This window comes from Benzoatithermus flavus, assembly GCF_037908215.1.
In the GTDB taxonomy this organism is placed as follows: domain Bacteria; phylum Pseudomonadota; class Alphaproteobacteria; order Geminicoccales; family Geminicoccaceae; genus Benzoatithermus; species Benzoatithermus flavus.
In genome coordinates, this window is the sequence record NZ_JBBLZC010000012.1 from 1 (window position 1) to 54,205 (window position 54,205).

General features: G+C 69.7%; 59 protein-coding genes and 1 pseudogene (1 of these 60 cut by a window edge). 30 read left to right on the forward strand and 30 right to left on the reverse strand.

Annotated elements, in window-relative coordinates; genetic code table 11:
- The first annotated feature begins 256 nt into the window (after positions 1-256).
- Both U1T56_RS12860 and U1T56_RS12865 read left to right on the forward strand, forming a co-directional pair.
- Complete coding sequence (locus U1T56_RS12860) at positions 257-490, forward strand: DUF433 domain-containing protein (protein WP_418159885.1); 234 nt, start codon at positions 257-259, stop codon at positions 488-490.
- Between the two features lie 9 nt (positions 491-499).
- Positions 500-850: a DUF5615 family PIN-like protein gene (locus U1T56_RS12865; protein ID WP_418159886.1), complete on the forward strand. Its 351-nt coding sequence runs from the start codon at positions 500-502 to the stop codon at positions 848-850.
- Positions 851-1,311: 461 nt separating this feature from the next.
- Here U1T56_RS12865 and U1T56_RS12870 read toward each other — a convergent pair whose 3' ends face one another.
- Both U1T56_RS12870 and U1T56_RS12875 read right to left on the reverse strand, forming a co-directional pair.
- Entirely contained in the window at positions 1,312-2,073 is a 762-nt protein-coding gene (locus tag U1T56_RS12870) for a TetR/AcrR family transcriptional regulator (protein ID WP_418159887.1), read from the reverse strand.
- 1 nt (position 2,074) lies between these two features.
- A complete protein-coding gene (locus U1T56_RS12875; RefSeq protein WP_418159888.1) occupies positions 2,075-2,497 on the reverse strand; it encodes an ester cyclase in 423 nt (140 codons plus the stop codon).
- 406 nt (positions 2,498-2,903) lie between these two features.
- On the opposite strand from U1T56_RS12875, the gene U1T56_RS12880 reads away from it, so the two are divergent.
- From U1T56_RS12880 to U1T56_RS12900, 5 genes are all read left to right on the forward strand, one after another.
- Complete coding sequence (locus U1T56_RS12880; protein WP_418159889.1) at positions 2,904-3,242, forward strand: hypothetical protein; 339 nt, start codon at positions 2,904-2,906, stop codon at positions 3,240-3,242.
- Between the two features lie 363 nt (positions 3,243-3,605).
- A complete protein-coding gene (locus U1T56_RS12885; RefSeq protein WP_418159890.1) occupies positions 3,606-4,475 on the forward strand; it encodes a chorismate mutase in 870 nt (289 codons plus the stop codon).
- Between the two features lie 51 nt (positions 4,476-4,526).
- A complete protein-coding gene (gene hisC, locus U1T56_RS12890; RefSeq protein WP_418159891.1) occupies positions 4,527-5,630 on the forward strand; it encodes a histidinol-phosphate transaminase in 1,104 nt (367 codons plus the stop codon).
- Positions 5,627-6,541, forward strand: a complete 915-nt coding sequence (locus U1T56_RS12895) for a prephenate/arogenate dehydrogenase family protein (protein ID WP_418159892.1) — start codon at positions 5,627-5,629, stop codon at positions 6,539-6,541. Before hisC ends, U1T56_RS12895 begins: the two co-directional genes overlap by 4 nt.
- 4 nt (positions 6,542-6,545) lie before the next feature.
- Positions 6,546-7,106, forward strand: a complete 561-nt coding sequence (locus U1T56_RS12900; protein WP_418159893.1) for a gamma-glutamylcyclotransferase — start codon at positions 6,546-6,548, stop codon at positions 7,104-7,106.
- A gap of 50 nt (positions 7,107-7,156) precedes the next feature.
- On the opposite strand, the gene U1T56_RS12905 is transcribed toward U1T56_RS12900, so the two are convergent.
- From U1T56_RS12905 to U1T56_RS12920, 4 genes are all read right to left on the reverse strand, one after another.
- On the reverse strand, positions 7,157-7,591 hold the full coding sequence (locus U1T56_RS12905) for a response regulator (RefSeq protein WP_418159894.1): 435 nt from the start codon (positions 7,589-7,591) through the stop codon (positions 7,157-7,159).
- A 65-nt stretch (positions 7,592-7,656) separates the two neighbouring features.
- Positions 7,657-8,712, reverse strand: a complete 1,056-nt coding sequence (locus U1T56_RS12910; protein WP_418159895.1) for a sensor histidine kinase — start codon at positions 8,710-8,712, stop codon at positions 7,657-7,659.
- Positions 8,684-9,247 carry a methanogen output domain 1-containing protein gene (locus tag U1T56_RS12915; RefSeq protein WP_418159896.1) on the reverse strand — a complete coding sequence of 188 codons (564 nt, stop codon included), beginning with the start codon at positions 9,245-9,247 and terminating at the stop codon, positions 8,684-8,686. The genes U1T56_RS12910 and U1T56_RS12915 overlap by 29 nt, the downstream gene beginning before the upstream one ends.
- A 359-nt stretch (positions 9,248-9,606) precedes the next feature.
- The gene (locus tag U1T56_RS12920; RefSeq protein WP_418159897.1) at positions 9,607-10,401 is read right to left on the reverse strand and encodes an alpha/beta fold hydrolase; all 795 of its coding nucleotides are present in this window, start codon (positions 10,399-10,401) and stop codon (positions 9,607-9,609) included.
- Between the two features lie 149 nt (positions 10,402-10,550).
- Here U1T56_RS12920 and U1T56_RS12925 point away from each other — a divergent pair, with 149 nt between their 5' ends.
- A complete protein-coding gene (locus tag U1T56_RS12925; protein ID WP_418159898.1) occupies positions 10,551-10,916 on the forward strand; it encodes a hypothetical protein in 366 nt (121 codons plus the stop codon).
- A gap of 50 nt (positions 10,917-10,966) precedes the next feature.
- On the opposite strand, the gene U1T56_RS12930 is transcribed toward U1T56_RS12925, so the two are convergent.
- From U1T56_RS12930 to ccoN, 6 genes are all read right to left on the reverse strand, one after another.
- The gene (locus U1T56_RS12930) at positions 10,967-12,355 is read right to left on the reverse strand and encodes an aldehyde dehydrogenase family protein (RefSeq protein WP_418159899.1); all 1,389 of its coding nucleotides are present in this window, start codon (positions 12,353-12,355) and stop codon (positions 10,967-10,969) included.
- Between the two features lie 122 nt (positions 12,356-12,477).
- Complete coding sequence (locus tag U1T56_RS12935) at positions 12,478-12,918, reverse strand: CBS domain-containing protein (RefSeq protein ID WP_418159900.1); 441 nt, start codon at positions 12,916-12,918, stop codon at positions 12,478-12,480.
- Between the two features lie 285 nt (positions 12,919-13,203).
- Positions 13,204-14,076, reverse strand: a complete 873-nt coding sequence (gene ccoP, locus U1T56_RS12940; RefSeq protein WP_418159901.1) for a cytochrome-c oxidase, cbb3-type subunit III — start codon at positions 14,074-14,076, stop codon at positions 13,204-13,206.
- Entirely contained in the window at positions 14,060-14,227 is a 168-nt protein-coding gene (locus U1T56_RS12945) for a cbb3-type cytochrome oxidase subunit 3 (protein WP_418159902.1), read from the reverse strand. The genes ccoP and U1T56_RS12945 overlap by 17 nt, the downstream gene beginning before the upstream one ends.
- A gap of 15 nt (positions 14,228-14,242) precedes the next feature.
- Positions 14,243-14,974 carry a cytochrome-c oxidase, cbb3-type subunit II gene (ccoO, locus tag U1T56_RS12950; RefSeq protein WP_418159903.1) on the reverse strand — a complete coding sequence of 244 codons (732 nt, stop codon included), beginning with the start codon at positions 14,972-14,974 and terminating at the stop codon, positions 14,243-14,245.
- A gap of 13 nt (positions 14,975-14,987) precedes the next feature.
- Positions 14,988-16,466: a cytochrome-c oxidase, cbb3-type subunit I gene (gene ccoN / locus U1T56_RS12955; RefSeq protein WP_418159904.1), complete on the reverse strand. Its 1,479-nt coding sequence runs from the start codon at positions 16,464-16,466 to the stop codon at positions 14,988-14,990.
- A 317-nt stretch (positions 16,467-16,783) separates the two neighbouring features.
- Between ccoN and U1T56_RS12960 the strand changes: the two genes are divergently transcribed.
- From U1T56_RS12960 to U1T56_RS12985, 6 genes are all read left to right on the forward strand, one after another.
- Positions 16,784-17,578 (forward strand): DUF2189 domain-containing protein, encoded by a 795-nt coding sequence (locus U1T56_RS12960; RefSeq protein WP_418159905.1) that lies wholly within the window; start codon positions 16,784-16,786, stop codon positions 17,576-17,578.
- A 40-nt stretch (positions 17,579-17,618) separates the two neighbouring features.
- Complete coding sequence (locus U1T56_RS12965) at positions 17,619-17,813, forward strand: hypothetical protein (RefSeq protein WP_418159906.1); 195 nt, start codon at positions 17,619-17,621, stop codon at positions 17,811-17,813.
- A 134-nt stretch (positions 17,814-17,947) separates the two neighbouring features.
- Positions 17,948-19,021, forward strand: a complete 1,074-nt coding sequence (locus U1T56_RS12970) for a nucleoside hydrolase (protein WP_418159907.1) — start codon at positions 17,948-17,950, stop codon at positions 19,019-19,021.
- 127 nt (positions 19,022-19,148) lie between these two features.
- Entirely contained in the window at positions 19,149-20,111 is a 963-nt protein-coding gene (locus U1T56_RS12975; RefSeq protein ID WP_418159908.1) for a diacylglycerol/lipid kinase family protein, read from the forward strand.
- A gap of 157 nt (positions 20,112-20,268) precedes the next feature.
- Complete coding sequence (locus U1T56_RS12980; RefSeq protein WP_418159909.1) at positions 20,269-20,526, forward strand: alcohol dehydrogenase catalytic domain-containing protein; 258 nt, start codon at positions 20,269-20,271, stop codon at positions 20,524-20,526.
- Positions 20,492-20,968 carry a zinc-binding dehydrogenase gene (locus U1T56_RS12985; RefSeq protein WP_418159910.1) on the forward strand — a complete coding sequence of 159 codons (477 nt, stop codon included), beginning with the start codon at positions 20,492-20,494 and terminating at the stop codon, positions 20,966-20,968. The genes U1T56_RS12980 and U1T56_RS12985 overlap by 35 nt, the downstream gene beginning before the upstream one ends.
- 22 nt (positions 20,969-20,990) lie before the next feature.
- Here U1T56_RS12985 and U1T56_RS12990 read toward each other — a convergent pair whose 3' ends face one another.
- The 5 genes and pseudogenes from U1T56_RS12990 to U1T56_RS13010 all read right to left on the reverse strand — a co-directional run bounded on the left by U1T56_RS12990 (position 20,991) and on the right by U1T56_RS13010 (position 24,103).
- Positions 20,991-21,371: a rhodanese-like domain-containing protein gene (locus tag U1T56_RS12990; protein WP_418160028.1), complete on the reverse strand. Its 381-nt coding sequence runs from the start codon at positions 21,369-21,371 to the stop codon at positions 20,991-20,993.
- Positions 21,368-21,652: a chloride channel protein gene (locus U1T56_RS12995; RefSeq protein ID WP_418160029.1), complete on the reverse strand. Its 285-nt coding sequence runs from the start codon at positions 21,650-21,652 to the stop codon at positions 21,368-21,370. The genes U1T56_RS12990 and U1T56_RS12995 overlap by 4 nt, the downstream gene beginning before the upstream one ends.
- 7 nt (positions 21,653-21,659) lie before the next feature.
- Positions 21,660-22,280, reverse strand: a pseudogene (locus U1T56_RS13000) (chloride channel protein); the annotation flags it as partial.
- 102 nt (positions 22,281-22,382) lie between these two features.
- Entirely contained in the window at positions 22,383-23,279 is an 897-nt protein-coding gene (gene mepA / locus U1T56_RS13005) for a penicillin-insensitive murein endopeptidase (RefSeq protein WP_418159911.1), read from the reverse strand.
- Positions 23,279-24,103 carry a YdcF family protein gene (locus U1T56_RS13010; protein ID WP_418159912.1) on the reverse strand — a complete coding sequence of 275 codons (825 nt, stop codon included), beginning with the start codon at positions 24,101-24,103 and terminating at the stop codon, positions 23,279-23,281. The genes mepA and U1T56_RS13010 overlap by 1 nt, the downstream gene beginning before the upstream one ends.
- Positions 24,104-24,227: 124 nt before the next feature.
- Here U1T56_RS13010 and U1T56_RS13015 point away from each other — a divergent pair, with 124 nt between their 5' ends.
- From U1T56_RS13015 to U1T56_RS13035, 5 genes are all read left to right on the forward strand, one after another.
- Positions 24,228-25,583 carry a glutamine synthetase family protein gene (locus U1T56_RS13015; protein ID WP_418159913.1) on the forward strand — a complete coding sequence of 452 codons (1,356 nt, stop codon included), beginning with the start codon at positions 24,228-24,230 and terminating at the stop codon, positions 25,581-25,583.
- A 117-nt stretch (positions 25,584-25,700) separates the two neighbouring features.
- Positions 25,701-25,913 (forward strand): hypothetical protein, encoded by a 213-nt coding sequence (locus U1T56_RS13020; RefSeq protein WP_418159914.1) that lies wholly within the window; start codon positions 25,701-25,703, stop codon positions 25,911-25,913.
- A gap of 149 nt (positions 25,914-26,062) precedes the next feature.
- Positions 26,063-26,467, forward strand: coding sequence for a hypothetical protein (locus tag U1T56_RS13025; RefSeq protein WP_418159915.1), 405 nt, complete (start codon positions 26,063-26,065; stop codon positions 26,465-26,467).
- A gap of 199 nt (positions 26,468-26,666) precedes the next feature.
- Positions 26,667-27,086: a VOC family protein gene (locus U1T56_RS13030; protein ID WP_418159916.1), complete on the forward strand. Its 420-nt coding sequence runs from the start codon at positions 26,667-26,669 to the stop codon at positions 27,084-27,086.
- A gap of 248 nt (positions 27,087-27,334) precedes the next feature.
- Complete coding sequence (locus U1T56_RS13035) at positions 27,335-27,940, forward strand: Hint domain-containing protein (protein ID WP_418159917.1); 606 nt, start codon at positions 27,335-27,337, stop codon at positions 27,938-27,940.
- Here the strand turns inward: U1T56_RS13035 and U1T56_RS13040 are convergent.
- The 8 genes from U1T56_RS13040 to U1T56_RS13075 all read right to left on the reverse strand — a co-directional run bounded on the left by U1T56_RS13040 (position 27,912) and on the right by U1T56_RS13075 (position 36,830).
- Positions 27,912-28,721 carry an NAD-dependent epimerase/dehydratase family protein gene (locus tag U1T56_RS13040; RefSeq protein WP_418159918.1) on the reverse strand — a complete coding sequence of 270 codons (810 nt, stop codon included), beginning with the start codon at positions 28,719-28,721 and terminating at the stop codon, positions 27,912-27,914. The genes U1T56_RS13035 and U1T56_RS13040 overlap by 29 nt on opposite strands.
- 120 nt (positions 28,722-28,841) lie before the next feature.
- Entirely contained in the window at positions 28,842-30,026 is a 1,185-nt protein-coding gene (locus tag U1T56_RS13045; protein WP_418159919.1) for a CgeB family protein, read from the reverse strand.
- Positions 30,023-31,108: a CgeB family protein gene (locus U1T56_RS13050; RefSeq protein WP_418159920.1), complete on the reverse strand. Its 1,086-nt coding sequence runs from the start codon at positions 31,106-31,108 to the stop codon at positions 30,023-30,025. Before U1T56_RS13050 ends, U1T56_RS13045 begins: the two co-directional genes overlap by 4 nt.
- Positions 31,099-32,223 carry a CgeB family protein gene (locus U1T56_RS13055; protein WP_418159921.1) on the reverse strand — a complete coding sequence of 375 codons (1,125 nt, stop codon included), beginning with the start codon at positions 32,221-32,223 and terminating at the stop codon, positions 31,099-31,101. The genes U1T56_RS13050 and U1T56_RS13055 overlap by 10 nt, the downstream gene beginning before the upstream one ends.
- The gene (locus U1T56_RS13060; RefSeq protein WP_418159922.1) at positions 32,220-33,314 is read right to left on the reverse strand and encodes a glycosyltransferase family 4 protein; all 1,095 of its coding nucleotides are present in this window, start codon (positions 33,312-33,314) and stop codon (positions 32,220-32,222) included. The genes U1T56_RS13055 and U1T56_RS13060 overlap by 4 nt, the downstream gene beginning before the upstream one ends.
- Complete coding sequence (locus U1T56_RS13065; protein WP_418159923.1) at positions 33,311-34,600, reverse strand: TIGR04295 family B12-binding domain-containing radical SAM protein; 1,290 nt, start codon at positions 34,598-34,600, stop codon at positions 33,311-33,313. The genes U1T56_RS13060 and U1T56_RS13065 overlap by 4 nt, the downstream gene beginning before the upstream one ends.
- Positions 34,597-35,718 carry an NAD-dependent epimerase/dehydratase family protein gene (locus tag U1T56_RS13070; protein WP_418159924.1) on the reverse strand — a complete coding sequence of 374 codons (1,122 nt, stop codon included), beginning with the start codon at positions 35,716-35,718 and terminating at the stop codon, positions 34,597-34,599. The genes U1T56_RS13065 and U1T56_RS13070 overlap by 4 nt, the downstream gene beginning before the upstream one ends.
- Complete coding sequence (locus U1T56_RS13075) at positions 35,715-36,830, reverse strand: NAD-dependent epimerase/dehydratase family protein (RefSeq protein WP_418159925.1); 1,116 nt, start codon at positions 36,828-36,830, stop codon at positions 35,715-35,717. The genes U1T56_RS13070 and U1T56_RS13075 overlap by 4 nt, the downstream gene beginning before the upstream one ends.
- 340 nt (positions 36,831-37,170) lie before the next feature.
- On the opposite strand from U1T56_RS13075, the gene U1T56_RS13080 reads away from it, so the two are divergent.
- Genes U1T56_RS13080 through U1T56_RS13110 form a run of 7 tightly spaced genes read left to right on the forward strand, consistent with a single transcriptional unit; the run spans position 37,171 to position 43,680 of the window.
- Positions 37,171-38,298, forward strand: coding sequence for a CgeB family protein (locus U1T56_RS13080; RefSeq protein WP_418159926.1), 1,128 nt, complete (start codon positions 37,171-37,173; stop codon positions 38,296-38,298).
- A 3-nt stretch (positions 38,299-38,301) separates the two neighbouring features.
- Positions 38,302-39,090 carry a sugar phosphate nucleotidyltransferase gene (locus U1T56_RS13085; RefSeq protein WP_418159927.1) on the forward strand — a complete coding sequence of 263 codons (789 nt, stop codon included), beginning with the start codon at positions 38,302-38,304 and terminating at the stop codon, positions 39,088-39,090.
- Positions 39,087-39,869 carry a TIGR04290 family methyltransferase gene (locus U1T56_RS13090; RefSeq protein ID WP_418159928.1) on the forward strand — a complete coding sequence of 261 codons (783 nt, stop codon included), beginning with the start codon at positions 39,087-39,089 and terminating at the stop codon, positions 39,867-39,869. The genes U1T56_RS13085 and U1T56_RS13090 overlap by 4 nt, the downstream gene beginning before the upstream one ends.
- Positions 39,866-40,810 carry a glycoside hydrolase 5 family protein gene (locus U1T56_RS13095; protein ID WP_418159929.1) on the forward strand — a complete coding sequence of 315 codons (945 nt, stop codon included), beginning with the start codon at positions 39,866-39,868 and terminating at the stop codon, positions 40,808-40,810. Before U1T56_RS13090 ends, U1T56_RS13095 begins: the two co-directional genes overlap by 4 nt.
- 5 nt (positions 40,811-40,815) lie before the next feature.
- On the forward strand, positions 40,816-41,658 hold the full coding sequence (locus tag U1T56_RS13100; RefSeq protein WP_418159930.1) for a PIG-L deacetylase family protein: 843 nt from the start codon (positions 40,816-40,818) through the stop codon (positions 41,656-41,658).
- The gene (locus tag U1T56_RS13105; protein ID WP_418160030.1) at positions 41,655-42,704 is read left to right on the forward strand and encodes a glycosyltransferase family 4 protein; all 1,050 of its coding nucleotides are present in this window, start codon (positions 41,655-41,657) and stop codon (positions 42,702-42,704) included. The genes U1T56_RS13100 and U1T56_RS13105 overlap by 4 nt, the downstream gene beginning before the upstream one ends.
- Complete coding sequence (locus tag U1T56_RS13110; protein WP_418159931.1) at positions 42,694-43,680, forward strand: GNAT family N-acetyltransferase; 987 nt, start codon at positions 42,694-42,696, stop codon at positions 43,678-43,680. The genes U1T56_RS13105 and U1T56_RS13110 overlap by 11 nt, the downstream gene beginning before the upstream one ends.
- Here the strand turns inward: U1T56_RS13110 and U1T56_RS13115 are convergent.
- Positions 43,647-44,525, reverse strand: a complete 879-nt coding sequence (locus U1T56_RS13115; protein ID WP_418159932.1) for a class I SAM-dependent methyltransferase — start codon at positions 44,523-44,525, stop codon at positions 43,647-43,649. The two genes, U1T56_RS13110 and U1T56_RS13115, sit on opposite strands and share 34 nt — an antisense overlap.
- A 172-nt stretch (positions 44,526-44,697) precedes the next feature.
- Between U1T56_RS13115 and U1T56_RS13120 the strand changes: the two genes are divergently transcribed.
- Positions 44,698-45,777, forward strand: coding sequence for an inositol-3-phosphate synthase (locus U1T56_RS13120; RefSeq protein WP_418159933.1), 1,080 nt, complete (start codon positions 44,698-44,700; stop codon positions 45,775-45,777).
- The gene (locus U1T56_RS13125; RefSeq protein WP_418159934.1) at positions 45,774-46,361 is read left to right on the forward strand and encodes a histidine phosphatase family protein; all 588 of its coding nucleotides are present in this window, start codon (positions 45,774-45,776) and stop codon (positions 46,359-46,361) included. The genes U1T56_RS13120 and U1T56_RS13125 overlap by 4 nt, the downstream gene beginning before the upstream one ends.
- A gap of 3 nt (positions 46,362-46,364) precedes the next feature.
- Here U1T56_RS13125 and hydA read toward each other — a convergent pair whose 3' ends face one another.
- Positions 46,365-47,828 carry a dihydropyrimidinase gene (hydA, locus tag U1T56_RS13130; protein WP_418159935.1) on the reverse strand — a complete coding sequence of 488 codons (1,464 nt, stop codon included), beginning with the start codon at positions 47,826-47,828 and terminating at the stop codon, positions 46,365-46,367.
- A 214-nt stretch (positions 47,829-48,042) separates the two neighbouring features.
- Here hydA and U1T56_RS13135 point away from each other — a divergent pair, with 214 nt between their 5' ends.
- Positions 48,043-49,035, forward strand: coding sequence for a hypothetical protein (locus U1T56_RS13135; RefSeq protein ID WP_418159936.1), 993 nt, complete (start codon positions 48,043-48,045; stop codon positions 49,033-49,035).
- Positions 49,032-51,857: a DEAD/DEAH box helicase gene (locus U1T56_RS13140; RefSeq protein WP_418159937.1), complete on the forward strand. Its 2,826-nt coding sequence runs from the start codon at positions 49,032-49,034 to the stop codon at positions 51,855-51,857. The genes U1T56_RS13135 and U1T56_RS13140 overlap by 4 nt, the downstream gene beginning before the upstream one ends.
- 19 nt (positions 51,858-51,876) lie before the next feature.
- Here U1T56_RS13140 and U1T56_RS13145 read toward each other — a convergent pair whose 3' ends face one another.
- The 3 genes in view from U1T56_RS13145 to U1T56_RS13155 are tightly spaced (at most 2 nt apart) and all read right to left on the reverse strand, a layout consistent with a single transcriptional unit that may run on beyond the window.
- Positions 51,877-52,623 carry an SDR family NAD(P)-dependent oxidoreductase gene (locus tag U1T56_RS13145; protein WP_418159938.1) on the reverse strand — a complete coding sequence of 249 codons (747 nt, stop codon included), beginning with the start codon at positions 52,621-52,623 and terminating at the stop codon, positions 51,877-51,879.
- A complete protein-coding gene (locus U1T56_RS13150; protein ID WP_418159939.1) occupies positions 52,611-53,663 on the reverse strand; it encodes an oligopeptide/dipeptide ABC transporter ATP-binding protein in 1,053 nt (350 codons plus the stop codon). Before U1T56_RS13150 ends, U1T56_RS13145 begins: the two co-directional genes overlap by 13 nt.
- A 2-nt stretch (positions 53,664-53,665) precedes the next feature.
- Positions 53,666-54,205, reverse strand: the 3' portion of a protein-coding gene (locus tag U1T56_RS13155) for an ABC transporter ATP-binding protein (RefSeq protein ID WP_418159940.1). 435 nt of this gene lie beyond the right edge of the window; the window shows 540 of its 975 coding nt (coding positions 436-975); its start codon lies beyond the right edge, outside the window; its stop codon occupies positions 53,666-53,668.

Here is a 54,205-nt window from a genome sequence, read left to right on the forward strand (position 1 = left end):
GGTCTTGGGGCCGCGCTGCTGCGGGGCGGGGGACGGGTCGGCTGTGGCGGTATTGGGGGCGAGGTCGGGCACGGGGGCAGGTCCGGGCTGAGGGGCAGCTGGCCCGAGCCTAACCGGATCTAGGAATATAGTCAAGAGAGGCGACCGGCCGGGCGGATCGCGACACCCGACTCCAGCACCGCCCCGTGCCCACGATCGACGCACGACAACTGGCATCGAGGTCGATAGAATGCAGGCCCGGCAGGAGCGGCACCGCATGGCGTGGCGGGACCATATCGAGATCGACCCTGGGCGGCTCGGCGGCAAGCCCGTGGTCCGCGGCTCGCGCATCCCCGTCGAGCTCGTGGCCGAGCTCGTGACCGACGGCTGGTCGGCTGAGCGCAGCCGTGAGAGCTATCCCACCCTCAGCGAGGAGGATATTCGCGCCTGCCTGCGCTACGCGGCGGCGATCTTGCGCGAGGAGCGTCGGTTCCCGCTGCCCGCTGCCTGACGGCGCCGCGTGCGGTTGCTGCTCGACGAGAACGTTCCCCATGAGCTGGCGCGCGCGCTCGCCGCGCGTGGCTACGACGCCTTGCTGCTGCCGCCTCATCTAGGCGCTACCGATGACGCCGGCATTCTCGACGAGGTGGTTCGCGATGACCGCGGGCTCGTCACGCTCGACACGGATTTCGGGACGCTGGTGTTCGCTCGTGCCCGGACACCGCCGCCTGCGGTCGTTTTGATCCGGCTGCGGGCGACCGAGCTGGTCGCGCGAATCGGCGTGGTCGCGGCGGCGATCGAGCAAGCGGCCTTCCCTGGCATGTTCGTCGTCATCGACGGGCAGGGGATACGCACAAGACCGCTGCCCTAGCACCGGAATTTCGAGGGCAGCATACGAGATCAACCCTTCTCGTGGCGCACGGGTCCTACGTGGGCCGCGCGTGCTCGGGATGCGGCCGGAGGTCAAGCGGGCAGGCCGCGCCTCGCCCCACGTGGGGAGGCTCGGCTGGCATAGGGCAGGAAGGTTAATTTCGTAGGGTGTCCCCGAAATCCGAAGGTTAATTTCGTAGGGTGTCCCCGAAATCCGCGAAATCCCACGTGGGGAGGCTCGGCTGGCATAGGGCAGGAAGGTTAATTTCGTAGGGTGTCCCCGAAATCCGAAGGAAGGTTAATTTCGTAGGGTGTCCCCGAAATCCGAGAAGGATCTGGAGCGGCTGACCATGCCGTAGCGCCTGCCCGTGGCGCGGGCGGCGAGTCCGCGCCACGACGAAGCACGGTCCGGCAGACGGACGCAGGAGGCCGGACCACCGCAACGAAGACCCGTTGGGACCTTCAGTCCGGAGAGGATCTTCCGGGCGGAGCAGCGGATCCTGGTCCGCTGCGGCGTTCGACCGCGGCCGACGGTCCCGGCTCGGCGGCATCTTCCGTCCGCCTTCGTCCGCCCGGCCCGCGTGCCTTTCGCGGGCCGCCGCCGGATTCCGATCGCGGCTCGTCGAGGGCGGCGCGGACCAAGGCGCGCACCGCCCAGCTCTTCACCTCGCGGGCGGTCTCGTCATCGAGCCGCAGGACGTCGCGGAAGACGATCATCGACTCGGGGCCGAAGATCATGGCGAGCGCAGCGCAGAGCCTGGCGTAGCTGCTCCTCGTGAGCCGGTCGCGGGCAGGGGCCAGGGCCGCCTCGATCAAGGGCGTGCGGCGGTTCTGCCGTAGCGGCACGGCTTCGTCAGCGGAGCCCTCGGCCACCCGGGCGATGGCGGAAGCCAGCATGAGCCGGAGCGCCGCCTCGTTCTCGATCACCATGCGGTGCATCGCCGCCTCGGCCTTGTCGACCCGCTCCTCCGGATCGACCGATGGGTCGCCGGCGAACAGGGTCTCGCCGTCGGGTACCGCCAGGTCGAAGGACGCCTCGACCAGGAGCGCTTCGGCGTTCCGGAAGTAGCGGTACGCGGTCGCCCGCGAGACGAGCGCCGCCTCGGCGACCTCCTCGAGGCTCGGCTTGCGCCCTTCCTTCATGAGGCGCGCCGCCGCCGCGATCAGATCCTTGCGGGTCCTGTAGCGCTGGTTGCTCCGGTCCGCCGCCTTCCCGTCCGCCATCTCAGCTCTGCGGTAGCTGTCGGATGATGGCCGCGAGATCCACCCACACGTTCTCGCGCTTGATCTCGCCGCTGTCGGCGAATTCGACGACATGCAGCATGCGGAACTCGAGCGGGCGGCCCTTGCCTTCCAGACCGAAGGGCCTGCCCACCGCCTTGCCCTGCCAAAGCGACTCGTCGATCAGGAAGTTGTCGCCATAAAGCCGCCTCAAGCACTCGACCTTGCTCTCGGACAGATCGGCGAACAGGGTTTCGTAGAAGGGGCGCGCGCCGGCGCGGCCGCGCGTCGGCCCGGACGGCCAGCCGACGATGTCGTGCTCGACGTCGGGCGAGAGCGTCGCCAGGACGCCCTCCACGTCGTCGCGGGCCTCGAAACCGAAATGCTCGTCGATCTTTCGGTCCATCTCCGCAGGCGTCAGCGCCATAGCCGGTCCTCCGGGGCGAGGGGACATTCCTGAAACGCGGATATATTGATGAGATGAGAGTATCATGTAAAGAGACTTGCTTCAGCCTCCTCGAGCATCGTTGGAGCGCGCGGCGAACTCCCTCCAGCGAGCGGCAAGGCTGTCGACGGCCAGCCATCTCTTATGTGCCCAAGGGTTTCGAGGGTGCTATACGAAATCAACCTACTCGTTCTGCCCCAGCCGAGCTTTCTTGCCGAAGGCGATGCTCGGCGTGCCTGCTCGACTTCCGACTACGCCCCGGCAAGCGCGGCCCGAGTGCCACGGGGAGGAGCGATTTCGTATGCTGTCCCCGCAACTCCGGCTCATCGCTGCGGTCGAGAACGGGAATCCTGTTGAGCGGCCGGCGCTGCCGTGGTCACATCGAGCCATGACCGCGACCGCCATTCTGAAGCTGCAGCGGGCCGGCTTCACCCAGGAGCAGGTGGAGGCGCTGGCCGAGTTCGCCGAGAGCGACGCCGCGACCAAGCTCGATCTCGCCGAGATGGAGGGTCGACTGCGGCAGGAGATCAGCGAGGCCCGAGCCGAGATGCGGACCGAGATCGGCGGACTCCGCGCCGAGATCGCCGATGTCGAGCACCGGCTCACCCGCCGCATCGACGCCGTGGAAGCCCGCATGGACCGGATGACCTTGCAGATCACCGTGCGCCTCGGCGGGATGCTCGTGGTCGCGGTCGGCGCGATGGCCGCGCTGGTGAAGCTGCTCTGAGCCGGGCGCATCATGCTGCCTCACCGCCGCCGTCACCAGCCGCTCGCGCCATTTTCTGGGTTTCAGGGACACCCTACGAAATCAACCTCTTCGTTCTGCACCAGCCGAGCCTCTGCTGGGAAGGTGCGCTGCCGGGCCGATGGCGGCCCCCATGACGGTGAGGATCGGGTGCCGGTCCGCCGGGGGCGTGGGCGTCTCCTGCCGGCACGTCCGTGCCGCCGGGAACTCCGGCCCCGCACCGACCCGCTACCCGCATTCGCTCCATTGCCCTGGAAACGTTCGCGGCGAGCATTGACAAGCGCCGGCCGGCGACGTTCCCTCGCCGGCGCCCTTGCAACGCCGCAGCCGAGATCCGGATCGCCTATGGCCCCGCCGCCCGACCACGAAGAGCTCGAGAATCTGCGCCGGGAGGTGGACCGCCTCGATGCGGCCATGGTCGACCTCCTCGCCGAGCGCATGCGCGTCGTGCAGGCGATCGCCCGGATCAAGCAGGCCGCCACCAACGGCCGGCCGGCCATCCGGCCCGGCCGGGAGGCCGTCATCCTGCGCCGCCTCGCCGAACGTGCCGCCGGACGCTTCCCGACCGCGGCCCTGCTGCGCATGTGGCGCGAGCTTCTGGCCGCCACCACCCGGGCCCAGGCCCCGTTCACGGTGGCGGTGCAGGTGCCGCCGGATCAGCCGGCGCTCTGGGACGTGGCGCGCGACCATTTCGGCTCGCTGACACCCATGTTGCGCACCGAGAGCGGATCGCAGGCGCTGCGCCTTCTGGCCGAGGATGTGAGCCGCCTCGCCGTCCTGCCGCTGCCGGGCGAGGAGCACGGCTGGTGGATCAGCCTGCTCGACACGTCCGTTCTGCCGCTCAGGATCGTGGCGCGCCTGCCGTTCTCGAACCCCGGCACCTACCCCGAGGGTGTGGACGGGTTCGTGGTCGGCGCCATCGAGCCCGAGCCCTCGGGGGACGATGTCAGCCTGATCGCCGTCGAGACCGTCGAGGACGTCAGCCGCGCCCGGCTGCTCGAGCTGCTCGGCGCCGCCGGTCAAGCACCGCGCTGGCTCGCGGGCCGGCGCCGGAGCGAGGCGGGCCATGCCCTGCATCTCCTCGAGCTCGACGGCTTCCCGATGCCTCACGACCCTCGCCTCGATCACGTGCTCGCCCATGCGCGCGAGCACGTCTTGCGCTGCGTGTGGCTCGGAGGCTATGCCCGTCCCCTGCCGGTAGGAGAGGGCGTCTGATCCGGACGCTCCCCGCCCGTTTTCCGTTCGCGCCAGCATCGAGGTAGCCCCATGGCCCTGCCCAGGCCGCGCCCCGGCATCCTGGAGATCACCCCTTACGTCGGCGGCAAGGCGAAGAGTGCGAGCTCGAAGCCCGTCGCCAAGCTCTCCTCCAACGAGAGCCCGCTCGGTCCAAGCCCCAAGGCCATCGCCGCCTATCGCGAGCTGGCCGGGGAGCTGCACCGCTACCCCGACGGCAACGCGACGGCCTTGCGCCAGGCGATCGGCCGCCGCTTCAACGTCGATCCCGATCTCGTCGTCTGCGGCGCCGGCTCCGACGAGCTGATCTCGCTCCTGATCCGCGCCTACGCGGGTCCCGGCGACGAGGTGCTCTACAGCCGCCACGGCTTTCTCATGTACCCGATCGCAGCGCTCGCTGCCGGCGCCCATCCCGTGGCCGCACCCGAGCGGAACCTCACGGCCGACGTGGACGCGCTCCTCGCCCACGTCACCTCGCGCACGCGCCTGCTGTTCCTCGCCAACCCGAACAACCCGACCGGCAGCTATCTGCCGGCGACCGAGCTCGAGCGGCTGCGGGCGGGTCTGCCCGAGGACGTGATCCTGGTGATCGATGCGGCCTATGCCGAGTACGCCACCGCACCCGATTACGCGAGCGGCCTCGAGCTCGCCCGCGGCACCCCCAACACGGTCTGTTTGCGCACCTTCTCGAAGCTGTTCGGGCTCGCGGCGCTGCGCCTCGGCTGGATGACCGCGGCACCCGCGATCGTCGACGTCATCAATCGCGTGCGCGGCCCCTTCAACGTCTCCGCGCCGGCGCTCGCCGCGGGAGTGGCGGCGCTCGAGGACCTCGAGCATCAGGAGCAGGCCCGCGCCCACAACGCGACCTGGCTGCCCTGGCTCACGCGCGAGATCCAGGCTCTTGGCCTCACCGTCCACCCGAGCCTCGGCAACTTCATCCTGATCGAATTCCCGTCCGAGCCCGGCCATGATGCCGCCGCCGCCAACGCCTTTCTCGAGGCCGAGGGCATCATCCCGCGCGAGATGGGCGCCTACGGGCTGCCGGGCTGCCTGCGTCTCAGCATCGGGCGCGAGGAGGAGAACCGGCGCGTGGTCGAGGCTCTGGCCGCCTTCGTGGCGGGGCGGAGGCAGGCATGACGCCGTTCCGCCGCGTAGCCATGCTCGGCATCGGCCTCATCAACGGCTCGCTCGCGAAGGTGATGCGACGCGAGGGGCTGGCAGGCGAGATCGTGGCCGCCGCACGCCGCGAGGAGACGCGCGCCCGCGCGCTCGAGCTGCACTTGTGCGACCGCGCCGAGGCCGATCCGGCCGAGGCGGTGCGGGGTGCCGATCTCGTCGTTCTGGGCGTGCCACCCGCCGCCGTCGGCCCGGTCGCCGCGGCGATGCGGCCGGGCCTCGCTCCCGATGCCATCGTCACCGACGTCTCGTCGATCAAGGCGCAGGTGGTCCGGGACGTCGTCCCGCACCTGCCGACACCCGGCCTGTTCGTGCCCGGCCATCCGGTGGCCGGCACCGAGCATTCCGGCCCCGATGCCGCCTTCGACACGCTGTTCGTGCGCCGCCGCTGCATCCTGACGCCGATCGAGGACACCGATCCCGCCGCCGTCGAGCGGGTCAAGGCGCTCTGGGAGCGTGCCGGCTCGCTGGTCGACATCATGACGCCCGAGCATCACGACCGCGTGCTCGCGATCACCTCGCATCTGCCGCATCTGATCGCCTATACCATCGTCGGCACCGTCGCCGACCTCGAGGAGCAGGCGCGGACCGAGGTGTTCAAGTACGCGGCCGGCGGCTTCACCGACTTCACCCGCATCGCCGCCTCCGATCCCACCATGTGGCGCGACGTGCTGCTCGGCAACCGCGAGGCCGTGCTCGAGATGCTGGGCCGGTTCACCGAGGACCTGGTGGCGCTGCAGCGCGCCATCCGCTGGGGCGACGGCCAGACCCTGTTCGACCTGTTCACCCGCACCCGGGCCATCCGCCGCGGTGTCATCCAGGCCGGCCAGGCTTATGTTCGTCAGCCGCAGGCCAACGGAGAGAACGGCTGAGCCGATGGCGGACAAGGACGCGGGCGACCTCGTCTGGTTCTTCGGCTACGGTTCCCTGATGTGGAATCCGGGCTTCGTGCACGACGACTTTGCGCCGGCACGGCTCGACGGCTGGTGCCGGGCCTTGTGCATCTACTCGACCCACTATCGCGGCACGGCGGCACGCCCCGGTCTCGTGCTCGGGCTCAAGCCCGGCGGGAGCTGTGTCGGGCGCGCCATCGGCGTGACGCGCGAGCGCGAGCCCGAGGTGCTGGCCTATCTCGACGCCCGCGAGCTCCTCGACACCTACGTCTACGACCGCGTCCGGCTGCCGGTGACCCTGCTCGACCGGCGCGCCGAGGCCGAGGCCTGGTGCTACGTCGCCAAACCCGATCACGCGCAGTATGCCGGCCATCTCGGCGGCGAGGATGTTCTGCGCTGCGTGCGCGAGGGTCACGGCCTCGCCGGTGCCTGCGCCGATTACGTCCGCAACACCGTCATGCATCTTCGGGCCATGAGCATTCTCGAGCCCGAGCTCGAGGCGATCGTGGCCGAGCTCGACGCCGCCGACAGGGACGACGCCTGACCGCCGCCGGCGGCCGGGCCGTCTCCACGCGGCCGCTCGGCTTGCGACGGTCAGCGGGCGGCGAGCGCCGCCTTCACGCCCTGCAGCAGCTCCGCCTCGGTGAAGGGCTTCGGTACCCAGCCGAGCGGCTGCGCCCGTCGGGTGCGTGCGAGCGTGCCGGGGTCGGTATGCGCCGAGACGAACAGGCTGCGGATGCCGAACCGGTCGGCGATCTCCTGCGCCGCGGCGATGCCGTCGACGGGGCCGCTGAGCCGGATGTCCATGAGCACGAGATCCGGCCGCTCGCGTCCGGCGAGCGCCACCGCCGTCGCCGCATCCGCCGCCGCGCCGACGATCTCGAACCCGGCCGCCGTCAGGAAATGCTCGATCTGCAGGCGGATGAGCCAGTCGTCGTCGACGATCAGGAGCCGTGGTCGCGCCGGCACGGCGGCGCTGCTCTCGCCCGCCGCCCAGAGCATGGCCTCGCCCGCGCGCCACGGCCACATCGGCGGTATCCGGCCTCCTGCTCCGCTGAACCCCGCGCATCCCGTCCGCATCGGCCCGATCCCGTTCAGTGCAGCGGCCGCGATGACGAGGCCCGTTGCCGGTCGCGTAGCGTGACCACGCACCGCGTGCCGCTTCCCGCCTCGACCACGCAGGCACCGCCATGCTGTTGGGCCAGCCCGCGAACCAGCAACAATCCCGTCCCGGAGCGCTGCACGCCATCCGGACCACGGCCGTTGTCCTCGACGACGAGGGTCAGAAGGTCGCCATCGCTGCGCTCCCGCTCGAGGCGAACCGTGACCTCGCCCTCCTGCTCGTCCGGAAAGGCGTGCTTGAAGGCGTTGGTCAAGAGCTCGTTGACGATGAGGCCCAGGGCCGAGGCGAGATCGAGGGGCAGGGATATCTCCACCGGCACGACCCGCACCGCTATCCCCGGCCGGTGGAAGGTGCGCGCCACGCCGGCGCAGATCTCTTGCAGGAAGGGGATGACGTCGACCCTCGAGAGATCCTCCTTCTGGTAGAACAGGCGCTGGAGCAGCGCCATGGCCTCGACCCGGAGCCGCGCGTCGTGGATCGCCGCCAGCGCCTCGGGTGCCTTCGCCTGCTGCTCGCCGAGCAGCAGGATACCGAGCAGAACCTGCAGGTTGTTCTTGACCCGGTGATGCAGCTCCCGGAGCAGCATGTTCTTCTGCCGCAGCGCCGCCTCGAGCTGGTGCTGGGCGAGCTTGCTGCGGCGGATCTCCGCGTTGAGCGCCACGACCTTCTCGGTCAGCACCTTGGAGCGGTCGTGCGCGGCCTCCTCGAAGCGCAGCAGGAGCAGCGGCTCGTCGGGATCGTCGGCCCCGCCGAGACGCCCGCCACGGCACCGGCAGCGATGGACGACGCCATCGTCCGTGTGGAGGCTCAGGCTGCCGATCACGGCGGTCCGCGAGCCGGAGAAGAGACGCAAGAGCGCGCTCACCTTTTCCGGAGGATCGGCCGTGAGCCCGGCCAGGGCGCGCCCCTCGATCTCGCCCGCGAGCCGGCCGAAGAGCCGCAGCGCCGGCGCGTTCGTCCGACGGACGACCCCCGAAGCGGTGACGAGCAGAGCCGGCTCATCCAGTACCGCGAGAAAACGCTGCAACGGGTCCACCGCCATCCTGATCCATAGCCCTGAAATATTCTCTGCCCTGCGGATCGGCATCCTCGCTCGGGACGAGGTGAACGACGACTCGGCAGCCGGAATGGCCTCGGGCGATGGTCTCCGGCAGCTCCACCCGGGCATAGCCCAGATTCTCGGCGACGATACGGCCGAAAACATTGGACGTCATCATGCACAAGGACGGCCGGCCCGCCACGAGCTCACCGAAGGGGCAGGCCCGGTTGCCGAGCACGATCTTCGTGGCGTCCTCCTCGATCACGAAGAAGTCGCCCTGGATGCGTCGCTTGAGGTCGACGAGCACGCGGGCCACCTGCGCGCGGTCGAGCCGCTCCACCCGGAGCGCTCGCTTGTACTCCGCATCGATCTGCTCGCCGATCGCGGCACCGACGACGCTGATATAGCCGGAAGCCTCGTCGAGGCCGACGACATCCTCGAGCGTGCCCGCGAGCTCGCGCAGCAGCCGACGCAGGAAGAGATCGCGCTCGAGGCCGATCGGGGCCGTTTCCGGTTCGCTCATGGCGCTGCTTCCGCTCGTGAGGGGCGAGGCGAGCATCGAAAGGCAAGCAGATCATCTCTAGACCCCACCGCCCGGCCGTCAATAGGCGGCGCTCGGGTACGAGGACGATCATGTGAACGAGCCGCATCCGACGCCATGTTCCTCGCCCGATAGCTCGGAAGAAAGGCGGTGGCCGGCTCGAGGACGGGTCGGCCGCTTCGCCGATGCTTCCTGGCCCGGTCGTGGCCAATCAAGGTTTTCGAAATCGTTCGTGCAATTTTCCTGCGCGAGACTCCCACCTTGCGGCCGTTTCGGGCCGATCTGGAAAATTATCCTAGAAACTGTCTGCGTGCAAGATGGCTCGTCCCGCTCCCCGGGCGTCAGCCACCGAGGCAGGGCTCGAGCAGGTGCAGGAACGCGGCCGGCTGCTCGGCGTGCGGCCAGTGCCCGGCACCGGGCACGGTCAGGATCTCGATGGCCGGGAAGAGCCGCCGCAGCGCCGCCTCACCCGCGGCGTCGACGTAATCCGACCGCTCGCCACGCAGCGCGAAGCTCGGGCCGGTATAGATGCGGCCCGCAAGCTCGTTCGGGAACGAGCCGATCTCGCTCATGGCCCGAAGCAGCGCTGCGAGGTTGGGCTGCCAGCGGAACCGGTCGTCGGCACTCGCGAGGTTCTGGAGCAGGAAGCCGCGCATGCCGGGCTCGGGCACGGCGGCCGCGAGAGCGGCATCGACGTCGGCGCGCTTTCGCGCTGCAGCGAGATCCACCGCCTGCATCGCGCGGATATGGTCCTCGTAGCCCTGCCGGTAGGTCACCGGTGCGATGTCGACGACGATCAGCCGCTCGACCAGCTCGGGCCGGGCGAGGGCCAGCGTCATCGCCACTTTGCCGCCCATGCTGTGGCCGAGCAGCCGCGTCCGCCCGCCGACGCGCTGCTCGATCAGGGCCGCGACGTCGGCCGCCATGGCGGCGTAGCCGGCCTCGTCCGACCAGGGCGAGGCACCATGATTGCGCAGATCCGCGAGATGAACCGTCCAATGACGCTCGAGGCCGCGGGCGATCGTGAGCCAGTTGCGAGCACGGCCCAGAAGCCCGTGCAGCACGACGACGGGCGGACCCGAGCCCAGCACGGTCGTGGCGAGCTCGAGAACGGCTGGCGAGATGCTGCTGGTCATTCCGGGCTCCTTTCCGAGGAGGGCGATCATGACGCTGGCGCGAGCGACTTCGGCCCGCCGTGGAACATCGGGTTTCGGGCGGCGTTGGCTTTCCCGGCCACCGGGCCGATCAATATAAGATGTCATCACCTCCGACGAGCAGCGCACGCATGGGGCAGAACGACATTCTCGAGACCGCCGATCCCGATGCCAAGGCGGAGCGCATCCTGCACCGGCGGCTGGATTGGGCCGAACGGAAGCTGCCGGGCTTTCTCGGCGCGTGGGTGCGGCATCTGCGGCGACCCTCGGCGAGTTGGATAAGGATACCGATCGGCGTGCTGCTGATCGCCTGCGGCTTTCTCGGCTTCCTGCCGATCCTGGGCTTTTGGATGGTGCCGCTGGGCCTGGCGCTGCTGGCGTTCGACATAGCGCTCCTGCGGCGGCCGACCGCGCGGATGATCGTCTCGGGCGAGCGGTGGTGGACGAGGCTGCGCCGCCGCTGGAGCGACGGCCGGGCCGGGGAAGGGGACCGCTAGCGCCGTCCTCCGGCGCGCTCCGGACGCATCGCCCGACCCGGCGGGCCTCGTCAGAGCCTCGTGCGCAGATGGAAGCTCTTCGGCCGGGTCAGGTGTTCGTAAGCCAGGCGCGAGAGCGCCACGCCGCGGCCGGAGTCCTTGACGCCGACCCAGGCCAGCGCCGGATCGAGATAGTCGCAGCGATTCATGAACACCGTGCCGGTCTCGAGCCGGTCGCCGATCCGCAGCGCCGCCGCCTCGTCGCTCGTCCAGATGGCGGCGGTGAGGCCGAAGGCGCTGTCGTTCATGAGCGCTATCGCCTCCTCGTCGTCCCTGACCTTCATGATCCCGACGATGGGCGCGAAGCTCTCCTCGGTCATCACCCGCATCTCGTGCGTGACGCCGACGAGGCACTGCGGCGCCATGTAGGCGGAGCCGCGCGCCTCGCGCGGGAAACGCCGCGGATCGATCAGCGCCTTCGCCCCCTGCCGGACCGCCTCCTCGACCTGATCGCGGGCGAAGTCGGCGGCGCTCGCGCGCACCATGGGACCCAGATTGGTCGAAGGCAGGGTGGGATCGTCCAGGACGTAGCGGCTCGCGAGCTCGACATAGCCCGCGACGAAGTCGTCGTAGAGCTTCTCGTGGACGTAGATCCGCTCGATCCCGCAGCAGCTCTGCCCCGAGTTGAAGCAGGCGCCGTCCACGAGATTCTCGACCGCGTGCGCGAGATCGGCGTCGGCGCGGACATAGGCCGGGTCCTTGCCGCCGAGCTCGAGGTTGGTGGCGATGAACGCCTTGCCGGCCGCAGCCTGGACCGCGTGCCCGCCCGGCACCGAACCCGTGAAGGCGACGAGCTGCGCCTCGCCGCTGCCCACGATGCGGAGCGCGTCGTCGTGGGCGAGATGGAGGTGCTGGAACACGCCCGCCGGCAGGCCCGCCGCGTCGAACGCCGCTTGGAAGCGCTCGGCGCACAGCGGGGTCTGGGCGGAGTGCTTCAGGAGCACGACGTTGCCGGCAGCAAGGGCCGGGATCACCGCGTTGACGGCGGTGAGATAAGGATAGTTCCAGGGGGCGATGACGAAGACGAGGCCCAAGGGCTCGTGGCGGATGAAGCGGGTGAAGCCCGCCTTCTCGCCGACGGCCACGTCGGTGAGGGCTTCGGGCGCCACCTCGAGCATGTGGCGCGCCCGCTCCTCGAACCCGCGGATCTCGCCGGGGCTCTGGGAGATCGGCCGGCCCATCTGCCAGGTGATCTCGGCCGCGATCGCGTCCCGGTCTGCGACGAACGCATCGACGGCCCGGCTCAGGAGGGCAATACGCTCGCGAACCGGTGTCGCCCGCCAGCCGGCGAAGGCGGCTTTCGCCCGCTCGAGGGCGGTGGCGATCTCGCGCTCGCCCGCGAGCTCGCGCTCGACATAGACCCGGCCGTCGACCGGCGAGATGGTGCGTTGCAGAGCCATGGCGTTCCCCGTTGCGTGGACACGTGCGCGACGTTAGGCGAGAACGCCGCGAGCGCCAATGCCACGCCGCCGGGAAAGGACATGCCGGGACCGCTGCTGACCCGGCACGCTATCCGGCCTGGTCAGTGCGCGGCGATGTAGGCTTCGCGCAGGACCGAGGTCTCGAGCTCCATCTCCTCGAGCCGGCTCTTCACCACGTCGCCAATGCTGACGATGCCGGCGAGCCGGCCGTTCTCGATGACGGGCAGATGGCGAAAGCGGCGTCGAGTCATCTCGGCCATGATGGCCTTGACGCTGTCCTCGGGGCTGCAGGTGGTGACGCCGGTGGTCATGAGCTCGGCGACATGGCGGTCGGTGCCCATGATCGCGGCGCCCTCCTGGGCCAGCGCCTTCACGATGTCGCGCTCGGAGATGATCCCTTGGACCGTGCTGCCGTCCTCGCTCACGACGAGCGCGCCCACGCGCTCGAGCGCCAGCCGGTGGACGGCGGTGGAGACGGTGGCATCCGGGCGGATGGTGATGACCCGCCGGCCCTTCGCCTCCAGGATATCGCGCACTTTCATCGGCCTTGCCCTCCTGTCCGGTCCACGAGCGGGCAGGTCCACGCACCCACACCCGCAAGATCCTACTATGCGCCGATCGCGGCAGGCTGTCCAAGGGCGGAGCCGGAGCACGGGACGAGGCTGGCGGGACCGTGATTCCGCCGGCCGGCACGCCGGGCCCTCGAACCTTTCGCGGGTCACGGTGAACGGGCATCGCACGAGGTCCCGAAAGGAAAAGCGGCGGGTGGGGCCCGCCGCCTTAGGAGAAATGCCCGACCACGCGGTCCCTGCCGGGCGGAGGGGCTGCTACTGGCCGCCGCCCAGGTTGTGGACGTAGACCGCGAGCATCTTGATCGCCGTCTCGTCGAGCCGGCCCTGCCAGTTCGGCATCACGCCGAGCTTCGGCCGGTTGATCTGGGCCGCGATCTGCGCGGGCTCGCCGCCGTAGAGCCAGATCGCGTCGTTGAGGGCGGGAGCGCCCATCTCCTTGATGCCTTCGCCCTTCTCGCCGTGGCAGGACGCGCAGTTCTCGGCGAAGACGGTGGCCCCCTGTTCGGCCGCCGTCTTGTCGGTGGCGCGGTCGGTGAGCGAGAGCACGTACTGCACGACCTGGTCGATCTGCTCGGGTTTCAGGATGCCGTCGGCGCCGAAGCTCGGCATCACGTTGTCGCGCGCCTCCGGGTCCTGGCCGTTCCGGATGCCGTGCCGGATCGTGTACTCGATCTGGTCGATCTGGCCGCCCCAGAGCCAGTCGTCGTCGGCGAGCGTGGGGTAGACGCCTTGACCCGCGCCGCCGAGGCCGTGGCAGGGGGCGCAGTTGTTCTTGAACTGCTTCTCGCCGCCGGCCACGGCGAACTGGAGCAGCTCGGGGTTCTTTTCGATCGCGGCGGTGTCGGTCGCCTTGATCTCGTCGAGCCACTTCGCCTGCAAGGCGCGGGCATCGGCCAGGCGCTGCTCGAGCTCGACGCGCTGGTTCGAGCCGAGCACGCCGCCCGTATGGCCCGACTTCCAGGGCCAGGACGGGTAGAGCACCCACCACAGCACCGAGAAGGCGATGGTGGCGTAGAAGGTGTAGACCCACCATTTCGGCAGCGGGTTGTTGAGCTCCTTGATCCCGTCCCACTCGTGGCCGGTGGTCTCGACACCCGTGACCGCGTCCTTTTCAGCCTTGGTGGCCATTCTTCATCTCCTCATCCCGAAACGGGATGCGCGCGTGGTCTTCCATCTCCTGCTTGCGACCCGGCCAGTAGGCCCAGGCGACGATGCCGGCGAACAGGAGAAACGTCCAGACGAGCCAGAACTGCTTCAGTATCGGAAGGATCGATTCCAACAGTTTTTCCTCCCTCTACTGCAGAAGATCTTCGGTGCGGACGTCGGTGAAGTCGACCATGCGGCCGAGGACCTGGAGATAGGCCACGAGCGCGTCCATCTCGGTCAGCCGGTCCGGCTGGCCGTCGAAGTCGCCGGTGGCCGCCTTCGGGTAGCGGGCGAGGAGCGCCTCGTGGTCGCCGTCGTTGGCGGCCTGCGCCTCGAGATCGGCCTTCGCGTTCTGGATCTGCTCGTCCGTGTAGGGTACGCCGACGGTTCTGAGCGTCTTCAGGTGATCGACGACGTCGCTCGCCTGCAGGTCGCGGTCCTTGAGGAAGGCGTAAGGCGGCATGATGCTCTCGGGCACCACGCTCCGGGGATCGATCAGGTGCGCCACCTGCCACTGGTTCGAGTACTTGCCGCCGACCCGGGCGAGGTCGGGGCCGGTGCGCTTGCTGCCCCACTGGAACGGGTGGTCGTACATGCTCTCCGCGGCGAGGCTGTAATGGCCGTAGCGCTCGGCCTCGTCGCGAAACGGGCGGATCATCTGCGAGTGGCAGTTGTAGCAGCCCTCGCGGATGTAGATGTTGCGACCCATGAGCTCGAGCGGCGAGTAGGGACGCACGCCCTGGACCTTCTCGATCGTGCTCTCGATCGTGAAGAGAGGGGCGATCTCGACGATGCCGCCGATCGAGACGGTGATCAGGATCAGGACGAGGAGCAGGAAGCCCCGCGTCTCGACCTTCTCGTGGCTGCTCAGGATGGACATGGCGCAGCGTCCTTCACTCGGCGGGGGTGGCGGCAACGATCGCCGGCTTCAGGACCATCTCCTCCTCGGCCCTGACGTCGCCGCGCGCGGTGCGCCACAGGTTGTAGACCATGATCAGGGAGCCGGTGGTGAACAGGACACCGCCCAAGGCCCGGATGACGTAGAAGGGATGCATGGCCTCGACGGTCTCGATGAACGAGAACTGGAGGAAGCCGAGCGCGTCGTAGGAGCGCCACATCAGGCCCTGCATGATGCCCGAGACCCACATCGCCGTGATGTAGAGGACGATGCCCATGGTCGCGATCCAGAAGTGCCACTCGACCAGCTTCAAGGAATAGAGGCGGCTGGCCTTCCACAGGCGCGGCACGAGGTAGTAGACGGCGCCGAAGCTGACGAAGGCGACCCAGCCCAGCGCACCGGAATGGACGTGGCCCACGGTCCAGTCGGTGTAGTGGCTGAGCGCGTTGACCTGGCGGATCGACATGAGCGGGCCCTCGAACGTGCTCATGCCGTAGAAGGCCACCGAGACCACGAGGAAGCGCAGCACGGGGTCGTAGCGCAGCTTGTCCCAGGCGCCCCTGAGGGTCATGAGGCCGTTGATCATGCCGCCCCAGGACGGCATCCACAGCATCACCGAGAAGGTCATGCCGAGCACCTGCGCCCAGTCCGGCAGCGCCGTGAAGTGCAGGTGATGCGGGCCGGCCCAGATGTAGAGGAAGATCAGCGCCCAGAAATGGATGATCGACAGCCGGTAGGAATAGACCGGTCGCTCGGCCTGCTTGGGTACGAAGTAGTACATCATGCCGAGAAAGCCGGCGGTCAGGAAGAAGCCCACCGCGTTGTGGCCGTACCACCACTGGGTGAGCGCGTCCTGCACGCCCGCGAACAGCGAGTAGCTCTTCGTCCCGAAGAACGACACCGGCACCGACAGGTTGTTGACGATGTGCAGCATCGCGATCGTGACGATGAAGGCGAGGTAGAACCAGTTCGCCACGTAGATGTGCGGCTCTTTCCTGGTCACGATCGTGCCGAAGAACACGACGAGGTAGACGACCCAGACGAGGGTGAGCCAGAGATCGGTGTACCACTCGGGCTCGGCGTACTCGCGGCCCTCGGTGATGCCCATGACGTAGCCCGAGGCGGCCAGCACGATGAAGAGCTGGTAGCCCCAGAACAGGAAGTTGGCGAGCAGCGGGCCGCCGAACAGCGGTGCCCGGCAGGTGCGCTGCACCACGTAGAGCGAGGTGGCGAGCAGCGCGTTGCCGCCGAAGGCGAAGATCACGGCCGAGGTGTGGAGCGGGCGCAGCCGACCGAAGGTCGTCCACTCCAGGCCGAGATTGAGTGCCGGGTACGCGAGCTGGAACGCGATGAACGTTCCGGCGAGAAAGCCGACCACGCCCCAGAAGACCGTCGCGATCGTGAAGAGACGCACGACGTCTTCGTTGTAGGCGGGCCGGTCCGCTGCCAATAAGGCGGTGCCTGCCGCAGCCATGGGAATTCTCCTGCCTCGATTGCGCGTGGCCGTACGGCATCGCGATCCGGCGTGCGCAGCCAGCGCAGGCCGGCCCTCCGATCCGTCACCAGCCATCCGATGCGCACGTGACGGGCCGGTCGTTCTCCGATCCCGGAAGAACCCGAACCCGTCTCGTGCGACGCCGTGACCTTGCCAGCCGGGGGGAATTCGCGGCATTGATCTGTATCAAATGCGGCTGCGACCGGATGGTGCGAAACCGCATGCTGGAGAGGCGAAGCGGAAGGTTGGCCTCGGCCCCGACATTCGGAGCGAGGCGGCGCATGGGGAGACAGGAAATGGCGGCCCAAGCCGTACCGGCGTTCGCCGGCCCACAGGTGGCGATCCGCAGAATCGAGCTCGACCGGCCCTGGCAATGGCTGGCCAAAGGCTGGCAGGACATGCGCGTCGCGCCGCACGTGAGCTACACGTACGGCCTGCTCGCGGCGCTCACGGGGTATGTGCTCAGCTACGGACTCTACCTCGTCGACATGCTCTACCTGGTCCTGCCGCTGACCGCAGGCTTTCTCATCGTCGGCCCGATCCTCGCGGTCGGCCTCTACGAGGTGAGCCGGCGGGCGGAGCTGGGCCTGTCGACGGGGCTCGACGAAGCGTTCGGTGCCTTTCGGCGCAACAGCAGCCAGATCGCGCTCATGGGCGTGGCGCTCATGCTCCTGATGTTCGCTTGGGCGCGGATCGCCGCCCTCATCTTCTTCCTCTATTTCGGCATGCAGCCGCCGTCCTTCGAGAACCTGATCGTCACGACCTTCCTCGAGCCGGACGCGCTGCCCTTCCTGGCCTTCGGCACGCTCACGGGCGGCGTTCTGGCGTTCGTCGCCTTCTCGATCAGCGTCGTGTCGATCCCGCTCCTGCTCGACCGGCCGCAGGCCAACGTGATCGACGCCATGGCGACGAGCTTCCGCACCGTTCAGACCAACCTGGCGCCCATGCTGTTCTGGGCGGCGCTGATCGTTATGTTCATCGCGGCGGGCCTCGCCACGCTCTATCTCGGACTCATCGTCACGCTCCCCTTGATCGGGCACGCGAGCTGGCATGCATATCGCGACCTCGTCAGCTATCCCGAGCAGGGATAGGCTCGCGAGCCTCCGCCACAACGACGACGAGATCGATTCGATGGGTCAGTGGATCTTCGGTGCCATCATGGGCGTGCTCAGCCTGTTCGGGCTGTTCATCGCCAGCCGTTCGCACGATCAGATTTTCTATGCGTTCGGCCTTTTGCTCTTTCTGTTCGGCCTCGGCTTCGTCTTCTGGCTGATCGCCCGCAACACCGGCCATCCCAGGAGCCGGAGCGAGCAGCACGGGCACTGACCCGGCCGGGCGCCGCTCGACCTTCCGGGCCGGGCGACCGGCCCGGAACGCATGTCCGCTCCTCGCCCGACGGAATTGCGCCTCCCGGCTGCCCTGCCTAGGCTGGGCAGGCTGGCCTGTAAGGGAGGCAAAGGATGCGACAGGCGCTCAAGCGGGTCCTGGTTGCGGCGGCGATGCTGCTCGCCTGCGCTGCTCCGGCCCGCGCGGCCGAGAAGGTCGTCTTCGACACCGACTTCAACACCATGGGCGACGACGGCCAGGCCTTCGTCATGCTCGTCCAGGCGATGCGCGAGGCGAAGGTCGAAATCCTGGGCATGACCGTCGTGAGCGGCAACCAGTGGCTCGACCAGGAGGTCGCCGACGCGCTCAAGGCGGTCGAGCGGATGGGGGTGGCCGGGAAGGTCAAGGTCTATCCGGGCGCCCTTTATCCTCTCGTCCACGACCAGGCCACGCTCGAGCTCGAGCAGAAGCTGTTCGGCAAGGGCTATGCCGGCGCCTGGCGCAGCCCGCGTCCGAAGCCGGACGGGCTGATCCCGCCGCCCGACGGGTTCGCGCAGAATGCCAGGCCCGAGACGACCCACGCGGTCGACTTCCTGATCGACGCGATCCGGCGCAACCCGAACGAAGTGACGATCCTCGCGGTGGGCCCGCTCACCAACCTGGCGCTGGCCTTCCGCAAGGACCCCGACATCGTCCCGCTCGTGAAGCGGATCGTCTACATGGGCGGGGCGATCGAGGTGCCCGGCAACGTGACGCCGGCGGCCGAGTTCAACTGGTGGTTCGACCCGGAAGCCGCGCGGATCGTGCTGCGCCAGCCGGTCGAGCACGTGATCGTCCCGCTCGACGTGACCAACACCGCACGGTTCGACAGGAAAATCTACGAGCGGATCAGCGCCGCCGGCACGCCGGTCGCGACGCTGTTCCAGGCCGTTTACGCGAAGAAGTTCGCGAGCGATCCGGCGGCGCGGGCCGAAGTGTGGGACACGCTGGCCGCCGCCTACGTGCTCGATTCCAGCCTCGCCACCGATCTGCGCGAGCTGCAGGGCGTCGATGTCGACATCGTGTTCGGGCCGGACTATGGCCGCTCGCTCGGCTACGGCAGAAACCCGCCCGTGGGCGTGCAGAGGGCCAAGGTGGTGTTCGGGCTCGACCTCGACCGCTTCTGGGCGATGTACACGGATCTCCTCACCCGCCCGGTCGGCGGCTGAGGAACCCCGGTGCCGGCCATCCTGTTCCTTGCTCACTTCCCCTGACAGCCTGGAGCCCGCGGGCCGCATCGTCCGCCCGCGGGCGTCTTCTTGCGAGGAAACGACCCTGCAAGCGAGCACGACGGATGTGAGCGAACCCGCCCGGCACGCGGAACGGCGGCCGGCAGGGCTTCGGGTGCGCGCCTTGATCAACAGTGGCAGCGGCACGATGCTGCGCCTGGGCGTCGATCGGGCGCGAGCACAGCTCGCCGGAGCCTTCGCCCGCCGTGGTGTCGAGGTCGATCTCGTCTTCACCGAGGGCGAGAGCCTGCGCCGCGAGGCCGAGCGGGCGCTGGGCGACGCCAGGGCCGGCCGGCTCGATGCCGTGGTCGTGGGCGGCGGCGACGGCAGCGTCAACTGCGTCGCCGGTGTCCTCGCCGGTACCGGCGTGCCGCTCGGCGTGCTGCCGCTCGGCACCCTCAACCACTTCGCCAAGGATCTCGGCATGCCGCAGGACCTGGATGCGGCGGTCGAGGCGATCGTGCGCTCCCCGCCGCGCGCGGTCGACGCGGCGGAGGTCAACGGCCGGGTGTTCGTCAACAACTCGCTCCTTGGGATCTATCCTTACATGGTGGCGGACCGGGAGCGGCGGCGGAAGGCGCACGGGCTCGGCAAGTGGGCCGCCATGTCGCTGGCCTTCGTCCGCATGCTGTGGCGCTTCCCCCGCCGGCGGCTCTCGATCTGCGCCGAGGGCTGGACCCGGCCTTACCGCACGCCCTGTCTGTTCGTCGGCGTCAACGAGTACGATTTCGAGCTGTTCAAGGTGCAAAGGCGCGTCGGCATGGACAAGGGCGAGCTCTGGCTGATCGTCGCCAGGCACGGCCATCCCTTGCGCTTCGCCTGGTTCGCGTTCCGCGTGGCCTTTCGCGGGCTGACCGGGGAGGACGACTTCGAGGTGATGCGGGTGAGCGCTGCCGAGGTACGGGCCCCGGTGAGCCGGCTCCGGGTCGCCACGGACGGCGAGATCAGCCGGATGCGCACGCCGCTCCGCTACCGGATCCTCCCGCGCGCGCTTCAGGTGCTGGCGCCGCCGGCGGCGGCGGAGGTGTGACCGGGACGGGATCGTAGCCGGCTTCAGCCCGCCGTCGGCCTGCAGCCTTCCAGGAGCGCGCGGTCGCGCTCGATCGCGGCGACCAGGGCATCCATCACCACCCGCACGCGCGCCGAGCATGCTGTGGTCGTCCACGCCACGCAAGCAGGAGAGCAGCATGATCGAGACCGTGCGGATACACGCGGTCGGCGGGCCGGAGGCACTGCGCGTCGAGCGGATCCCGACCCCGCGGCCCGGACCGGTCGAGGTCCTCGTCCGCCAGACCGCGATCGGGGTGAACTATGTCGACGTCTATCATCGGACCGGCCTCTATCCCCTGTCGGCCCTGCCGACGGTGCTCGGAGTCGAGGACGCAGTGGGCGAGGCGGCGCGGAGCGCGGGTGATCGGGACGGTAGGGAGCGCGGAGAAGGCTGAGCTCGCCCGCGCGCACGGGCTCGATCACGCGATCCTCTACCGCTCCGAGGACTTCGTCACGCAAGCGCGGCGGCTCACGGGCGGGCAGGGTGTGGACCTCGCGATCGACGGGACCGGCGGCGAGGTGCTGCTGCGGACGCTGGATGCGGTGCGTCCGTTCGGCACGGTCCTGAGCGTGGGCCAGGTCGCGGGCGAGACGCGGCCTCTCGCCCTCGGCGAGCTCGGGCCGGCGCGCTCGCTCCTGCTCGGCCGGCCCAGCGTGTTCCGCTACCTCGCGGATACATCCCGGTATCGCCGGGCGGCACGGGCGGTGCTCGCCGAGGTGACGGACGGGCTCGCCGTCACGATCGGGCTGAAGCTGAGGCTCGCCGAGGCCACGGTCGCCCATGCGGCGCCCGAGACAGGCCGCACCACCGGCTCCATCCTGCTCGTGCCCGGCTGAGGGAGGGAAGAAGGAGGCGCGCTCAGCGCTTGACGACGTAGCCCGCCTCCTGCCAGCCGCCGAAGCCGCCCGCCATGTGGCACACGTTCGTGAAGCCCATGTCCTTGAGCGTCTTGGCGGCGAGTGCCGAGCGGCCGCCGCTGCCGCAGTAGAGGACGAGCTTCTTGCCCGTGTGCAGCTCGGCCACGTGGTTCGGGTTCGAGGGGTCGGCCAGGAACTCGAGCAGGCCGCGCGGGACGTGCACCGCACCCGGAATGTGGCCGCCTTCCCACTCGTGCCGCTCGCGCACGTCCACGAACTGCACGTCGTCGCGGCCGAGCAGTGCCTTGGCGGCGGCGACGTCGATCGTCTCGACCTCCTGATTGGCGCGGGTGACGAGATCGCGGGCGGGGGTGATGGTCATCGCGGCTCTCCCTGTAGAGCTGGCTCCGTGTGCTTGGGCAGGAACTGCTTGCTCAGAGCATGGTAGATCGGCTCCGGGCTGACCAGCCTGGAGATGCCGTAGGCGAGCAGCGCCGTCGCCATGAGGGGCAGGGTCATGGCGGCACCATCGGTCGTCTCGAGGACGACGACGATGGTCGTGACCGGCGCCTGGACCACGCCCGCGAAGTAGCTGGCCATGCCCAGGATCGCCGCTGCTCCGGTCGGCAGAGCCGGAAGGAAGGGCGTGAGCCCCGCACCCAGGCCAGCCCCCCATGGCGAGCGACGGCGGGAAGATGTCGCCCGGGATGCCGCTCATGGTCGAGAGCGCCGTGGCGGCCAGCTTGGCGAGGCCGTACCAGCCCGGAAGCTCGAGGGTGCCCTCGAGCAGGCCGCGCGCCTCGCCATAGCCGGTGCCGTAGGTCGTGTTGCCGGTGGCGAGGCCGATCAGGGCCACGAGCAGCCCGCAGCAGCCGGCGAACAGCACGCGGCGCCCGCGGCGAAGGCGACGGCAGCCGAGCCGACGACGGCGCCCCCACCCAGAACACGATGCGCTGCTTCCAGACGAGCGCAGAAAACCATGAGCGTCGGGAGCGGCGGAACTCCCGACGCAGGCCCGTGAATGGCCGCGGGGCCGGCACGGCGTCAGACGATGAGTGCGTGACGGGACGGACGAAGCGGCGGGACACGCATCGCAGGCGTCATCGGGTCTGGGTCTGCCCTCGGTTGTGGAATCGCGGCGCTGCCACGGCGCGCTGCGTTCATGGTAGGACAGGCGGTGTCGGGCTGCCAGCGCGGAACGGCGGCAGGAACATTCCTGCCGCCGTTCCGTTGATGGCATGGTCGCCGGGTGGGGCGATCGCGCCGAAGGAAGAACGACCATGCGCGGCATCCTGCTGTGGCTGATCGGCATTCCGATCCCCATCATCATCCTGCTCTACCTGTTCCACGTCATCTGACGGCCGGCCACCGTCCGATGCTGCGGCGCTCGCGCTCAAGGTGCCTGCAGCACGGCGGCGCATTCGGCGGGAAGATCGGCCAGCACCAGCGGCTTCGCCGGGGCCGGCGGCTTCTGCCAGGGCTCGTCGGTGAACCACCAGGCGAGTTCGGCGCCGCAGCCGTCGCCGGCGGGCGGCGGGTCCTGGTCGCGGCAGAAGGGCTCGTCCGCAGGACAGGCGAGGCGGACATGGAAATGCGTGTCGTGGCCCCACCAGGGACGGATCTTGGCGAGCCAGGCCCGGTCCGGTCCGGCTTTCCGGCACAAGGCCTGCTTGATGCCGGGGTGGACGAAGATCCGCGCCACCGCGGGATCGAGGGCGGCGCGGCGCAGGAGAGCGATCCGTGCCTGCGTGAGCTTCGCCGGGTCGGCGGTGAGCTTCCCGTCCGCGATCATCGAGACCGGGGCGAGGCTCTCCCGCTCCTCGAGGGTCAGGCGGCGATCGGGCATCGGCGTCAGCCAGATGTCGACGTCGAGCCCGATCTGGTGCGAGGCGTGGCCGGTGCGCATCGGGCCGCCGCGCGGCTGCGCCATGTCGCCGACGAGAAGGCCGGGCCAGCCATCCTCGCGGGCAGCGGCGGCGAGGCGCCCGATGAAGGCGATCAGCGCGGGATGGCCCCAGACGCGGTTGCGCGAGAGCCGGACCGCCTGCCAGCCGGGGCCGTCGACCGGCAGCGCCACCGCACCCGCGAGGCAGCCTTTGGCGAAGCTGCCGATGACGTGCGCTCCGTGCTCGGCGGGTGCCGGCACGGTCACGCTGCCGAACAGCTCCTTCGCGAACGGGCTGTCGGGCATCGCCGCGACGGCCGGACCAAGGCCGAAGCAGAGGACGCAAAGGCTCGCGAACAGGATCCGGGCACGGCTCGACACGTCACACCCTGCAGATGGCGCCACTATGCCCCGGAAGGCGGAAGCGGGTCGCCTTCCGGAGCGGGAAAGAGAGTGTCAGTATAGCCGAGGAGGCGATAGTAGAGCAGCCCGTACCATTCGTAGACCGCCTCGTCGAGCTCGCGCAGGCGCTCGCTCGCGAGCGGCTCGGCGAGCAGCCGGAGCGAACCTGTAGTACGGTAATCGACGGGCCAAGCCTCGAGCCCGGGCCAGCCAGCCCGCCGGAACACGCCCATGGCGCGCGGCATGTGCCGCGCGCTGGTGACGAGCAGCCAGCGCTGGCCGGGTGCCGGCCGTGCCAGCGTCAGCGTGAAGAGCGCGTTCTCGCGCGTCGAGCGGGCGCGATCCTCGAGGGTCACCCGTCCCTCGGGCAGGCCCTGATCGGCCAGGAACCGCGCGATCGTGGCGGCTTCCGGGTCGTCCGCCCCGCGATCGTTCCAGGCCGTGCCGCCGGTGAAGATCAGCCGCGCGTCCGGCAGGCGGCGTGCCAGCTCGGGGATGGCGGCGAAGCGTTCCATGGTATCGCCGAAGCTGGGCAGGCCGCGGGCGCGGGTGACGGCGCCGTCGATGCCGCCGCCCAGGAAGACGACACCGTCCACGTGCCCGGGCAGGCCGCCGGGCCGCGGGAAGCGGTTCTCGAGCGGCACGGTCAGCCATTGCCCCACCGGCAGGAGAGCGCAGGCGGCAAGCGCGAGCAGGCTCGCCGCCAGCAGCCGCACTCCCCAGGCACGGCCGAGCCGGCAGCCGAAGAGGCCGAGGAGGGCGAGCAGCAGGAGCAGGCTGCTCGGCCGCAGCACGAGCCAGACGAGCTTGCCGAGCACGAACGCCATGGTCGTGAGCCTTCCTTGCCGCCTCGCCCGCATTCGCCTACGCAGCTTTTCGGTTGGCCGGAACGCGGCGGAACGTCATCCTTGGGCCACGGAGCGCAAGAAGAGAAGCTGCAGGAAGGGGAGCATGTCAGGCAGATTGGACATGGCCGGGCTCGAGAGCCTGATCGCGAGCGGCGAGATCGACACGGTGGTGGCGGCGTTCACCGACATGCAGGGGCGCCTGATCGGCAAGCGCGTCACCGGCCGCTTCTTCCTCGACGCCGTTCACGAGGAGTGGCACGCCTGCAATTATCTCCTCACGGTCGACATGGAGATGGAGCCCGTGCCGGGCTTCAAGGCGGCATCCTGGGACAAAGGCTACGGCGACTTCGTCGTGAAGCCCGACCTCGGCACGCTGCGCCGCATCCCCTGGCTGCCGGGCACGGCGCTGGTCTTGGGCGACATCTGCGACCACGAGGGCAACGAGCTCGCGATCAGCCCGCGCACGATGCTGAAGCGGCAGCTCGGGCGGCTCGGGGCCAAGGGTTTCACCGCCAAGATGGCCTCCGAGCTCGAGTTCTACGTCTTCGACGATTCTTACGCCGAGGCGCGCGCGAAGCACTATCGCGACCTCAAGACGGCGGGCTGGTACATCGAGGACTACCACGTGCTCGAGACCACGAAGCGCGAGCCCTTGATGCGCGCGATCAGGAACGGCATGGAGGCCGCCGGCATCCCCGTGCAGGAGAGCAAGGGCGAGTGGGGGCCGGGCCAGGAGGAGCTGAACCTCGTCTACGCCGAGGCGCTCGAGATGGCCGACCGGCACGTGATCTACAAGAACGGGGTCAAGGAGATCGCGTATCTCCAGGGCAAGGCCGTGAGCTTCATGGCGAAGTGGCGCGCCGACCTCGCCGGCAATTCCTGCCACATCCACGGCTCGCTCTGGCACGAGGACGGCGACCGCCCGGCCTTCAGCGACGGCCACGGCGAGACGGCGCTGTTCCGCCAGTTCCTGGCCGGGCTGCTCGCCGTGGGCGGCGACATGGCCTATTTTCTCGCTCCTTACGTCAATTCCTACAAGCGCTTCCAGGCCGGCTCGTTCGCGCCGACCAACCTGGTCTGGAGTCGCGACAACCGTACGGCGGGCTTTCGGGTGCTGGGTCACGGGCCCTCGACCCGGATCGAGTGCCGGGTGCCGGGAGCCGACGTGAATCCCTATCTCGCCTTCGCCGCGTTCCTCGCCGCCGGTCTGCACGGCATCGAGGCGAAGCTGGAGCTCGGGCCGGAGTTCCGGGGCGACGCCTACAAGTCGGGCGACGTGCCGTCCGTGCCGCGCTCCTTGCGCGAGGCCGTCGAGCGGCTCGACCGCTCGGAAGTCTTACGCGCCGCCATGGGCGACGAGGTCATCGATCACTATGTCCACGCCGGCCGGTGGGAGCAGGCGGCGTTCGACAGGGCGGTCACCGACTGGGAGCTCGTCCGCTACTTCGAGCGGGGATAGCACGGCGGCGATGCCGCCGTGCCACGGCGGGCTGCGTCGGCGCGGCTCGCCGCCTCGCGTCCTGCTCCATCGGCCCGGAAGCCCGCAGCAGGGGGTATCGCCCGAGAGACGCGCACCATGACCCTTTTCCCGACCCTGATCATGCTTACCTTCGGGCTCGCTTTGTGTGCCTTGTGCCGCTGGTACGAGGCCCGGCCGCGCGAGCTGGGTCGGGTCAGGCTGCCGACGATGCCGTTTCTGGCCTTGGGCGTGCTGCTGAGCGTGGTGGCGGCCGCGCATCTCGTGAGCCTCGCGACGGGCGTGCCGCTCAAGAGCCGCTACGGCCCGTGAGAGTCGCACATCGCCCTTGCCCTTGCTGCGGCGGAACGGCAACATTCGACCTCAAGCTACGGGCATCGTTGAGGAATCGGTAACCGATCCAGGTGAATATCGAGTATGGATCGAAGTCCCCACCGGTTGTGGAACTGAGGCGAACTTCCATGCCGCTGCACACCCAGGCTTCGGCGCCCGGAACCGGCTCCTTCCTTCCTGCCGCAGGGCTGCTTCTTCTGACGGTGGTGCTGACGCTCGCGCTCGCCTCCCCTGCGCTCGCGCGGTCCAAGCCTCATCTCAAGGAGCTCGATCTCGACATCCGGCCCGGCGACGTTGCGCTCCAGCCCCGTGCGCCCACGGCGGAGCCGCTGACCGACGCGGCGGACATCGGGCAGGACCTGCCCATCGATCCCAACGCCGTGGCGCAGACCGACCAGATCGAGCGGACCGAGCTGCCGAGGCAGCGCCGGAGCGAGGGTGGTGACGGCTCCGGCGAGGGCTCCGTCCTCGAGCAGATCCTGCAGGATCACACCATCCCACTGTTCCGGGTCCGCATGAACTCGCCCTTCTGAGGCTTGGGTCTGCGCCGCAGGTGTCGCGGGAGGGGCGGCCAGCAGGTCCGAGAGGAGCGGCGCTGCGGTGCCGAGCAGGAGCTGGATCGGAGCGTCCAACGACGAATTCTCCAACGGACTGCCCGCCCCGCATGGCAAGCCGGGATGGCGCGGGCTACATAAAGGTCTCACACCGCCAAGGACAATGGAGGCGAAGCCCGTGCGCTACCTGCACACGATGGTTCGGATCAGCAACATCGAGGAGTCTCTCGACTTCTACTGCAACAAGCTCGGTCTCAAGGAAGTGCGGCGGCACGAGAACCCGCAGGGCCGTTATACTCTGATCTTTCTCGCCGCCGACGAGAATCCGGACGCGCAGATCGAGCTCACCTACAACTGGGACCCCGAGGTCTATACGGGCGGGCGCAATTTCGGCCACCTCGCCTACTCGGTGCCCGACATCTACGAGACCTGCCAGCGCCTGATGGACCAGGGTGTGACGATCAACCGGCCGCCGCGCGACGGCCGGATGGCGTTCGTCAAGTCGCCGGACGGGATCTCGATCGAGCTTCTGCAGCAGGGCGAGGCGCTGCCGCCGAAGGAGCCCTGGACGTCGATGCCGAACGTCGGCAGCTGGTGAGGGGCGGACAGCAGGCACGGGGCTGGCCTTCGGCCATGACGCATGCGTCTGCCCCGAAGCGATGCTTCACCCTTGTTTCCGTGCGGGGCCCGGTCGTGGCCGGTCCCCGCACGAGCCGCATATCGCGCTCCGGATGCCCAGCCGGATGAATTTTTCGCTGGCACGTGGGAACCAATCGGGCCGTCGGGATATAATTATAACGTGAACTAGCCTCTCGTCGGATAAAACTGAAGCGATATGGTTCCGAGATGATCCAGCAAGGGCATGTCGTTCTGCCCCATGGCGCAGCCCTGGTCCGGCTGGCGCCCGCCAGCCGCTCCTGCTTCGTCGCCGGCACGGCGATTCTGATGGCCGACGGCCGGACCCGCCCGATCGAGGCGGTTCGCCCCGGTGATCACGTGATCGGACGGCGCGGCCGTCCGAACCGGGTCATGGCCAGCCTGCGGGCGCGCCTGGGCCAACGGCGCCTCTACGGTCTGAACGACGGGCAGCCGTTCGTGACCGTCGATCATCCGTTCCTCACCACGGAGGGCTGGAAGGCGCTCGATCCTGTCGCGACGCGGAGCCGCCATCCCGGCTTGCAGCTCGAAGCCTTGCAGTTGGGAGACCGGCTCTGCCGGGGCACCATGTTCTCGCCGTCGCTCTGGCACGGGCGCGTGCCCGTGACGGAGGGATTGCTGTTCGTCCAAGGGACGGCCGAGCTGGTCTCGATCGAGGCCGTCGATGCCGATCCCGGAACGCATCTGTTCGATCTCGTGCTCGACGGCGATCACGGCTACGTCGCCGATGGCTGGATCGTCTGCGGCCGGGGCGGCGAGGAGGAGGCTATTCGATCCGGTCGGGATCGCCCGTGAACTCGGGCGAGCAGAACGGACCGCCCTGGAACAGCTCGGCGATGGGATCGGCCACATCCGCGGGCTCGGCTGCCAGCACCTCGGCGGCGAAGGGCTCGGATTCGTCCTGCGGCCGGTAGCCGAGACGGTAGGCGTTCGCGTTGTCCCACCAGGTGCGATCGTTCTCCGAGACGCCGTAGACGATCTCGTAGTGCAGATCGGGATGCTCGAGGCCGATCCGGACGAGCTGGAGGAAGTCGCGCGGGCTGATCCAGATCGAGAGCCGCCGCCGGTCGACCGGCCGCTCGGCGAAATGCCCGATCCGGATGGCGAGCACCCGGAGTCCGTATTTGTCGGCGTAGAACCGGCCCAGCGCCTCGCCGAACGCCTTGCTGACCCCGTAGCGCGAATCCGGCCGCGGCGGCACGGTATGGTCGATCCGCGTCGGGCGGCGATAGAAGCCGATGACGTGGTTCGTGCTCGCGAAGACGATCCGCTGCACACCCTGCCGGCGCGCGGCCTCGAACAGGTTGTAGCAGCCGACGATGTTGGCCTGGAGGATCGTGTCCCAATCGGCCTCGACCGACTGGCCACCGAGATGGACGATGCCGTCCACACCCTCGCAGATCGTCTCGCAGGCCCGAAGATCGGTGAGATCGGCCTGCATCACCTCCTCGCCCTCCCGAGCGGGCTCGAGAGGTGCTTGATCCGACAGGCGCAGGCTCGGGTAGAGCCCGCGCATGTCCTCCCGCAAGCGTCGTCCGATGCCGCCTGCGGCACCGGTGATCAGAACGCGCTGCATCGCGACAGTCTCCTGGCCAGCAGCTCGCACGCCATCGAAGCGACGTTATGGCCGGGCGGCGGGTGGAGCAAGCGCGCGGTGCCGGCGAGCTCGGGGAAATGTCTCAACTGTGGCAATCGGTTACGTCGGCGCTGGACGCGCCCCGAGGGCCCGGGCTTTCCCGCGGGGCGGCCGGACCGGGCGAGGATCGATGCCGTGTCGGTCGGCGCCTAGGCCGTTACCCGCGCGCCTGAGGCCAGGCTCGCGCCGCGCCGCCTCGAGGAGGAAGGTCTCGAGCTCCTGCGCCCGCGCTCTGGCGGTATGGGACTGGAGCACCCGCGCGCGCGCGGCCGCCGCCACCGCGCTCCGCCGCGCCTCGCTGCACTCGCGCAGGAGCCGGGCGACCTCCTCGCCGCTCTCGACCAGGAAGATCTCCTCCTCCGGCCGGAACAGCTCGGCCAGGCCATTCCAGATGTCGCTGATGATCGGCACGCCACAGCTCGCGGCCTCGAACAGACGTACCGAAGGTGACCAGCCGGCCGCGACCATGTCGGCGCGGGTGATGTTCAAGGTGAAGCGCTGGCCGGCATAGAAGCCGGGATGCGCCGGCGGGGCCAGATGCTCGATCCGCCCGACGTTCGAAGGCCAAACGATCTCCTCCGGATATTGCGGGCCGGCGACGACGAACCGGCGGCTGGGCAGGTCGCGCGCGGGCTCGAGCAGGAGCCGTTCGAGCTTGGGCTGCCGGTCGTCGCTGTAGGTGCCGAGATAGCCGAGGTCCCAGCGCAAGGGGGCGGCCTGCGGCCGGTAGAGGCGCTCGTCGGCGCAGCAGTAGAGGGCGCGCGCCATGGGTGCTCCGAGCTCGCGCTCGAGCCGCTCGAGGGTGGGGCCGCCCGTGAAGGAGAGATAGAGGTCGAAACGCGGGATCAGATGTGGTGCCAGATATTCGTGGTCGTGCCGGGCGAGCTTCGCGAGCGTGACGGGCGTGTCGATGTCGTAGAAGGCCTTCACGCCGCGCGCGATGCTGCAGATCCACTCGCCGACGGCGACTCCTTCCTGGACGTAGGAGCCCAGGATCACGGCATCCGCCTCGGCGACGAGGCGCTCGTGCTTGCGCGCGAGCTGCTCCAGGCTGCGGTAGAGCCGGGTGGCGCAGAACACCGGGTTGGGCAGATCGCGGTTGGCCGCATACCACGGCGCATCGCGCTCGAGGAACGTCACCTCGTGGCCGCGGCGGGTGAACTCGCGTAAGAGGCCACGATAGGTGGTGGCGTGGCCGTTGCCCCAGGAGGAGGTGATGCTGAGGCCCAGGACGACGAGCTTCATGCTGCCTCCTCCCCGAGGTCGCGACCGGCGAGCACGCGCTCGACCTCGGCGGCGCGCTGGTCGTAGGTGTGGCGGGCGAGAACCTTGGCGCGGGCGGCGGCACCGATCGTCCGGGCGCGCTCCGGATCGAGCGCTGCCAGGTGCGCCGCCACCCCGGTACCGTCCTGCGCCACCAGCACCTCGCGACCGGGCTCGAGGAACTGCTCGATCCCCTCCCAGGCATCGGTGATCAGGCAGGCACCGGCGCCCGCGGCCTCGAACACGCGCGTCGGCGGCGAGAAGCCGTAGCGCGCCATGCTGGCCCGGTTGATGTTGAGCACGGCCTTGACCGAGGCGTTGAAGGCGTTGTGGTCGGCCGTGCCGACATGGCCGAGATAGCGCACGTTTTCGGGCATCGCCCGGCTCTCCCAGCCGGCGCCGCCCAGGAGGAAGCGGGCCTCGGGCAGGGCTTCGGCGGCCTTGAAGAAGAACGCGTCCACCCTGGCCTCGCGATCGGGGAGACGGTTGCCGAGAAAGCCGAGCTCGGCCCGAAAACGCGGCGCCGGCGGCACGGGATGGTGGGTCGCGGGATCGAGCGCGTTGTAGATCGGCACGCACCGGCGGGCACCCAGGCGCTCGTAGGCCCGGACCACGGGATCGCCGCCACCATAGGTGAAGACGAGATCGTAGCGCGGGATCAGGGCGGCGAAGGGGTCGTCCTCGTTCTTCTCGACCCGGTCCAGGGTCGCCGGCGCATCGACGTCCCAGAACGCGACGAGGTTGCCGGGCCGGCGCAGGCTCAGCACACCGGCCTCGAGCTCGGCATCGAACACGCCGACCCCGCTCGCCTTCACGATCAGGTCGGCGTGCCGGCCCTGCTCCAATGCCCGCGCCATGCCCGCCTCGGTCGCGGGCCAGACCACGACGCGCGCCCAGTCCGGGTCCGCCATGTCGCGGTTCTGCTGACGACCATAGGCGTCGGGCTCGAAGAAGGTGACCTCGTGGCCGCGGGCGGCGAGTGCCCGGACCAGACCGCGATAGTAGGTGGCGGCACCGTTCCAGTAGCAGGACACCAGACTCGAGGCGTAAAAGCTTATGCGCATGGGCGAAGCTCCAGCCCAGGTTCCTTCTCGATGCCGGCGATCCCGGCATGAATCGCGAGCAGCTCGTCGACGCGGTGCGCGCAGCTGTGCCGCTCCCGGATCGCGGCGAGTCCCGTCGCGATCAGGCCGGCCCGCAGGTCCGCATCGTGCAGGATGGCGCGCAGGTGACGCGCCATCTCGGCGCCGTCGCGGGCGAGGAGAAAGCTGCCTTCCGGGAACAGGCCCTCCGTGTCGCGCCAGGGGGCCGAGACCAGGGGAATGCCGCAGGCCAGGGCCTCGAACACCCGGATGGTCGGGATGCCGGGCAGCGCTTCGACATAAGGCCGGCGCGGCACGTGGACCGTGACCCGGTGGCGGGCGAACGCCAGCGGCGCCTCGTGGTTGGGCAGCCAGCCGCGATAGGCGATCCCGGCCTCCTCGAGCGCATCCAGCGCCGTCTCGGGGTAGCGCACGCCGTAGACGGTGGCGGCAAGCCCGAGTGCCCGCACGGGCTCGGTCAGGAAGGCCTCGAGCTCCTCGCTGCGCTCGTCGTCACCCCAGTTGCCGATCCAGACGAGATCGCCCGTCTTTTCCACCCCGGGCAGCGGGCGGAACAGGCGCGTGTCGGCGGCCTCGTGCCAGACCCGGACCTGCTTCGCCCAGCCGGCCGCGCGGTAGCGCTCGGCGAGGCAGGCGCCGAAGGCGAGCACGCCGTCGTAGCCGTCGAGCACAAAGCGCCGGATCGCCTCGGGATCGCTCACCGTCCGGTGGTGGGTGTCGTGGAACAGGAGGACGAACCGGCCGCCGGCGAGCCGCTTCTGGCCGATGGCGGCCACGAGCTCGGGCGGGTTCCACTCGTGGACCAGGACGAGATCGGCCCCGTCCAGGGCCGCATCGAGATCGGGGAGGCCCGCATAGGATTCGGAGCTCAGCTCCGGATAGGCCCTGCGCCAGCCGAGGAGCGCTTCCTCGCCGTGGTCGCGCACGAGATTGAGGCGGCTCCAGCCGTCCACGGGCTCGTGGACCCGCACGTCGTGGCCGCGCGCGAGCAGCTCGCGGGCGATGCCGCGCAGAAAATGCGCGTTGCCGTGGTTCCAGCACGACTGCAGCGAATGGCAGAACAGAACGATCCTCACGCGGCGCGGTCCTCCGCCGTCGGGTGGTGGGCCAGGATCTCGGCGTAAAGGGCCTCGTAGCCCTCGACCATGCGCTCGCGGGAGTAGAGGGCCGCGCGCTGGCTCGCGGCCGCCTGCAGACGAAGAAGCGCTTCCTGATCGTCGATCAGATCGAGGAGCGTGCGGCGCAGGGTGCCGGGATCGTCCGGCGGCACGAACCGGGCGGCATCGTCCCAGATCTCGACGAGCGAGGGGATCTTGCCGAGGACGAGAGCACAGCCGGACCGGGCGGCCTCGAGCGCCGCGAGTCCGAACGGCTCGTAACGGGCCGGCGCCACGAAGATGGCGGCCTCGGCCATCAGGCGGTGGAGCTCCGGCCGCGGCAGCCGCCCCAGCCACCGCACGACGCTGCCGTTTTCCTCCTCGAGCCCGTCGCCGGCCGTCAGCACGGGCCAGGGCAGGCTGCCCGCGATGTCGGCGAGCGCCCGCACGTTCTTGGCCTCGTCCCACAGACGGCCGGCCGCCAGGATGACGGGACGGCGGCGGAGCACGGACGCAGGTTCGAGGTCGAGGCCGTTCGGGACGATGCGCGGATGAGTGAGGGGCCCCCAGGCCGCGGCGAACTCGCCGAGGAAGGCCTCGGTCGGGGCCGCGACGGCGGCAGCCGCGGCGAGGCCGGCCTGCACCCCGCGGGCATAAGCATCCCATTCGGCCGGCACCCGGCCGCCCCGGCAGGCCTTCCACCAGGTCCGGATACAGGAATGGGCGACGACGAGAACGGGCGCCTTGAAGCCCGCCGCCGCTTCGCGAAAGCCGTTGCAGTGGACGAGATCGGGCCGGAAAGCCTCGGCGAGGCCCAGGAGGCGCTGACGGGCCGCCGCGGTCAGCGGCCCGGCGCGGTCCTGCCATTCGAGCTCGAGATGCGGCACCACGAGGGCGAGCCCCGGAAGCGCGATCGCCTCGGCGCGCTGGTCGGCCGTGGGCTCGGGGCCGATCACGACGAGAAGGATCTCGGTGCCGCGGGCGCCTAAGCCTCTCGCGAGCTCGAGGGCGTAGGTCCAGACACCCCCGACCGCATCCGCGGTCATCAGGATCCGTCGCGGCCGGGTCAACGGCCCGCTCCTGCCTCGAGCTCCGCGAGCGACCGCGGGTGCTCTTCCTGGATGTCGCTGAACTCGGCGAAGGTGTGGAGATAGTGGTCCACCGCCCGCTCCCAGGCATCATCGTCGGGCAGGCCCCAAAGGCGCCGGTAATCCGGCGAGCCCGGATAAGGGAAGAGCGGGACGGGATCGTTGGCCCATACCCCGGCCGCGCGCAGACGGTCGCGCCAGCTCTCGATCAGCCCGGCATCGTCCTGCGGCATCGCGAGCAGGTTGGCCTGGACGAACGGCACGTGCCGCTTGGCCTCGATCAGCCGGTCGGCGAGCTCCTCGGTCTCGAGCTTGCAGTTCTTGGCGAGCACGTCGCGCCCCTCGCGCGTCAGGCTCTCGACCCCGGCCTCGATCGAGACGCAGCCGGCCCGGCCCAGAAGCTCCAGCATGTCGGGCTTCCACAGATCGATCCGGGTCTGCACGCCGAACTTGAGGCCGCGGCCGACAAGGCCTTCGAGGAGCGGGCGGTTGGGCAGGAAGATCTCGTCGATGAAGTAGACATATTCGGCACCCTGCTCCTGCAGCCGTGCGATCTCGGCGAGGATCGTGCCCGCGTCGCGGCGGCGGTAGCGGTCGCGGAAGTTCTCCTTGGCGCAGAACGTGCAGCTATAGGGGCAGCCGCGCGACGCCTCGACCTCCGCACCGGGGCCTTGGGGCCTCGCGTCGAAGCGGTGATGGTGGTGGTGGTGCCGGGCGATCCATTCGTCGGGCCAGAACAGGGGCGGCGCATCGGCGAACCGCGCGGCCTGCGGCCCGCCGTTGACACGGATGTCCTCGCCCTGTCGGAAAGCGAGGCCGGGGATGGCCTCCCAGTCGTCACCGCCCGCGATCCTCGCCACCACCTCCTCGCACTCGCCCATCACCACCCCGTCGGTGCCGAGCTTGCGCAGAGCGGCCTTGGGCGTGGTCGAGCCGTGCGGGCCCACGGCGATCATCCGGCCGGCCACGTCCCGCACCGCCGCCACGAGCGCCATCGGCACGCGCAATTCGGGCGGGGCGCAGCGCCAGAAGAGATAGGTGGGGGCGGTGGTGACGACGGTGAGGTCGGGCCGGAAGCCCGAAAGTTCGGCGCGGATGTCGCTCGTCGCGAGCCCGAACAGATGCGCGTCCACGAGGTGGACCGCATGGCCCTCCCGCTCGAGCAGGAGCCGGCACCAGCCGAGCTCGAGCGGCAGATGCGGCTCGCGGCAGCCGAAATAGATGCTGCCTTCGAAGCTCCAGTTCGGGTTGACGAGCGCCACCCTCATGCCCTGGCCTCCCGGAAGGCCGCGGCCGCCGCCTTGCCGGAGCGCTCCGGCACGACGTGCCGGCGCAGCCAGACGGTGAGGCGCTCGAGCCCGGCCTCGAGCCCGATCCGCGCCCGCCAGCCGGTGGCCTGCTCGAGCGCCCGCGTGTCGGAGACGTACCAGAGCTGATCGCCCGGCCGCGGCTCGTCGAAATGCACCTCGGGCGCCCTGCCGGTGAGCCGCTCCACGTGCTCCAGCATCTCGAGCAGGCTCAGCGTGTTCGCGGGCCCGCCGCCGAGGTTGAAGACGCGGCCGCGCAGCCGGTCGATGCCGTGGAGCCCGGCGAGCCAAGCCGAGACCGCATCGTCGACGTAGAGCGCGTCGCGCACCTGCCGGCCGTCGCCGAAGATGGTGATCGGCTCGCCGCGCAGGGCGCGGATCAGGAAATGCGCGATCCAGCCCTGGTCCTCGTTGCCGAACTGGCGCGGCCCGTAGAGGCAGCTCATGCGGAACACGAGCGTGGGCAGGCCGAACACGCGCGCGTAATCGAGCACGTACTGGTCGGCGACCCCCTTGGAGCAGCCGTAGGGGCTGTAGAAGTCGAGCAGGGTCGCCTCGTCGCAGCCTTGCTTGTGCTCCTCGCGCCTGGGCTCCCAGCGGCTCCGGCTGCGGCCGAGGGCGCTCGCCCCGAAGAGCTTGCCGTAGACCTTGTTGGTCGAGGCGAAGAGGAGCGGCGGCGGATCGTTCTGCCGGCGCAGCGCCTCCAGCACGTTGAGCGTGCCGCGGGCGTTGGCCTCGAAGTCGTGGACCGGATCCTCGAGGCTCGTCGTCACCGCGACCTGGGCTGCGAGATGGAGCACGGCGCGGGCGTTGCGCACCGTCTCGGCCACGGCCTCGGCGTCGCGGATGTCGGCGATCACGGGTGCGACCAGCTTGCCGTGCCGCTCCTTGAGCCATTCGAGGTTGAGCTCGACACCCGGCCGGGCGAGGCTGTCGAGCACCACCACCGGCACGCCCTCGCCGGCCAGCCGGTCGGCGAGGTTGGCGCCGAGGAAGCCGGCCCCGCCGGTGATCACGACCGGCCTGAGCGGCCGCACGTTCGACCGGCGGGCGCCATGCGTCGCCACGGGCGCCCTCATGCCACCAGCCCCCGACGCGCCAGCTCCTCGGTCGCCTGGTCGACCCGGTCGACCGCGACCTCGCCGGCGAGCCATTCGGCCAGCTCCTCGAGGCCGGCGTCGAAATCCTCCTGGGGCGTGAAGCCCAAAACCTTTCGGGCGAGGCCGATATCGGCGAAGCAGTGGCGGATGTCGCCGGCCCGGTAGCGGCCGGTGATCTGCGGCTGGAGGTCGGGCCGGCCGACGGCGCGGGCGAGCGCCCGTGCCACCTCCTCCACCGTGCGGCTGACACCGCTGCCGACATTGATCGCCTGGTCGGCGGCCTCGGGGCGGGTCAGCGCCGCGAGGATGGCGCGGGCCACGTCGCGCACGTGGACGAAGTCGCGCCGCTGCTGGCCGTCCTCGAAGATCAAGGGTGGCCGGCCGTTGAGGAGGCGCGCGGCGAAGATGGCTAGCACACCGGTATAGGGATTCGAGAGCGCCTGGCGCGCGCCGTAGACGTTGAAGAAGCGGAGCGCCGTGGTCGGAATCCCGTAAGCGCGGCCGACCACGAGGCACAGGCGCTCCTGCGTGTACTTGTTGAGCGCGTAGACCGAGCTCAGGGCCGGGCGCTTGGTCTCGGGCGTGGGCAGCGGGGCCAGCGTGGCATCGTCCAATGCCCGCGGCTCCCATTGGCCGCGCTTCAGCCGCTCGACCGGACGCTCCTCGGGCTCGACCGTGCGCCCGTCCGCCGTGCGCGCGAGGCCCTCGCCGTAGATGCTCATCGAGGAGGCGACGACGAGGCGCTGCACGGGATGGCTCGCCAGCGTCTCGAGGAGGACGGCCGTGCCGAGATCGTTGATCCCGACATAATCGGCGATCTGGTACATGCTCTGGCCGACCCCGACGGCGGCTGCGAGATGGACGACGCTGTCGACACCTTCGAGTGCTCGGCGCACCGGGACCGGGTTGCGCACGTCGCCACGGATCAGCTCGACCTCGGGATCGAGATAGGCGGGCCGGGCCTGGCCCTCGCCGTGAACCTGCGGGACGAGGCTGTCGAGGACACGAACCCGATAGCCTCGGTCGAGCAAGAGGTCGGCAAGATGGGAGCCGATGAAACCGGCGCCGCCGGTGATCAGAACACGTGTCATCCGCCTGCTTTCCCGACCGTTGCGGTTTGCCTCTCGATGCGCCCCGACCGGCCTCGGCGTGGGCGAGGCCGGATCGGCAGCATCTTCTTCTATTTGCCCAACGCGACTTCTTCCGGGCGGTTCCGGCGGGAGGGGTGGTTTTTCGTCATGGCGTGAGATCCCGGTTCCTGATCGCCTGCCGCGCGAGCAACGCCCGATTGCAGCTCGCAGCGGATGCTGCAGCCAGACGGCAAACTGCGCATGCTGCGGGAACAAACGTTCGAAGCGCCCGTTTGCTCCGGGACCGCAGACGAGAAACCACATTCTGTGACGCAGATGCCTTGGTGAGGTAACGAGACGCGTGAAGCTCCTGATCTTCGGCCTCGCGATCAGCTCCTCCTGGGGCAACGGCCATGCCACCTTGTGGCGGGGCTTGTGCTCGGCGTTGCTCCGCCGCGGCCATCGGATCGTGTTCTTCGAGCGCGACGTCGATTACTATGCCCGCCATCGCGATCTCACCGAGCTGCCGCCGGCCGGAAAGCTCGTTCTCTATCCGAGCTGGCCCGACGTCCTGCCGCTCGCCCGCCGCGAGCTCGCGGGCGCCGACGCGGCCATCGTCACGTCCTACTGCCCCGACGGGATCGCCGCCGCGGACCTCGTCCTGGACTCGGCCGTGCCGATGCGGGCCTTCTACGATCTCGACACGCCCGTGACCCTGACCCGGCTCGCGGCAGACGAGGCGGTCGCCTATGTCGGTCCGCGAGGGCTCGGCGATTTCGACCTCGTGCTGAGCTACACGGGCGGGCGGGCGCTCGAGGATCTCCGCGACCGGCTGGGTGCGAGGCGCACTGCACCGCTCTATGGCAGCGTCGACCCGGCCGTGCACCGCCCGGTGCCTTCCGAGCCGGGCTACCACGCCGATCTCTCCTATCTCGGCACCTTCGCTGCCGACCGGCAGGCGGCGCTGGAAGTGCTGTTCATCGAGCCGGCGCGACGCCATCCGGAACGTCGGTTCGTGCTGGGCGGCGCCTGCTACCCCGCCGACTTTCCCTGGACCGAGAACATCTTCTTCGTCCGGCATCTGCCGCCGCACGAGCATCCCGCCTTCTTCTCCTCCTCGCGGCTCACCCTGAACGTGACCCGGAGCGCCATGGCGGCCATGGGCTACTGCCCGTCGGGACGCCTGTTCGAGGCCGCCGCCTGCGGCACCGCGATCCTGAGCGACGTCTGGGAGGGGCTGGATGCCTTCTTCGCTCCCGGCCGCGAGATCCTGCTCGCCCGGAGCGGAGCCGACGTGGACGCGGCGCTGGACATGAGCGACGACGAGCTGCGCCGGATCGGGACGGCCGCACGCGAGCGGGCGCTCGCCGAGCACACGGCCGAGCATCGGGCGCTCGAGCTCGAGCGCCTGCTCGGCGAGACGCCGGTCACGGCCGCCGTGCCGCTGGATCGCCCGAGCGCGACCGCGGCCCTAGAGACGGGAGCCTGAGCGATGTGGGGCATCATCCCGGCTGCCGGCAACGGCACCCGGATTCAGCCGCTCGCCTTCTCGAAGGAGCTTCTGCCCGTGGGCAGCCGGCGCGAAGCCGGCGTGGAGCGGCCGCGGGCGGTGAGCGAATATCTGATCGACCGGATGCTGGCCGGCGGGACCGACAAGCTCTGCTTCGTCATCAGCCCCGGCAAGTCCGACATCCTGCGCTATTACGGCTCCACGGTCGGAATGGCGGCGGTGGCCTACGTGGTCCAGTCGCAGGCCCTGGGCCTGTGCGATGCCATCTTCCGTGCGGTGCCTCTGATCGAGCCGCACGAGAGCGTGCTGATCGGGCTTCCGGATACGATCTGGTTTCCGGAGGACGGCTTCTGCGCTCTCGGTCACGACGTGCTGTCCTTCCTGCTGTTCCCGGTGGATCGGCCCGAGCTGTTCGATGCGGTCGTGACCGGCCGGGACGGGTCGGTACAGCGGATCTGGGTCAAGACCGAAGGCGCTCCCTCCCGGTGGGTGTGGGGGGCGATGCGGATGCCGGGCCGGGTCCTGCACGAGCTGCATCGGCTCTGGTGCGCGCGCGACCGGCAGGACGAGTATCTGGGCACGCTGGTCAACGCCTATCTCGCCGAAGGCGGCAAGGCGCAAGGGGTGCGTGCCGGCACCGACTATGTCGACGTCGGCACGCTCCACGGCTACCGCGCGGCGCTGCAGCTCCTGCAGGCGCGTGGGGGCATCGAATCCGCGCCTGTGACGAGCCGCGGGAATTCCCCTGCGGGGCTGATGGAGCAGCGATGACCGACGAGGTGCCCCCTTCCGACCAGGAGCACATCCGACGCCGCATCCACGAGCTCGGGCCCTGGTTCCACAACATGAACCTCGGCGGGATCTGGACCGCGCCCGAGCATTTCCTGGGCGACTATCCCGCCATCAAATGGCAGCGCTTCGCGCACGCGATTCCTGCGGATCTCAGCGGGAAGAGCGTGCTCGACATCGGCTGCAACGCCGGCTTCTACGCGCTCGAGATGAAGCGGCGCGGCGCGGCGCGCGTGGTCGCGATCGACTCGGACGAGGACTATCTGGCGCAGGCCCGCTTCGCGGCCGAGGTCACGGGTGCGAAGATCGAGTTCCGCAAGCTCTCGGTCTACGACGTCGCGAAGCTCGGCGAGCGCTTCGATCTCGTCCTGTTCATGGGGGTCTTCTACCATCTGCGCCATCCGCTCCTGGCGCTGGATCTGATCCACGCCCACGTGGCGAAGGATCTCCTCGTCTTCCAGTCGCTGCAGCGCGGCAGCACGGAGGTCGAGCTGGTCGCCGAGGATTATCCCTTCTTCGACACCGCGATGTTCGACCGGCCCGGCTATCCCAAGATGCACTTCATCGAGCACCGCTACGCCGGCGATCCCACGAACTGGTGGGCGCCGAACCGGGCCTGTGTCGAGGCGATGCTGCGGAGCGCCGGCTTCGAGATCTTATGCCGGCCCGAGGATGAGGTGTTCGTCTGCCGCTGGTGCCAGGTGGCTTACGGGCCGGACGGGCCCTATCCGGTCTATCCGGCGCGGGGGGAGGAAGCATGATCGATTCGGTGATGCTCTGGAACGAGCCCAACAACAAGTCGCACTGGGCGTTCGAGGAGGATCCCGAATGGGCCGCGTTCGCCGAGATGACCATCCAGGCCAGCCGGGCGATCCGGGCCGAGAACCCCGCTCTTGTCCAGGTCTTAGGCGGCATCTCGCCGATCGACCCGCAGTTCATGCTCAACATGGCGGGCAAGGGGGCCCTGGCCGAGCTGGACGCGGTCGCGGTCCACGGCTTTCCGCTCGACTGGAACCACTGGCAGATCCACGAGTGGCCGGACAAGCTCAAGGAGATCCAGGCCGTGACCGATCTGCCGGTCTGGGTGTCCGAGGTCGGGGTCTCGACCTTCGGCGCCGAGGAGGTGCAGGTGTTCGGCCTGAAGCGCACGGCCGAACTCCTTCTGGGCCGCGCACCTCGCATTCACTGGTACAGCCTCTACGACCTGCCGCGCGCCTGGCCCGCCACCACGCGCCATAAAGAAGCCGAAGGCTCGGCTTATTACCGGCATTTCTACATGGGGCTCTTGCGCGAGGACGGCTCGCCCAAGCTGGCGCTGCCGGATTTCCCGCAATACACGCCCGAGATGGGCATCTGCCAGTGGTTCCATTTCGAGGATCACCGGCTCGATGATGCGGTGCAGTGGCTGCGCGATCTGGGGGTGAAGCACCTGCGCACCGGTCTGAGCTGGGCCGACTACTACCGCCCGAACGCTCTCGCCTGGTTCGACCGGCAGATGCAGGCGCTCGAGGGGTTCCACGTCACCGTGACCTTCTGCTTCACGCCGGAGGACAAGGGCATCATCCCGCACCACACGAGCCCGCCCAGGGACCCGCGCGAGTTCGCCGACTTCTGCGCCGCAATGATCCGCCGCTACGCGCCCGGCCAGACGATGCACGGCGTGCCACGTGCCGAGCCGGCGCCCGCCCTGGACCAGGCCTGAGGCCCATGCCCGGCTCGGTGGCCGCAGCGCTCCTGGAGCAGCTAGGCCAAAGGGTCCGCCACCCGATCGACACGCCGCTCCTCGTCGTCGTGGCCCATCCCGACGACGAGGTGATCGGCCTGGGCACGCGGCTGCCGCATCTCCGCCGAGCGCACATCGTCTACGTCACCGACGGCGCGCCGCGCGACGACCGGGATCAGAAGCGGCTCGGCTTCGCCACGCGCGAGGCTTATGCCGAGGCAAGGGCGCTGGAGGCCGATGCGGGCCTCGCCCTGGTCGGCATCGGGCCGGATCACGTCTATCGGCTGAACCTGATCGATCAGGAAGCCGTGCATCACGTGAGCGAGCTCACCCACGCCGTGGCCGGGCTGATCCGCGATCTGCGGCCTGCGGTCGTCGTGACCCATGCCTACGAGGGCGGCCATCCCGATCACGACGCGACGGCGCTCGCCGTCCATCTGAGCTGCCGGCTCCTGCGTGACGCCAGCCTCCCCGCACCCTCGCTGCTCGAGTTCGCCGGCTACCACGATCCCGACGGCTCGGGCCGGCTGGAAGTACTCGAGTTCCTGCCGGGCAGCCGTGCGCGCGTCGTCACGGCCGAGCTCGATGCGGCGGAGCAGGAATTCAAGCGCCGCCTCGTCGCCTGCCACGCCACCCAGGCCGAGCTGCTGCGGCAGTTTCCGCTCGACCGCGAGCGGTTCCGCGCAGCGCCTTCTTATGACTTCCTGGCGCCGCCCCATCCCTGGCGCCCGTTCTACGAGCGCTTCGTGACCGGGCTCGACGGCGCCAGCTGGCGTGCCATCGCGGCCGAGGCGCTGGCGCGCTTCGGCATGGAAGGGCGGCTCTGATGCTGACCGTGCTCGGCGTCGCCTACCCGCTGGCGCCGGTGAGCCGCGACGCCGTGGGCGGGGCCGAGCAGGTGCTGGCCCAGCTCGACGCGGCGCTGGTGCGGCGGGGCCATCGCTCGATCGTGGTCGCCTGCGGAGGCTCGCGGGTCGAAGGTGTTCTGGTCGCGACGCCGCGCCGGGACGGTATCCTGGACGATGCCGCCCGCACCGCCGCCCATGCGGCGCATCGCGAGGCGATCGCCGCGGCGCTGGCGCGCTGGCCGGTCGATCTCGTCCATCTGCACGGGATCGACTTCCACGCCTACCTGCCGCCGCCGGGTGTTCCCGCGCTCGTGACCCTGCATCTGCCGCTCGCCTGGTACCCGCCGGAAGCGCTGCACCCGCAGCGGCCGGACACCTGGCTCCATGCCGTTTCGGCCGCCCAACGGCAGGGAGCGCCGGGTGATCTCGTGCTCCTGCCCGACATCCCGAACGGTGTCGCGATCGACGAGCTGGCGGCACGCCATGCCAGGCGCGGCTTCGCGTTGGCGCTCGGGCGGATCTGCCCCGAGAAGGGCTTCCACATCGCCCTCGCTGCCGCGAAGACCGCGGGCGTGGGTCTGCTGCTCGGTGGGCAGGTCTACCGCTACGAGGCGCACGAGCGCTATTTCCGCGACGAGATCGCGCCACGCCTCGACCGCTGGCGCCGCTTCCTCGGGCCTTTGGACTTCGCGCGCAAGCGGCGTCTGCTCACGGCGGCACGCTGCCTTCTCGTTCCGAGCCTCGTCGCCGAGACCGGCTCGCTCGTCGCCATGGAGGCGCTCGCTTGCGGCACGCCGGTGATCGCGTTCCCGAACGGTGCCCTGACCGAGGTGATCGAGCACGGGGTCACGGGCTTTCTCGTCCGGGACGGGCAGGAGATGGCCGAGGCGATCGGGGCGGCGGGGCGGATCGATCCGGAAGCCTGCCGCCGGGCGGCCCGGGAGCGGTTCTCGGCGGAGCGGACGGTGGCGCGCTATCTCGCCGTCTACGAGGACCTCGTCCGCCGGCGCAGCCATGCCGCCTGAGATCGAGGCGATCGCGACCACGGCCGGTCTCGAGGCCTTGCGGCCGGAATGGCTCGAGCTCTGGGCGAGCATGCCGGCGGCCACACCCTTCCAGTCGCCGGCCTGGCTGATCCCGTGGTGGCATGTCTTCGGCACGGGCGAGCTGATCGCCCTGGCCCTGCGCCGCCGCGGGCGGCTCGTGGGCCTGGTGCCGCTCTACGTCCATCCCGACGGACGGCATCGCAAGCTCCTGCCGCTCGGGATCGGCATCAGCGACCATCTCGACCCGCTGCTCTCGGCCGACCATGCGCCCGTGGTGCTCGCCTGGCTCGCCGGCCACGATCACCGCTTCGACTGGATCGACCTCGAGGATCAAGGTGCCGGCTCGCCGCTCCTCGCCGCACCGGCCCCGGCGGGCTGGGAGAGCGCGATTCATCCTTGCGAGCCCTGTCCGGTGCTGCCTCTGCCGGTTTCCCTTCGGGATCTGTGCCGCTCCGTGCCGCGCCTCGCGAAGCTGCCCTATTACCGGCGCCGGGCCGAGCGTCTGGGCGAGGTCACGATCGAGCCGGCTTCCCCGGCGAACCTCGCGGAGCTTCTGGATGCGCTTTTCCGGCTGCACGGGAAGCGCTGGCAGGAACGGGGCGAGCCCGGCGTTCTGGCCGATCCTTCCGTCCGGGCCTTCCATCGCGAGGCGGCGGCAGCGCTGCTGGAGCTCGGGCTTCTGCGCAGCTTCGCCTTGCGGATCGGCGGCCGCATCGTCGCCGTTCTCCACGGCTTCGCCGACCGCAAACGCTTCTACGCCTATCTCGCCGGCTACGACCCGGGCCTGCCGCATCCCGGTCTGGGTGCCATGATGATCGGGCTCGCGATTCAGCGGGCAGCGGAGGAGAGGCTCGCCGCGTTCGATTTCCTGCGCGGCCGCGAGCCCTACAAATATGACTGGGGTGCGGTGGACCGGCCGGCTCACGGGCGGCGGCTGCGGCCTTTGCGGAAGTGAAAGGCCCGCCCGTCCCACGTCGCGAGGTCGGCCGTGCCGTTGCAGAGGACGCCGAAGCCCGTCTCGTCCGCGAGCGCTTGCGCCTCGGCGCGCTCGTGCCGGAGGTCGCCGGCGTAGGAGAGGTTGAAGAGCAGGAGATCCCCGCCTTCCCGCAGCACGCGATGGCATTCCCGAACGTGCGCGGCCACGAGCGCGCGGCCGCCGGCCCGGTAGAGATAGGGGAAGGAATCGACGGCGATCACCGCATCGAACGCGGCATCGCCGAACGGCTGCAGGTCCCGGCCCGAGGTTTGCAGCAGGCGCACATTGGCGAGGCCGGCGCAGCGGCGGCGGGCTTCTGCGATCATCGCGGCCGAGACGTCGATGCCGGTGACGGCCGCCACCCGTCCCGCGAGCGCCCGCTCGAACCGTCCGATGCCGCAGCCGAGATCGAGCACGTGCCGATCGGGTGCCACGACCCCGATCCGCTCCATGTGGGCCACGGCCTCCTCGGTCGCCTCGGCCAGGAGCAGAGGATCGCCCAGGGAATAGAGCGCTACGCTGGCCTCGGGGCTGATGCCGGCGGCCCAGTCGAACAGCCGCCGGCAGCGCTCGATCCCCTCCTCGGGCGAGGCGGGCTCGCCGGCAGCCGCATCGGCGCCGGCGAGAATGGCGGCCGCGCGCTCGCTGCCCTCGCCGTGCTGCTCCAGGAGATGCCGGAGCCGCCGCGCCACAGACGCCAGCCCGGGCGCTGTCGCCCCCAGGTTCGCGAGGGCGGTCCGCGACGCTTCGACCGTCCGATGCCGGAGCAGAAGCTGCGCCAGCGCCACGCCGGGAGAGATCTCCCCCCGCACCACCCTGTCCACGATCTCTCTCGTCGCCCCGCGAGCCATGCCGGATCGACCCTCGTCCCTTGGGCCCGAATCAGGAACCCTCCGGGAATGTAGATGTTCCTTCTCGCAACGTTCGCGAAAAACGCCGGCTTTGCCGATCGTTAGCCACGGATCGCGAGCAGCGGGGCAGTTGGAGGTGGAGAGCATGGCCGAACGCAAGGTGAGGGTCGCGATCGCCGGCGTGGGCAACTGCGCTTCGGCCCTGATCCAGGGAGTGACGTTCTACCGGGATGCGGACGAGAGCGCCGCCGTTCCGGGCCTGATGCACGTCGCTCTCGGCGGCTACCATGTCCGCGACATCGAGTTCGTGGCCGCCTTCGATGTCGTCGCCGGCAAGGTCGGCAAGGATCTCGCGGAAGCCATTGCGGCTGCGCCCAACAATACCTGCCGCTTCGCCGCCGTGCCGGCCACCGGCGTCGAGGTGCGGCGCGGGCCGACGCTCGACGGGCTCGGACGATACCTGAAGAACGTCGTGACCGAAGCCCCCGAGGCCGTGGACGACGTGGCGCGCAGCTTGCGCGATGCCGGGGCCGACGTGCTCGTCTGCTACCTGCCCGTGGGCTCGCAGGAAGCAGCTTCCTGGTATGCCGAGCAGGCGCTGAAAGCCGGTTGCGGCTTCGTCAACTGCATGCCCGTCTTCATCGCTTCGCGCGCGGAGTGGCGCCGCCGGTTCGAGGAGCGGCGGCTGCCCATCGTCGGCGACGACATCAAGTCCCAGGTGGGTGCCACCATCGTCCACCGGATGCTGGCCAACCTGTTCCGCGAACGCGGGGTGCGGCTGGATCGCACCTACCAGCTCAACTTCGGCGGCAACACCGACTTCCTCAACATGCTCGAGCGCGACCGGCTGGAATCGAAGAAGATCTCGAAGACCCAGGCCGTGACCAGTCAGCTCGACCACGATCTGCCGGCGGGCGACGTGCACGTGGGGCCGAGCGACTACGTGCCCTGGCTCACCGACCGGAAGTTCTGCCACATCCGCCTCGAAGGCACCGCCTTCGGCGAGGTGCCGCTCACCTGCGAGCTCAAGCTCGAGGTCTGGGATTCGCCGAACTCGGCCGGAGTCGTCATCGACGCCGTGCGCTGCGCCAAGCTGGCGCTGGACCGCGGCATCGGCGGGGCGCTCTACGGGCCTTCGAGCTACTTCATGAAGTCGCCGCCGCAGCAGTTCACCGATGCCGAGGCGCGGCGCCGGACCGAAGCGTTCATCCGCGGCGAAGCGTGACCGTCTTCTACCTCGTCCGCCACGCCGCCCATGCCCGGCAGGGCGAGAGCCTCGTCGGCCGGACGCCGGGGATCGGCCTCGGCGAGGCGGGACGGCAGCAGATCGCCTGGCTGCAGCGGCGTTTCGAAGGGCTCACGTTCGCTGCCGTCTGCTGCGGCCCGCTCGAGCGGGCGGTCCTGACCGCCGAGGCACTGGCGCCACAGGCGACGATCGCCCCCGAGCTCGACGAGGTCGATTACGGCGACTGGACCGGTCGCACCATCGCGGCGCTCGAGGGCGATCCGCTGTGGCAGGCCTGGAACGGCTTTCGCGCCGGGACCCGTATCCCGGGCGGCGAGACCATGCTGGAGGTGCAGCTTCGCGCCGTGCGCCTGATCGATCGCCTGCGCGAGGCGCATCCCGAAGGCCGCGTGCTCCTCGTGAGTCATGGCGACGTGATCCGGGCCGTTCTGCTCCACTATCTCGGTCTTTCGGCCGATCTGTTCGGCCGGATCGAGGTGGACCCGGGCTCGCTCTGCGTGCTCGCGGTCGAGCCCTGGGGTGCCCGGGTCCTGCGCCTCAACGAGGCCGCAGCGCTGCCCTGAGCCTCAGGGCGTCTGGTGGATGTGCACCTCGCGCTTGACGCCCGTGGGCCTGGTCAGCTCGTTCCACTTCGCCTGGGCCTCGAACATCGGCGCCATCGGCGGACGCGGCACGTTCCGGCCGGCACCCTTCTCGACGTCGAGCTGGCCGTCGCGCCAGACCACCTTGCCCCGGCTCAGCGTCACCTTGGGCACGCCCTGGACCGTGATGCCCTCGAACACGTTGACGTCGAGCTTGGAGTGGTGGGTCTTCTGGCTGATGGTCTGGGTGGCCTTGGGATCCCAGACCACGAGATCGGCATCCGCCCCTTGGACGATCGCCCCTTTCTGCGGATAGACGTTCAGGATCTTGGCGATGTTCGTGGAGGTCACGGCCACGAACTCTTCCGGCGTCAGCCGGCCGGCGTTGACGCCGAAATGCCAGACGATCTTGAGCCGCTCCTCGATCCCGCCGGTACCGTTCGGGATCTTGGTGAAGTTGTCGAGGCCGAGCCGCTTCTGCTCGAGCAGAAACGTGCAGTGGTCGGTCGCCACCACCTGGAGCTGGCCCGACATCAGCCCGGCCCAGAGCGCGTCCTGGTGCTCCTTCGAGCGGAAGGGCGGGCTCATCACGCGCGAGGCGGCGAAGTCCCAGTCCGGGTTGCGGTAGACGCTGTCGTCGAGACACAGATACTGCGCCAGCGGCTCGCCAAAGACGCGCTGCCCCTCGGCCCTGGCGCGCGCGATCGCTTCCACCGTCTCGCGGCAGGAGGTGTGCACGATGTAGAGCGGCACGCCGGTGATCTTGGCCAGCATGATGGCGCGGGTCACGGCCTCGGCCTCGACGTGCGGCGGGCGCGAGAGCGCGTGGCCCTCGGGGCCGGTGATGCCCTGCGCCAGGAGTGCCTGCTGCAGGCGGAACACCGCCTCGCCGTTCTCGGCATGGACGAGCGGCAGTGCCCCGAGCTCCCGGCAGCGCGAGAAGCTCTGGAACATGATCTCGTCGTCGACCATCAAGGCCCCTTTGTAGGCCATGAAGTGCTTGAAGCTGTTGACGCCGCGATCGAGACACTCCGCCATCTGCTGCGCCACCCGTTCCGACCACCAGGTGATCGAGACGTGGAAGCCGTAATCGGCGCAGGCCTTGCTCGCCCAGTCCGACCACTCGTCGAGCGCGTCGGTCAGGCTCTGCTGCGGCGAGGGGATGCACATGTCGACGATCATGGTGGTGCCGCCGGCCAAGGCCGAGGCGGTGCCGGAGTAGAAGTCCTCGATCGCCTTCGTGCCCATGAAGGGCATTTCCATGTGGGTGTGCGGGTCGATCCCGCCCGGGATCACGTAGGCGCCGCCGGCGTCGATGACCTCGGCACCCGTGGGCGCGTCGATCTTCTCGCCCACCGCCACGATCTTCCCGTCCGCGCACAACACGTCGGCGCGAAAGCTCCGGTCGGCGTTGACCACCGTCCCGCCACGCACGAGCACCGCTGCCATTCCTAGCCTCCTCCTGCAGTCCTTCGATCCGATGCGCCCAGCCTATCGCATCGTGACGGCCGGTCCACCGCCTCTGTCGTCGATCCGGCATGCCCGAGGCGCGGTGCGGAGCCGCTCTCGACCCGAAGCTTCGGAACGTAATCGTTGATCAACTTGAAATAGAATTCTATGGTTGCCTCCTCCCGCGAAGATACGCGGGCTCGAGGAATGGGGGATGGACGGGTCCGCCGGAGCAGCGGGGTGGTCCGCCTGCGACGGCGGCATGGAGCACCCGGACTGGTTCTGGTTCGCCGACGGCGAAGCAGGACCGACCCCTTCGGGGGCATCGTCGAGCGTACCCGATGACGGCGATCCGGCCGTTCTGCTCGACGCATGGGTGCGGGCCGTCTGGGACGAGCTCGCAGCCTACTTCATCGAAGGTCCGCCTCGGGATGCCGCTCCCTTCGATCGTTCCGAGGCCGAGAGACCGAGCACGCCCGAGTGGCTGGACGAGGTCTTCGACGACAGGCGATCGGCCGCGGAGCGGCAGGACGACGTCGATCGGATCGCCCGGCGTGCAGCCGCCAAGGCAGCCGCGCTGATCGAGCATCTCGACCTTCCGCACGCTCGGGATCGAGCCGCGGCGCAGGCATGGCTCAGCGAGCTGCTCACGGCCTTTCCGCACGGCGCCAGCCACGCCGCGATCGTTCGGCTCGTACATCGGGGCTGCTCCTTGCAACGGCTGCAGGACACCGCCGCGCTCAAGCGGGCCTGGAACGCCGAGCCCGGCCTCTGGCTCGCGCGCCGCCATCGTTCCGTCATTCTCATGAATCATCGTGCCGGACCGAGCAGCCTGAGCTGGCGCGCCGCAGCCGGCCTCGTCGAGACGCTCGAGCCCGAGGAGGTCCTCGACCGCTTGCGCTCGACCTGGCGCGAGGCCTGGCTGGCGCTGGCAGCGGACGAGCCCGGCTATCGCAGCCTGATCGAGTTCGCGCTGCTGCAGGCCGACGCAGACGGCAGCCGGGCGTTGCACGACGGGCTCGCCCAGGCCTGGCGCATGGCCGAGCCGGGCGAGCTCGCGGACGAGCGCGGCTGGCTCGCCCGGCTCGACGAGGATCTCCGGCGTGCCGTCGCCCCGGACGGCCGCTGCCGCACCCCCTTCGACGACGATCTCGTGATCTTCCACCGCTCCGGCGTGACGACGCGAGCCATGGAGGCGAAGCGATGAGGACCGACGTTCTGCTCCCGACCCTGGGCTGCTGGGTCCACGACGACCAGGGCCGCGTCGGCATGGCGCTGGAGGTGCGCGCCGAGGGCGAGCGCAGCCTCGTCCACTTCCGCTACGGCGCGCGCGACCTCGTATGGATCGAGGCGAAGGCGCTGCGCTCGGCGTTCGCGCCCGGAATGCAGGTCGAGCACGTGCCATCGAGCCCGGTGGCGCGGTCGCTGGGCCTGGGCGAGGTGCGCGCGACCCGCGTGCTCGCCGGCTGCGAGCAGGTCCTGGTGCAATTCCTCGAGCAGGGTACGTGCCGCTGGCTGCCCTACCAGACGCTGCGGCGGGTCAAGCCGGTCGAGGATCGTCTGCTGCGTGGCGAGGTCGGGACCTTCCCCGATCATGCCGAGCGCTTCCGGCTGCGCGTCCTGGCCCATGCGCTCGAGATCTGGGATCGGAACACGGGCGCTCTCGGCCGCCTCGACATCGATCCTCTGCCGCACCAGATCCGCCTCGCCCACAAGGTGCTGACCTCGGGCAACCCGAACTGGCTGATCGCCGACGATGTCGGCCTCGGCAAGACGATCGAGGTCGGGCTGATCCTGCACGGCCTGGCACGACGCAACCGAGCGCGGCGGGTGCTGATCGTCTGCCCCGCACCCTTGGTGCGGCAATGGCAGGACGAGATGCGGCTCAAGTTCGGGCAGCATTACGAGATCTACGGGCGAGACTTCCAGGTGCCCGAGCCGAGCTACTGGCGGCTGCACGACAAGGTGATCGTTTCCTTGGATCTCGCCAAGCGCGACAAGGTGAGAGGAGACTTGTGCGCCGCCGGTGGCTGGGACGTCGTGATCTTCGACGAGGCGCACCGGCTCGGACGCGACGACAATGGCGAGTGCACCCAGCGCCACCGGCTGGCCCAGGAGCTGCGGCGGCAGACGCCTGCCATGCTGCTGCTGACCGCGACCCCGCACCAGGGCAAGACGCCGCGCTTCGCGGCTCTCCTCAAGCTCGTCCGCCCCGAGCTGCGCCGGGCGTTCTCGACCCTCGAGGCCAATCCGGAGATCGTGGCGGAGGTGGTCTTGCGCAACCGCAAGACCAGGGTGACCGATGCCGCCGGAAAGCCCCTGTTCCACGGCCACGAGACGCATCGGATCGCGGTCGAGCCCGGCCCGGCCTCGCTCGCCTTCATGGACGAGCTGACGCGCTATCTCCGCCACGGCTACGCCGTCGGTGAAAGAGCGGGCGACCGTGGGCGTGCGATCGGCTTCATGATGACGACCTACCGCAAGCTCGCCTCGTCGAGCATCGCCGCCATCACGACGGCGCTCCTGGGCCGCTGGCAGCGGCTGCAGGCTGCCCAGCGCGCGAATGCCGCACCCGATCTCGAGACTCTGATCGAGGCGAGCGAGGCGACCCCGGACGGCCTCGCCGATCAGCCCGACCTCTTTGCAGGCGCAGCCTTCTTCGAGGGCGAGGCGGCACAGATCCTCCGGCTTCTCCGCCTGGCCGAGCCGATCTGGCCCCATGACGAGAAGCTCCGGGTGTTCATCGACCAGATCGCCGCACCCGTCTTCCGCTCCGGCCGCAAGCTGCTCGTCTTCACCGAGTATCGGGCGACGCAGACCTACCTCCGGGAGGCGCTGCTGCGCGCCCTGCCCGAGGCCGGCGAGGCGGTCCTGATCAACGGCACGATGAGCCTCGACGAGAAGCTCGCGAGCATCGAGCGCTTCACGGCCGACGCCGCGTTCCTGATCTCGACCGAGGCCGGCGGCGAGGGCCTGAACCTGCAGGAGCGCTGCCATGTCATGGCCAACTACGACCTGCCCTGGAACCCGTCGCGGCTCGTGCAGCGGATCGGGCGGCTCTACCGCTACGGCCAGAAGCACCGGGTGATCGTGTTCAACCTCCACACCCAGGACAGCTTCGACGCCAAGGCGCTCGGCCTGATGCTCGACCGGGTGCAGGTGATGGCGCGCGATCTCGCCGCGGTCGGCGCCGAGTTCCGCGAGGCGATGGAAGCCGAGATCCTGGGCGAGCTGCTCGAGAGCATCGAGATCGAGCCGATCCTGGAGCGGGCGATGAGGACACGGCCCGAGCTCGGCGCCGCCGAGATCGATCGCGCGCTCGAGGAGGCGCGGCAGGCCCGGTCGCTGCAGGACGAGCTGCTCTCGTTCGCGACCGGCTTCGACGGTTCCTCGTCTTCCGCCACGTTCGGCATCGACCGGCGCCATGTCGCGGCCTTCCTCGGCGCGATGCTGCCGAGGATCGGTGCCCGGAACGTCGAGCCCGTGCATCAGGGCCGTGCCTTGAGCTTCGAGCTCCCCGACGAGCTCGTCGGCGTCTTCCCCGAATTGGGGCGGCGCCGGTCGGTCACGATAGCGCTCGACCGCGATCTGGCTCGCCATCATCGCGAGATGCTACCAGTGGATCTCGACGGCAGCCTGTTCCGGCATCTGCTCGACACGGCCAAGGCACGCGCGTTCGACGGGCTCTATGCCGCAGCGCGTGCCGGCCGGATCCCGGCCTGGGTCGCGGTGCACCATCTGCGTTGGCAGAACGAGCGGGGCGAGCTGCTCGAGGATGAACTCGTCGCGAGCTGCTGCGAGGCCGGTGGCGAGAGCGGCCGGCCGCTCTCGCCCGAAGAGCTCGGCAGCCTGCTGCTGATGCCGCTCGAGAGCGCGACGCCGACGGCTTCGGCGCCACGAATGGAGGTCGACACCGCCTTGCGGCAGGCGTTCGAAACGACGGTAGCGCGGGTCACGACCTGGCATCGTCAGCCCGCGTCGGCGTTCCTGCTCGCCGCCGCCGAGGCCGGGAGCGAGGGCGCCCCCTGACCCGAGGGCGGCACCACCTTCAGATCATATAGTCGCCGCCGTTGGGGTTGATGGTGGCGCCGATGAAGTAGGAGCCCTCGTCGGAAGCCAGGAGGAGGGCCGCCGGCGCGATCTCGTGGACCTCGCCGAAGCGGCCGATCGGCAGCTCCTTCTTCTTCATCTCGAGCCAGCTCTGCGGCAGGGAGCGCAGGAGCGGCGTGTTGATCGGGCCGGGGTTGATGCAGTTCACCGTGATTCCGTCGCGCGCGACCTCGTAGGCCAGGGACTTCGTGAAACCCATGATCCCGGCCTTGGCGGCGCAGTAGTGCGCCATGGTCGGGCCGCCCTTGTGCGCGAGCTGGGAGGAGAGATTGATGATCCGCCCCCAGCCCTTCTTCCTCATGCCCGACAGCACCTCGCGCGTGCACAGGAACGTGCCGCGCAGGTGCACGGCGATCATCCGGTCGAACATCTCGGTGGACATGGTCTCGACCGGGCTGGTCGTGTCCATGCCGGCGTTGTTGACCAGGATGTCGATGGTACCCAGCTCGCGCGTGATCGCCTGGAACGCCGCCTTGACGGCGGTCTCGTCGGCGACGTCGGCCGCGGCACCCGCGGTCTTGACGCCGTGTCGCGCCAGTTCCTCGGCCGTGGCCTCGGTCTTGCCGGCATCGAGGTCGATCACGCCGATATTGGCCCCTTCCTGCGCGAACAGCCCGGCGATGGCGCGGCCGATGCCGCTGCACGCACCGGTGACGACCGCGGTCTTGCCGCTCAGCTTGCCCATGTCCCCCTCTCTCGGCCCGTGGCCGGCGTCAGGATGCGCTCGGCCTCGATCTGGAAACGCTCGAAATAGTCCATCGTCTGCGCAACCGCCGCCACGTCCTGGTGCCGCCAGCAGCGGACACGGTGGCCCGGTGCCACCGGATCGGCCGGCGGCATGTCGCTGCAGCGCGGAATCGCGAGCGGGCAGCGGCCCTCGAGCGGGCAGCCCGTCGGCAGGTCGATCGGGCTCGGGATCTCGCCCTCGAGCCGGATCGTGCTCTCGCGCCGCAGCGCGGGGTTCGGCAGGAGCACCGACGCGAGCAGGCCCACGGAGTAGGGATGGCGCGGCTGCGCGAACAGCTCGGCCGCCGGCCCCTCCTCGACGATCGAGCCCAAGTACAGCACGGCGACGCGGTGGCTGAGGTAGCGCACCGTGCTGAGGTCGTGCGAGATGAAGAGGTAGGCCGTGCCCAGCTCCTTCTGCAGCCGGATCAGAAGGTCGATGATCTCGGCGCGAGCGCTGGGATCCAGAGCCGAGGTCGGCTCGTCGAGCACAATGAGCTCGGGATCGGAGACGATGGCACGCGCGATGCCGATCCTCTGCTGCAGACCCATGCTGAGCTCGGCCGGATAGCGGTCGAGCAGGCGTTCCGGCAGGCCGACCCGCCGGGCGGCGAGGCGCACGGCCTGCTCGCGCTCGGCCCGGTTCCTGCCCAAGGCGACGAGCGGCTCGCCGATCGTCTCGCCGACGACGATGCGCGGATCGAGCGATTCGGCGGGCTCCTGGAAGACGAGCTGCATCCGGCCGCGCAAAGAGGGCGAGCGCACGGTGCGTCGGCCGCCCATGGGCTCGCCCTTGAAGCGGATGACACCGCCCGTGGGCCGGATCAGGCCGAGCACGCAGCGGCCGATCGTGGTCTTGCCGGAGCCGGACTCGCCCACCAGCGCCAGGGTCTCGCCGGCCGCGACCGTGAAGTCGACCCCGTTCACGGCCTGGACGACCTTGCCGTGGCCGATCGGGAAATGCTGGACCAGGCCTTCGACCTCGAGCAGGGCGGTCATGGTCAGCGTTCCACCGGATAATGGCAGCGGACGAAGTGGCCCGGCGCCAGCTCCCGCAAGACGGGATGCTCGGCGCGGCAGTGCGGTTGCGCCCGCACGCAGCGCGGCGCGAACGGGCAGCCCCGCTCGGCGGGGCGCGTGTCCGTGGCGGGCTCGGCCTCCTTCAGCCAGTAGCTCCGCAGCCGCGGGTTGTGGGAGAAGGCCGCGAGCAGGAGCACGGTGTAAGGGTGCACGGGGTTGGCGAAGAACGAGGCGCGAGGTGCGATCTCGACGATCTCGCCGCCATAGATCACCGCGACCCGGTCGCAGAAATGCGCCGTGATGCCGATGTCGCGGGTGATGAACAGCATGGCGGTGCGGTGCTTCTCCACCAGGCGCTGCAGGAGCTCCAGCACCTGTGCCTGCACCGTGACGTCGAGGCCGCTCGTGGCATCGTCCGAGATGACGAAGCGGGGCTCGCAGATCAGGGCTATCGCCATCACCACGCGCTGCGCCATGCCGCCCGAGAGCTCGTGCGGGTAGGCATCGTAGCGCCGCTCCGG

Excerpts from the sequence above, each read along its gene's own strand:
- U1T56_RS12860 (WP_418159885.1), top strand. The coding sequence starts at position 257 with ATGGCGTGGCGGGACCATATCGAGATCGACCCTGGGCGGCTCGGCGGC.
- U1T56_RS12870 (WP_418159887.1), bottom strand. The coding sequence starts at position 2,073 with ATGGCGGACGGGAAGGCGGCGGACCGGAGCAACCAGCGCTACAGGACC.
- U1T56_RS12875 (WP_418159888.1), bottom strand. The coding sequence starts at position 2,497 with ATGGCGCTGACGCCTGCGGAGATGGACCGAAAGATCGACGAGCATTTC.
- U1T56_RS12880 (WP_418159889.1), top strand. The coding sequence starts at position 2,904 with ATGACCGCGACCGCCATTCTGAAGCTGCAGCGGGCCGGCTTCACCCAG.
- U1T56_RS12885 (WP_418159890.1), top strand. The coding sequence starts at position 3,606 with ATGGCCCCGCCGCCCGACCACGAAGAGCTCGAGAATCTGCGCCGGGAG.
- hisC (WP_418159891.1), top strand. The coding sequence starts at position 4,527 with ATGGCCCTGCCCAGGCCGCGCCCCGGCATCCTGGAGATCACCCCTTAC.
- U1T56_RS12895 (WP_418159892.1), top strand. The coding sequence starts at position 5,627 with ATGACGCCGTTCCGCCGCGTAGCCATGCTCGGCATCGGCCTCATCAAC.
- U1T56_RS12900 (WP_418159893.1), top strand. The coding sequence starts at position 6,546 with ATGGCGGACAAGGACGCGGGCGACCTCGTCTGGTTCTTCGGCTACGGT.
- U1T56_RS12905 (WP_418159894.1), bottom strand. The coding sequence starts at position 7,591 with ATGTGGCCGTGGCGCGCGGGCGAGGCCATGCTCTGGGCGGCGGGCGAG.
- U1T56_RS12915 (WP_418159896.1), bottom strand. The coding sequence starts at position 9,247 with ATGAGCGAACCGGAAACGGCCCCGATCGGCCTCGAGCGCGATCTCTTC.
- U1T56_RS12920 (WP_418159897.1), bottom strand. The coding sequence starts at position 10,401 with ATGACCAGCAGCATCTCGCCAGCCGTTCTCGAGCTCGCCACGACCGTG.
- U1T56_RS12925 (WP_418159898.1), top strand. The coding sequence starts at position 10,551 with ATGGGGCAGAACGACATTCTCGAGACCGCCGATCCCGATGCCAAGGCG.
- U1T56_RS12930 (WP_418159899.1), bottom strand. The coding sequence starts at position 12,355 with ATGGCTCTGCAACGCACCATCTCGCCGGTCGACGGCCGGGTCTATGTC.
- U1T56_RS12935 (WP_418159900.1), bottom strand. The coding sequence starts at position 12,918 with ATGAAAGTGCGCGATATCCTGGAGGCGAAGGGCCGGCGGGTCATCACC.
- ccoP (WP_418159901.1), bottom strand. The coding sequence starts at position 14,076 with ATGGCCACCAAGGCTGAAAAGGACGCGGTCACGGGTGTCGAGACCACC.
- ccoO (WP_418159903.1), bottom strand. The coding sequence starts at position 14,974 with ATGTCCATCCTGAGCAGCCACGAGAAGGTCGAGACGCGGGGCTTCCTG.
- ccoN (WP_418159904.1), bottom strand. The coding sequence starts at position 16,466 with ATGGCTGCGGCAGGCACCGCCTTATTGGCAGCGGACCGGCCCGCCTAC.
- U1T56_RS12960 (WP_418159905.1), top strand. The coding sequence starts at position 16,784 with ATGGCGGCCCAAGCCGTACCGGCGTTCGCCGGCCCACAGGTGGCGATC.
- U1T56_RS12965 (WP_418159906.1), top strand. The coding sequence starts at position 17,619 with ATGGGTCAGTGGATCTTCGGTGCCATCATGGGCGTGCTCAGCCTGTTC.
- U1T56_RS12970 (WP_418159907.1), top strand. The coding sequence starts at position 17,948 with ATGCGACAGGCGCTCAAGCGGGTCCTGGTTGCGGCGGCGATGCTGCTC.
- U1T56_RS12980 (WP_418159909.1), top strand. The coding sequence starts at position 20,269 with ATGATCGAGACCGTGCGGATACACGCGGTCGGCGGGCCGGAGGCACTG.
- U1T56_RS12990 (WP_418160028.1), bottom strand. The coding sequence starts at position 21,371 with ATGACCATCACCCCCGCCCGCGATCTCGTCACCCGCGCCAATCAGGAG.
- U1T56_RS13010 (WP_418159912.1), bottom strand. The coding sequence starts at position 24,103 with ATGGCGTTCGTGCTCGGCAAGCTCGTCTGGCTCGTGCTGCGGCCGAGC.
- U1T56_RS13015 (WP_418159913.1), top strand. The coding sequence starts at position 24,228 with ATGTCAGGCAGATTGGACATGGCCGGGCTCGAGAGCCTGATCGCGAGC.
- U1T56_RS13020 (WP_418159914.1), top strand. The coding sequence starts at position 25,701 with ATGACCCTTTTCCCGACCCTGATCATGCTTACCTTCGGGCTCGCTTTG.
- U1T56_RS13025 (WP_418159915.1), top strand. The coding sequence starts at position 26,063 with ATGCCGCTGCACACCCAGGCTTCGGCGCCCGGAACCGGCTCCTTCCTT.
- U1T56_RS13035 (WP_418159917.1), top strand. The coding sequence starts at position 27,335 with ATGATCCAGCAAGGGCATGTCGTTCTGCCCCATGGCGCAGCCCTGGTC.
- U1T56_RS13040 (WP_418159918.1), bottom strand. The coding sequence starts at position 28,721 with ATGCAGCGCGTTCTGATCACCGGTGCCGCAGGCGGCATCGGACGACGC.
- U1T56_RS13045 (WP_418159919.1), bottom strand. The coding sequence starts at position 30,026 with ATGAAGCTCGTCGTCCTGGGCCTCAGCATCACCTCCTCCTGGGGCAAC.
- U1T56_RS13050 (WP_418159920.1), bottom strand. The coding sequence starts at position 31,108 with ATGCGCATAAGCTTTTACGCCTCGAGTCTGGTGTCCTGCTACTGGAAC.
- U1T56_RS13065 (WP_418159923.1), bottom strand. The coding sequence starts at position 34,600 with ATGAGGGTGGCGCTCGTCAACCCGAACTGGAGCTTCGAAGGCAGCATC.
- U1T56_RS13070 (WP_418159924.1), bottom strand. The coding sequence starts at position 35,718 with ATGAGGGCGCCCGTGGCGACGCATGGCGCCCGCCGGTCGAACGTGCGG.
- U1T56_RS13075 (WP_418159925.1), bottom strand. The coding sequence starts at position 36,830 with ATGACACGTGTTCTGATCACCGGCGGCGCCGGTTTCATCGGCTCCCAT.
- U1T56_RS13085 (WP_418159927.1), top strand. The coding sequence starts at position 38,302 with ATGTGGGGCATCATCCCGGCTGCCGGCAACGGCACCCGGATTCAGCCG.
- U1T56_RS13090 (WP_418159928.1), top strand. The coding sequence starts at position 39,087 with ATGACCGACGAGGTGCCCCCTTCCGACCAGGAGCACATCCGACGCCGC.
- U1T56_RS13095 (WP_418159929.1), top strand. The coding sequence starts at position 39,866 with ATGATCGATTCGGTGATGCTCTGGAACGAGCCCAACAACAAGTCGCAC.
- U1T56_RS13100 (WP_418159930.1), top strand. The coding sequence starts at position 40,816 with ATGCCCGGCTCGGTGGCCGCAGCGCTCCTGGAGCAGCTAGGCCAAAGG.
- U1T56_RS13110 (WP_418159931.1), top strand. The coding sequence starts at position 42,694 with ATGCCGCCTGAGATCGAGGCGATCGCGACCACGGCCGGTCTCGAGGCC.
- U1T56_RS13120 (WP_418159933.1), top strand. The coding sequence starts at position 44,698 with ATGGCCGAACGCAAGGTGAGGGTCGCGATCGCCGGCGTGGGCAACTGC.
- hydA (WP_418159935.1), bottom strand. The coding sequence starts at position 47,828 with ATGGCAGCGGTGCTCGTGCGTGGCGGGACGGTGGTCAACGCCGACCGG.
- U1T56_RS13135 (WP_418159936.1), top strand. The coding sequence starts at position 48,043 with ATGGACGGGTCCGCCGGAGCAGCGGGGTGGTCCGCCTGCGACGGCGGC.
- U1T56_RS13140 (WP_418159937.1), top strand. The coding sequence starts at position 49,032 with ATGAGGACCGACGTTCTGCTCCCGACCCTGGGCTGCTGGGTCCACGAC.
- U1T56_RS13145 (WP_418159938.1), bottom strand. The coding sequence starts at position 52,623 with ATGGGCAAGCTGAGCGGCAAGACCGCGGTCGTCACCGGTGCGTGCAGC.
- U1T56_RS13150 (WP_418159939.1), bottom strand. The coding sequence starts at position 53,663 with ATGACCGCCCTGCTCGAGGTCGAAGGCCTGGTCCAGCATTTCCCGATC.